The organism is Pseudomonas sp. ARP3 (genome assembly GCF_001029595.1).
In the GTDB taxonomy this organism is placed as follows: domain Bacteria; phylum Pseudomonadota; class Gammaproteobacteria; order Pseudomonadales; family Pseudomonadaceae; genus Aquipseudomonas; species Aquipseudomonas rhodesiae.
This window is the reverse complement of record NZ_LEKF01000017.1, coordinates 56,787-114,457: the sequence shown is the minus strand read 5'-3', so window position 1 is coordinate 114,457 and position 57,671 is coordinate 56,787. Positions and strand designations below refer to the sequence as shown.

Below are 57,671 nucleotides of genomic sequence, written 5' to 3'. Positions count from 1 at the left end.
TACTTCACATTAAGACAGATGTCGTCTGGGGGGCCTTATCGGGGGCAAGCCCCTCCCACACGCTTTTAAATGTGGGAGGGGGCTTACCCCCGATAGCAATGGTTCAGGCGCCAGATTTACCAGAAGCCATAAACACCAACCCATTCGCAAAGGCCCGCTCATGGCACAAGCCCAACACTACCCGGCGCTCGGCATTATCCATGCGACTCCAACGCGTGATTTCATCCACGGTGCGCTGGCAGCCGGTACAGATGTCGTCATCATCCAGCGCGCAAATGCTCACGCAGGGCGATGCAACAGGTCGTTCAACTGCACTCATTCTTCCTGCTCAACCAGGTCACGGGCATAACGCTGCGAATTGTGTACATAGTGCGCGGCACTGGCCTCTAGCATCCTCTTCTGCGCCTCGGTCAGCTCACGCACCACTTTGCCCGGCGACCCCATCACCAGCGAGCCATCGGGAATCTCCTTGCCTTCGCCGATCAGCGAGTTGGCGCCGATGATGCAATGCTTGCCAATCTTCGCGCCGTTGAGCACCACCGCATTGATGCCGATCAGGCTGTAATCGCCGACGGTGCAGCCGTGCAACATGGCGTTATGGCCGATGGTCACGCCGGTGCCGAGGGTCAGCGGGTAGCCCATGTCGGTGTGCATCACGCTGCCATCCTGCACGTTGCTGTTCTTGCCGATCAGGATCAGTTCGTTGTCGCCGCGCAATACCGCGTTGAACCAGACGTTGGCGCCCTCCTCCAGTTTGACCTTGCCCACCAGCGTGGCGTTGGGCGCCACCCAGCTGTGTGGATGGGTCTCGACGCGGGCATCGCCCAGGCGGTATTTCATGGTGTTCCCTCACGGCGTTGCCATTGAATGGATGGCTTATTTATGGATAAAGCTCTTGGGCGGCTGGTGCAGGCTGATCTGCGCGTCGTCATAGAGCAGGTTGATCAGCTCGACGATCATGATCGCCGTCAGCCCCCAAATCTTGTATTCACCGAAACGGTAGCTGGGCACGTACCAACTGCGGCCCTGGTAATCGATTCGGTGGGTATGCTCCCGCGGGTCCTGTCGGAAAAAATCCAACGGGACGCTGAAGACCGCGGCAATCTCGGCATCGTTGGCCAGGTACTCCACGTAATCCGGAATCACACCTACGTAGGGGGTGACGCGGATACCGTGCAAGGAGATCAGCGGACTGAGTGGCCCGATGACCTCCACCAGGCCCGGCGCCAAGCCGATTTCTTCTTCGGCTTCACGCAGGGCGGTAAAGACCAGGTCCGGGTCTTCCGGGTCGCGACGCCCGCCGGGAAAGGCCACTTCGCCACCATGGGTCGACAGGCCGCTGGCGCGCAGGGTCAGGATCAGCTCAGGTTCGTCACTGCGGGTAATCGGCACCAGCACGGCGGCCTCGGGGAAACGTCCGTCGGTCTCCAACGTGTGCGGCGTGTGGTTGCTTACCCGGCGAAGTAGCTCGTCCAGCATGAGTCATCTCGATCTGTTGGCTACCTGGCATCATGCACCAAAGCGTGCAGGCGCCCAACCCCAAAACCATGACCGTGTCGCGAAACGACAACTTGCAGGAACGCCTGACCCCAAGCCAAGATGGATGGACTTTCCAGGAACCCCAGCATGAAATTCTGCAGCCAGTGCGGTAAACCGGTGACCCAACGCATTCCCGACGGCGACGCGCGCCTGCGCTATGTGTGCGATCACTGTTCGACCATTCATTATCAGAACCCCAACATCGTCGCCGGCACCGTGCCGGTGTGGGGCGATCAAGTGCTGTTGTGCCGCCGCGCCATCGAGCCGCGCCAGGGGTACTGGACCCTGCCCGCCGGTTTCATGGAGAACGGCGAAACCGTGGAACAGGCCGCTATGCGCGAAACCCTGGAGGAAGCCTGCGCCCGCGTACGGGACTTGAGCCTCTATACCTTGATCAATGTGCCGCATATCAGCCAGGTGCATATTTTCTACCGTGCCGAGCTGATCGACCTGGACTTCGCCGCCGGCGCCGAAAGCCTGGAAGTGAAGCTGTTCGCCGAGGCTGACATCCCTTGGTCCGAGCTGGCTTTCCGCACCGTCGGGCGTACCTTAGAATGCTTCTTCGCTGACCGCCGCCAGCACGCCTACCCAGTGCGCAGCGAGTCGGTGCCGCCACTTGCCAAACCCGCCCAATAACAACGGCAGACGGCCTTCAAAGGGAAATCGTTTCAATGCGTTGGTTGCTTGCTCTGTTCTGCCTGTCGTTCGCCATGTTGTCGTCAGCCTCCACCCTGCAAACCGCGAGCGGTAAAACGGTCGAGAAGGTGCTGGTGCTCAAGTCCGCTCATCAATTGCAGTTGATCAATGACGGCAAGCCTTTCAAGACTTATCGCATTTCCCTGGGCAAAAACCCCAAAGGCCACAAACTGATCGAAGGCGACCGCCGTACCCCCGAAGGGCTGTACTGGATCGACTGGCGCAAGACCAGCGAGCGCTTCAACCTGGCCATGCACATTTCCTACCCCAATATCAGCGATGCCGCACGCGCGCGCCGTGAAGGCGTGAAGCCCGGCAGCATGATCATGATCCACGGCACCCCCGACACCGAGGACTACCCGGAGCAGTGGTTTCATACCCTGGACTGGACCGACGGCTGCATCGGCATGCGCAACGTCGACATGCGCGAAGTCTGGAACCTGGTCAAAGACGGCACCCTGATCGAGATCCGGCCGTAACCGTCGACCGCTCGTAAAATAATTCAAAAACTTCTATCGCCCCTGGCGAGGCCTACCGGTGAATACCAGTTCACCGCGCGGGCCTGTGCATTTCTGCGCGCCACAAAGACCTCTCTAATACCACTTACCAAACAGCACCAATATCGCGCCCTAAATCATGGATTCGCACCGTTTTGGCAGCATTGACATGGTATTTAAGTGGTATTAGCTTGCGCCCCATACCGAGTGCCAGAACACCAATAACCGCATCGGACACCTCACAAATGAACCACATCCTCACCCTGCGCCCCGACGACAAACAATCCACGCCGCTGTACCTGCAATTGGCGCGCAATCTGGAGGCCGCCATTCATGCCGGTCGATGGACGTCCGAACAAGCTCTGCCGTCGGAGCGAACACTCAGCGAGCAGTTGAGCATTTCGCGGGTTACCGCGCGCAAGGCGCTGGAAGTGTTGCTCAGCCAGGGCCTGATCCGCCGCAGCCAGGGCTCCGGGACGTTTATCACGCCGCGCCTGGAGCAGCCGTTGTCGCGCCTGTCGGGGTTCAGCGAGATGTTGCGCCTCAAGGGGTTCGTGCCCAGCTCACAGTGGCTGGAGCGCGAGATCACCCCGCCGACCCATGAAGAACTGATCCGCCTGGGCCTGTCGCCCACCGACAAAGTCGCGCGGCTCAAGCGCCTGCGTAAGGCCGATGACACGGTGATGGCGATCGAGATGACCACCCTGCCCGCCAGCGTACTGCCGCAGCCGCAGTCCGTCGGCAACTCGCTGTACGAATATCTGGACGGCGTCAACAAACCCATCATGCGCGCGCTGCAGCATATTCAGGCGATCAACGCCTCGGACGAGTTCGCCAACCTGGTGGGCATCGCCCCCGGCACCGCCATGCTGCTGATGACCCGGGTCGGCTACACCGCCGACAACACACCGATCGAAATCACCGACACCTACTGTCGCAACGACTACTACGACTTCGTCGCCGAACTTCGACGTTAAAACGCCGCGCGGCACCGACGTTGCGACCCCTTGCGAGACACAGAGAACTGCCCATGTCCGAAGACAATATCCTTACGCCCCAAGGCTGGGTGCGCGGCCGCCTGGTGCACGAGCACGGCAAGGTCATCGCCGTCCACGGCCAGCCGTGCGACCCGGCCGACAACGACCTGCCCTACCTGCTGCCCGGTTTTATCGACCTGCATGTACACGGCGGTGGCGGCAAGGACATCATGGAAGGCGTTACGGCCTTCGAGACCATCACCCGCACCCATGTGCGCTTCGGCACCACCTCGCTGCTGGCCACTACCATGACCGCACCGGTGGATGAAATCTCCAGTGTCCTCGGCCAACTCGGCGCGTTCTGCGAGCAACGCCCCGTTGGCTGCGCCCGGGTACTTGGAGTGCATCTGGAAGGGCCCTACATCAATCCAGGAAAACTCGGCGCCCAACCCAACTTCGCCCACACCGCGCTGATGGCCGAAGTGGAAGCCTATCTGCGACTGGCGCCGATCCGGGTGATCACTATTGCTCCGGAAATCGCCGGCCATGACGGCCTGATCCGCGCCCTCAGCCAACGCGGCGTGCGCATGCAGATCGGTCACACCCTGGGCAGCTATGAAGAGGGCGTTGCGGCCCTGGCCGCCGGCGCTACCAGCTTCACCCATTTGTACAACGCCATGAGCCCCCTGCATCACCGCGAACCCGGCATTGTCGGCGCCGCGCTGGCCCATGCCACCTACGCCGAATTGATCCCGGATTTGCTGCACGTACACCCCGGCGCCATCCGCGTGGCGTTGCGGTCGATCCCGTGCCTGTACTGCGTCACCGACTCCACCGCCGCCGCCGGCATGCCCGACGGTGAGTACAAGCTGGGCAGCCACACCGTGACCAAATGCCTGGGCGGCGTGCGTCTGGCCGACGGCACCCTGGCCGGCAGCACCCTGACCATGGATCAGGCGCTGCGCAACCTGGTGAAGATCGGCCTGCCGCTTCACGAAGCCTCGCAGCGCCTGTCGCAATTCCCCGCGGATTACCTGGGCCTGGAAGAACGCGGCCGCCTGCAACCCGGCAGCTTTGCCGACTGCGTGCGCCTGGACCGTTCCCTGCACCTCACTGACGTAATGGTCGAAGGAGACACCATTGACTTCAAAAATGCTTGAAGAGGCCCTGGCCTCCGCTGACGCGGTTGCCGCGCAGTTGCAACGTTTGGATCCGTTGCTGGAAGAGATTGCCGGTCGCCTGCGTCGCCAGCCGCCGCAAGTGGCGATGACCATCGCCCGCGGCAGCTCCGACCATGCCGCCAGTTACTTCGCCTACTTGGCCATGCAGCATGTGGGTGTGCCGGTGGCGTCGTTGCCGATGTCGGTGGTCACGTTGCTGCAAGCGCCGTTGAAGGTCAGTGGCCAGGTGGCGTTCGGGTTTTCCCAATCGGGCCAGAGCCCGGATCTGGTCAACAGCCTGCGCCTGCTGCGCAAGCGTGGCGCCTTGAGCATCTCGTTGGTCAATGCCGAAGATTCGCCCCTGGAAGCCGCGTGCGAATTCCACGTACCGCTGTGCGCCGGGCCGGAACTGAGTGTCGCCGCCACCAAGAGTTTTATCGCCACCCTCAGCGCCACGGCGCAGTTGATCGGCCACTGGAACCAGGAAGCCGAGCTGCTGCGCGCCTGCCGCGCATTGCCCGATGAATTGCGCGCCGCCGCCAAGCAGGATTGGACCCCCGCCATCAACGCCCTGCGCGACAGCCAACGCCTGATGGTGATCGGTCGTGGCGCCGGTTTCGCCATTGCCCAGGAGGCCGCGCTCAAGCTCAAGGAAACCTCGGCGATCCAGGCCGAAGCCTTCAGCAGCGCCGAAGTACGTCACGGCCCGATGGCCTTGATCGATGACAACTACCCGCTGTTGGTGTTCGCCCCGCGCGGCGCCGAGCAGGCTGGTCTGCTGAGCTTGGTCACCGACATGCGCCAACGCGGCGCCCGCGTGCTGCTGGCCGCGCCGGACGATATCGCCGAACGCGACCTGACCCTGAGCCGCGCCGAACACCCGAGCCTGGACCCGATCCTGGCGATCCAGAGTTTCTACGTGATGGCGGCCGGCCTGGCGGTGGCGCGAGGCATGGACCCGGACCAGCCGCGCCACCTGAGCAAAGTCACCCGCACCCACTGAGTCACTTGCCGTGTTTTCCTGATGAGTACCGTGCCCATGTCCAATAACAACAATGACCTGACCCTCAGCGCCCCTTTAAGCGGGCCGGTGCTGGCCCTGGGCAACGTGCCCGACGAGGTATTCGCCAGCGGTGCCATGGGCGACGGCCTGGCCATCGATCCGCTGAACGATTGCCTGCACGCGCCGTGCGACGGCGAGATCATCCAAGTAGCCCGCACCGGCCATGCGCTGACGATCCGCGCCGACAACGGCGCCGAACTGCTGATGCACGTGGGCATCGACACGGTGGCGCTCAACGGCCAGGGCTTTGCCCTGCGCGTAGAACAGGGCGCGCGGGTCAGCCGGGGCCAGGTGTTGCTGCAGTTCGACCTGGACCGCGTCGCACGCCACTGCAAAAGCCTGATCAGCCTGATCATCCTCACCAATGGCGAGCACTTCCAATTGCATCCGCTGGGGATTGATTCGGTCAAGGTCGGCGAGCCGTTGATGCAGATTACGGCGCGCGCGGCCGCTTCGGTGCGCACGGCTGTGGACAACAGCGACGCTGAAGCCAGCGCCCAGGTGCGCGTCACGCATCGGGGCGGTTTGCATGCGCGTCCGGCGGCGCTGATCCGCAAGGCGGCGCAGGGGTTCAGCAGCCAGTCACGCCTGCATTTTGCCGGGCACTCGGCGGCGTGCGACAGCTTGATGGGCGTGATGGGGCTGGGCGTGGGAGAAGGCGACCAGGTGCGTGTGACATGCCGCGGCAAGGATTGCGAAGCCGCACTGCAAGCGTTGGTGACGGCGCTGTCCCAGCCTATAGGCGATGCCCCTCACGCGCCGGCCGCCGCCGCGCCCGTGCGGGTCACTGCCGAGGCCGGCGTGCTGCAAGGCGTGTGCGCGGCGCCCGGGCTGGTGTGCGGGCCGCTGTTGCGCATGGCCGGTGTGGAGCTGGCGCCCGATCCCGGCGATCATCAAGCCGATGAACAATTGCAGCGTCTGGACGCGGCGCTGGAACAAGTGCGCGGCGAAATCCGCACCACCCTGGCACAGGCCCGCCACCGTAAAGCCGTGGAGGAAGAAGAGATCTTCTCCGCCCATTTGGCCTTGCTGGAAGACCCCGCGTTGCTGGACGCCGCCAACGCCGCCATCGAACGCGGCAGCGCGGCCACCCACGCCTGGCGCGATGCGATCCAGGCCCAGTGCCAGGTGTTGCTGGGCTTGGGCAAGCCGCTGTTCGCCGAACGCGCCAATGACCTGCGCGACCTGCAGCAACGGGTGCTACGTGCATTGCTTGGCGAAGCCTGGCAGTTCGAACTGCCCGCCGGGGCCATCGTCAGCGCCCATGAACTGACCCCATCGGACCTGCTGCAATTGAGTGCACAACACGCGGTGGGCCTATGCATGGCCGAAGGCGGGGCCACCTCCCATGTGGCGATCCTCGCCCGAGGCAAAGGGCTGCCGTGTGTGGTCGCCCTCGGCGCTGAAGTGCTCGACGTGCCCCAAGGCCAACGGGTGGTGCTCGACGCGGCCAATGGGCGCCTCGAATTGGCGCCCAGCGAGGCACGTCACGCCGAAGTGCATCGGATTCGCGACGCGCAAAAACGGCGGCGCCAGCAGCAACAAACCCAGGCACACCAGCCGGCGCAGACCCGCGACGGGGTGAGCATTGAAGTGGCGGCCAATGTCGCCTCCAGCGCCGAGGCACAGGTAGCGTTCGAGAACGGTGCCGATGGCGTCGGCCTGCTGCGCACCGAATTCCTGTTCGTCGACCGTCGCACCGCGCCGGATGAGCAGGAGCAACGCCAGGCCTATCAAGCGGTGCTGGATGCCATGGGCGACAAATCGGTGATCATCCGCACCATCGATGTGGGCGGTGACAAACAGCTCGACTATCTGCCGCTGCCGGCGGAAGCCAACCCGGTGCTGGGCTTGCGTGGTATTCGCCTGGCCCAGGTACGGCCCCAATTGCTCGATCAACAACTGCGCGCGCTGTTGCAAGTCACGCCGCTGGGGCGGTGCCGCATCCTGCTGCCGATGGTCAGCGAAGTCGACGAACTGCTGCACATCCGCCAGCGTCTCGACCAACTGTGTATGGAGCTGGAACTGAGCGTGCGTCCGGAACTGGGCGTGATGATCGAAGTGCCTGCCGCCGCGCTATTGGCCGAGCAACTGGCCCGGCATGCGGATTTTCTCTCCATCGGCACCAACGACCTGTCCCAGTACACCCTGGCCATGGACCGCGACCACGCGGGGCTCGCGGCCCGCGTTGATGCCCTGCACCCGGCGCTGTTGCGCCTGATCGCCCAAACCTGCGCCGGCGCGGCCAAGCACGGGCGTTGGGTTGGCGTGTGCGGCGCCCTGGCCTCCGATCCACTCGCCACCCCGGTACTGGTGGGGCTGGGGGTCAGCGAGCTGTCCGTCAGCCCGCTTCAAATAGCCGAGATCAAAGACCGCGTCCGCCATCTGGAGGCGGCGCACTGCCGGCAACTGAGCCAAGGGCTGCTCGACCTGAGCAGTGCCGCGGCCGTTCGCCAAGCCTGTCAACGCCACTGGCCGCTGAGCTGACAACAACAAGAAAAAGGGAGACATGCCATGTACCAGCACTTTATCGAAGGCCTGCAACGCTTGGGCCGTGCACTGATGCTGCCGATTGCGATCCTGCCGATCGCCGGCCTGCTGCTGCGCCTGGGCGACACCGACCTTCTGAACATTGCGGTGATGCACGATGCCGGTCAGGCGATTTTCGCCAACCTGGCGCTGATCTTCGCCATCGGTATCGCCGTGGGTTTTGCCCGCGACAATAACGGCACCGCCGGCTTGGCCGGGGCCATCGGCTATTTGGTGATGATCTCCACCCTCAAGGTGATGGACACCACGATCAACATGGGCATGCTCGCCGGTATCGCCAGCGGCTTGATGGCCGGGGCGCTGTACAACCGCTTCAAGGACATCAAGCTGCCGGAGTACCTGGCGTTTTTCGGCGGCCGGCGGTTTGTGCCGATTGTTACCGGGTTCTCCGCCGTGGGCTTGGGCGTGGTGTTCGGCCTGATCTGGCCACCGATCCAGCATGGCATCAACAGCTTCGGCGTACTGCTGATGGAAAGCGGCAGCCTCGGCGCATTCGTATTCGGCGTGTTCAACCGCCTGCTGATCGTTACCGGTCTGCACCACATCCTCAACAACATGGCCTGGTTCGTGTTCGGCAGTTTTACCGACCCGGCCACCGGTGCGGTGGTCACGGGCGACCTGACCCGCTACTTTGCCGGCGACCCCAAGGGCGGCCAGTTCATGACCGGCATGTTCCCGGTGATGCTGTTCGGCCTGCCCGCCGCGTGCCTGGCGATGTACCGCAACGCTTTGCCGGAGCGGCGCAAGGTCATGGGCGGGATCTTCCTGTCGATGGCCCTGACATCGTTTCTGACCGGGGTGACCGAGCCGATCGAATTCGCCTTCATGTTCCTCGCGCCATTTTTGTACCTGATCCATGCGGTACTGACGGGTCTGTCGATGGCCGTCACCAATATGTTGAACATCCACCTCGGCTTTACCTTCTCCGGTGGCTTTATCGATATGGTGCTGGGTTGGGGCAAGTCCACCAATGGGTGGTTGGTGGTCCCGGTCGGCTTGGCGTATGCGCTGATCTACTACAGCGTGTTCAGCTATTGCATCCGCCGCTTCAACCTGAAAACGCCGGGGCGTGAAGATATCCAAGCCGCGCCGACGCAAACCCTGACCGACAACCAACGCGCCAGCGCCTACATCCGCGCCCTGGGCGGCGCGGACAACCTGCTCAGCGTCGGCGCCTGCACCACCCGCCTGCGCTTGGACATGGTGGATCGCAACAAAGCGCTGGATGCCGACCTCAAGGCGCTGGGCGCCATGGCCGTGGTGCGCCCCGGCAACGGTGGCAGCCTGCAGGTGGTGGTCGGGCCGATGGCCGATAGCATCGCCGATGAAATTCGCTTGGCCATGCCGTCATTCGTCGCTACCGCACCGGTGGCAGCGGCACCTGTGGATAAACCGAAAGCCGTGAATGAGCAGCACGCCGAGCAATGGCTGAACGCCTTGGGCGGACGCGCGAATGTGCGCCAACTGGAAGCGCTGGCCATGACCCGCCTGCGGGTGGTGCTGGGCGATGATTCAGCCTTGTCCGAAGCGCAACTGACGGCGCTGGGCTGCCAGGGCATCAGCCAGCTCGACAGCGGCGTTTGGCACCTGCTGGTCGGTGACAAGGCAGCCGGATTGGGCGAGGCGCTGGAACGCCTGACCCGCCCGCTCAACGCCTGACCGGCGGGGGGCACCACTGACTTATCTACAGCCCGTTCACGGCGCCATTCTCCAAGCTAAGGGTTCTTTCCCTCAGCATGGAGAATGTGCCCGTGAGCACGTCCAGCCCCCCTATTGCCCCGACGTTCGATGAGATAAAGGCCTACCTCAATCAAATCGGCCAGCATCTGCTCGAATCCCCCACACTGTTGATCCCGGAGAAAGCCCCCTCGCCTGACCTGCGTTATCTCGAACGCTTGAACGGGCTGATCCGTGGTGCCCGCCGGCAATACCTTGAACATGCGCGTGTCCACTACGGAACACTGCGCGACAGCGATCTGCGCAGTGAAGCAGGACAAGCCTTGCTCGCCACCCTCAAGGCCAACCTCGATACCCGGTTGCGACAACTGGATCTGGCCCACCAGATCGACGGCAAGCCGCGCAAATCCTTTATGACCTTCGACGCCGGCTTCATCGCCCTGACCCACGAAGCCAAGCTCGGCGTGCAGGATCGGCTGTTGCACCCGCAAGAAGGCGCGATGCTTGAAAAGGTGTCGCTGTACCCGACCTTGCGCCCGGGGCTGTATGCGTTGCGCTTCAGCTATCAGGAGCAGACCGTCGAGCTGGCCGGTGCGTTTGTGGTGACCGAAAAAAACCATCCCCTGCCGAGCAGCCTCACCGCCCCGCAGGATGTCGGCCAGGTGCTGCTGTTCACTCCAGCGCGGGGCGTCGAGTCATTCAATTCATTGGCGCTGCTGGACAGACGCCTGCACCAGCAGTTCGAACACCCCGCCAGCACCGAGGAATTCAGGGCGCTGCTGCCAGTGCGCTACCAAGCGCTGGGTAGCAGCGGAATCTGGCCGCTGACGCTGTCGCCCATCAGCGATAAGCCGCTGTTCGAGCACGTCAACCAAGTGCTGATCGACCGGCGCACCCTGGACATCGAGCGCGCGTTAAGCCTTGTGGACAACCCGGACCAGAACGCCGCGCAACTCATTGAGGCTGTCGAGCATGCCATCGAGGCCGCCCTGCCCGACCTCACCGCCCGCCTTGAACTGCGAGCCCAGACCCTGCTCGAACGCTGCCTGCGTTACAGCGCGCCGGACTGGTACCGCAGCGCCAGCGAGGTTGCGCGCAGCACCCTGGCCGAGCGCCTCAAGGGCTACGATCAGGCGCGCCGGGCAATGCTGGAGGTGTTGAACCCGGCCACCACCCCCCGCACGCTGGCACGCTATCAATGGCTGGAACGGCTGGCGGACGAGTTGGACATCCACGACCTGGAACCCCAGCACCTGCTGGTCAGCACCCGACGCTTCGTCCCCAATGTCGGCCATTACGATCACGACCGCACGCTGATCGAGCTGGCCTTGCGCGGCCTGCACACCGACGATGAAAAGCCGGGCTCCGACTTCCTCGCCAACACCGTCCTCACTTACAAGGATGCGCCCCTGCCAGCGGCCTATCAGGATCTGAACGTCGCCTGGCTGGCGCAGCAAATGGCCACCCTGCAACCGCGCCTGGACTTCGCCGATGCGCAACGCGATCTGCATGGCCGGGCAGAAGTGCGGCGCGCGGTTGAGCACATGCTCGATCAACGTATCGTCGCATTGGCGTATATCGCCCACCTGCAAGGTCATCTGCTGGAGAGCGACCTGCAACTGCTTGAGCGTCTGCGCGAAGGCACCGACCCGCAGCTCAGCGCCGCCACCGTGGGGGCCAATACCCTGTCGCTGCACGGCGCACAGCTTCAGGACCTGTGGGTGCTGCGCCGTACGAACGCCAGCGGCGTCGTGGACCGCGTGCTGCTGTGCACCCCTGAAGCGCCGCGCGACCAGCAATTCAAGGCCTTCGACACGGAACGGGCCTGCCAGCAACATATCCTCGGCTGGACCCTGGACAACGGCCTGAAGGCCGCGCCGGGGAGCATGACCGATTACCTGATCACCCGCGTGCCGCTGCGTTTTCGCGCGGCCATGCAGCACGTATTAAGCAACCTGAGCCTCAAATACCACGCCGAGGAATACAAAGAGGTCACCTTCAGCACCACCGCCAGCCACGCCGAATGCCTGCAAGCGATGTCGCGCCATGTGCTGTCGGCGCGTATCGACGACTATGCGTTCAGCACCCCGAACTGGTACCGCTCGACCACCGATGAGGTGCGCAAACAACTGGTGACCGCCGCCGAGGACGCCGAAGGGGCGCTGCAGGCCTACCACGAACATCCGCTCTCGGAGGCTAATTTCCACAGCTTCAACACCTACCTCCATGACCAGGCCCGACAACGCTTGAATGGCCTGCTGGGCCGCCCAGGGAATGACGTCGACCCGGATACCGTCTGGGTCTATGCCCCGCCGACATTAGTTCTTGCCTCGCGCCCCGAACCAATGACCTACACCCAATTGTTTCGCGACGGCTACGCCGACGGGGTGGGCTTTCTCGATGAGAAATTTTCCCGCTCGGCCACCTTCAGGGGCCCGGAGGGTATCGACCTGAGCGCACTGACCGCCGAAAAGGTCGCGCGCTCGGTCACAGGGGTGTGGATCGGTCAGCGCTATACAGACAAAGTCAGACGCGAGCTGCTGAATGCCGAAAGCCCGGCCTATGACTTCCGGCGCAATGCCATTCTGGCCATCACCCAACGCCAGTTGCTCAGTGCCGCCATCGAAGCGCAGCTCAAAGGCGACATCGCCGGGGTGGACCTGAATTGGCTGAAAAAAAGCATCGCCAGCCTGGGCGACACCACCGTGCAAACCCGCAAGACCTACGCCATCCACCGTTTGATGATCGATGGCGATTGGGTGATCGACACCTACCTGTTCAGCCACGCCGACAACCCGGTCCTGCTGTACACCCCGCAAGCGCCCGACGGCATCAGCTTTCGCGAGGCTCGGCTGTTCAATTACCTGCTCAAGACCCAGCCCGGCTGGATCGGCTACCTGGTCAACCGGGTCGGCGTTCAATCCCAGGCGCGAGTGCGCAGCTTTCTGGAAGAAGCGCGGCGCCTGCTGCCCGCGCACTTGGATAGAACCAGCCTCAGTCCGGCGCGCTACGACGCCATAGCCGGCGTGCCGCCTGTTACCGACCTGCGCCAGCTGCTGTACAACATGAAACTGCAACGCAAGATCGACAACGTCACGGGCACCACGGTAAACCGCACGCAAATGGTAACCGGCATTCTCTGGACCTGTGTGGAATGGGTCACCGCTATCGCCACCGCGCCCTACCCGGTGCTGAGCCTGAGCACCGGCATGTTGCTGGCTTTCAAGGACGCCATGCTCGCCCTGCACGCCTATCACCAGGGCGACACCGGCGCGACACTGGAACACCTGGCCGGGTACCTGTTCAACAGCGCCGGCGCGGTGTTCACCGACTTGCGCCCGGTATTGCGCGGCCTCAGGCCGACTGGCAAACCGTTGCGTCTGGCCGCAGCCAAGAACGAACACCTGCGCGCCATGAAATTGATCCGGCAACTGGAGCCCGCCCCTGCGGTGCCCGCCAACATGCAGCCGGTGATGTTCGAAGGGCAAGCCTTGTGGGCGAGCCGTACGCCGGATGTGATCGGGCGCTATTTGCTGTATCGGCTCGATCCGCTCAGCGGCAAGTTGGTCTCGACCACCCGCGTGGCCGCCCCCAATGCCGAGGGCGTCTGGCATCGTACCGGAGTGGCCGGCGGCGGCCCGAAATATGAAGCGCTGCCAGAGACACCCCAACCGTTTGCCCAGTATGAAATGCCGGAGAAACACTGGCGCGACCTGACGACGGTGATCAACCCGAACGTGCGCGAAGAACTCATACGGCTGGGCCGCGAACGCGACGTGCCGGCTTATACGGTGTTGTCGTCCGCGGCCGACAGCGTGAAACACTTGCAGCCGGTTTACGTGCAGAAAGTCGAGCGGCTGATCAAGGATGCGCGCAATTTTTTCCGATTCCTCGACCCGATCCCCACCCGCGCGCCCGCGCCGCCCATAGAGGCCGGCACAACCTTCAGGCAACTGCTCGACAGCGATGTGTTCGCCGGCAACAAGAACCTGGTCATTGGGGCGGTACCCGGCTCCATCGCCAGTAAACAGGTGCTGATGCAACAGATGGACGCCCTGATCGAAAAAGGCTTCAAGCGCCTGTACGTGGAATACCTGCCGGGGGACGTGTTCCGGCCGAAACTGGAGAAATTCAACAAGGGCCAGTCCTGGCGGCACATCCAGCAGCATATGCGGAGTATCGACAGCGCCTTCGGCATCGCCGACGACGCGGAGTTTTCCTTCGCTGCCCTGCTAGGTAAAGCGCAGGAAAAAAAGGTGAAAATCTGCGCCCTTGATGCCACGACGTCCTATCAACTCGAAGACTCGCTGACCCTGCTCGGTAATACGCCGTCCACCACGCCACGGGGCAATGACCTGAGAAACTTCTACTCCCATAAAGTGATTCAAGCCGACAGCGTCGACGCCATGGATGAACGCTGGGTAGCCTTGGTCGAACCGTCCCGGATGCGCAGCTTCAATCAAACCCCGGGGCTGGCCGACCTGCATAATGCGCTGGCGTTGCGCATCGACGACGTGGGCGCGAACCAGCCTGTCGGCCTTTGGCTGGATACTCCCGGCGCGATTCCCGGCGATGGACTGGCCAAGGCCGATTACCGTATGACCCTGCACACCGGCTACAAAGCCCCCCAACCCAGTATCGCGGAGAGTGCACCCCAGCCCGGTCACTTCAGTGAGTTCGACATTGCGCCGACCTTCAGGGACGACATCGCCAGCCTGGCCGAACACCCCAGGGGCCTGGACACGCGTTACGCCCCCAGCGGTGCCCGCAGTCGTGCAGCATTCGATGCCTTTGTGGCGCTACGCACGCAGTTGAAGGCCAAGGCCCGAGCGTTTTTTGCCGACTATCACGCCACGCTCCGACCGGAACTGCCGCGCCTGGGAGCGGACACTACGTCGGAAGCTTTCCTCAAGCAGGTCAGTGACAGCACGTTCTCGGGGCTGGTGATTGGCGAAGCCCACTCGGCCCAGGCCAGCAAAGCGTTCCTGCGCAAACAGATGAAGACCCTCAAGCAACAAGGCTTCAAAACCTTATATGTCGAGCACCTGCTGACCGACCTGCATCAGGCACAACTGGACCTGTTCCATCGCACCCAGCGCCTGCCCGACGGGCTCAAGGCTTACCTCAAGCGCCAGGACAGCGGGCATATGCCGCTGTACCGAGGCCCTAACAGTTATTCCGAAGTGATTCAGGCCGCCGGCAAATACGGCATTCGCGTTCGCGCCCTGGACTGTACCGCCAGCTATCACGTCAAAGGCCTGGAGGGCATCACCGATCGCAATCAACTGTTCAGCTATTTTGCCGCTCAGGTAATCAAGGCAGACCAGACGGCCCATGGCCCGCACAAATGGGTGGCGTTCGTGGGCAGCGGCCACACCAATACTCAGCTCGGGGTGCCGGGGCTGGCCGAATTGCAGGGCGCCATCAGCCTGCATATTCGCGACGTCGCGCCCACCCTGTCGCGCAGCCTGCATCGCGGTTATTGGGAGACGGACATTCAGGGCGCCTACTGGATTGCCGTGCGTAGCGACTTCAAGCTGGACGTCGGTATCGCAGGTACCCAGACACCCCTGCCCTTTGCTGCCGCAGACCGCTCGAAACTGACTCGACCCGGTTTCTTTCTGGTGGAACGCCCATCAGCCGCCGAAACCAACATCCTGCACCGCTCCCGTAGCGGCGAGATCGTTTCCACGCCCATCCAGGTGGATGACAACGGGCTGTTTTTCATCGACCGCTGGAACATGAAAGAACAGCGCTTCGAGTTCCAGAACACCCTGATCGAAGCCTTGAGGGAAGAGGTGAAACTGACACCGGCCCCCTGAACACCGGCCACAAAAAACCCGCCGACCATAAAGGCTCGGCGGGTTGCTTGGAGTGGCTGCCGGCAGATCAGAAATCCGCCAACGACCACACTTCATACGCAGGTGTTTCGTAGGGATGGCTGAGCTTTAACGCAGCCACTGCGGCTACGATCAAATCGTCCGCCACCACCATCTCAACTTTCCACTCATCGACCACTTCAACCTCGCCGACTTGCCCGAGAAACGGCTGGCTGCCGTCCAACGCGCGAAACTGGCCGCGGCCCAGCACTTGCCAGGCGCAGCTGTCGTAGTCGCCGATGCGCCCGCCGCCAGCTGCAAAGACGGCGGTTTTCACCGTCTCCACATGGCTGTCGGGCACAAAGAAGCTGAGCTTGTACACCGCCTCAGTTCACCCACACGCGCGCGTTGCGGAACATGCGCATCCAGGCACCGTCTTCGTTCCACTCTTCAGGACGCCACGAGTTCTGCACCGCGCGGAACACGCGCTCCGGGTGCGGCATCATGATGGTCACGCGGCCGTCGCGGCTGGTCAGGCCGGTGATCCCACGCGGCGAGCCGTTCGGGTTGGCCGGGTAGGTCTCGGTGACCTTGCCGTGGTTGTCGACGAAACGCAGGGCCACGGTGCCGGACAGGTCGGCTTCCAGCAGTGCCTCTTCGCTTTCGAACTCGGCATGGCCTTCACCGTGGGCGATGGCGATCGGCATGCGCGAACCGGCCATGCCTTGCAGGAAGATCGAGTTGGACTCCTGCACCTGCACCATGGCGACACGGGCTTCGAACTGCTCGGAGCGGTTGCGCACAAAGTGCGGCCAGAACTCACTGCCCGGGATCAGCTCGTGAAGGTTGGACATCATCTGGCAACCGTTGCACACACCCAGGGTGAAGCTGTCGTTGCGCTCGAAGAAGCCCTGGAACGCATCGCGGGCACGGCTGTTGAACAGCGCCGACTTGGCCCAGCCTTCGCCGGCACCCAGCACGTCGCCATAGGAGAAACCGCCGCAGGCCACCAGGCCCTTGAACTCGTTGAGGTCGACGCGACCGGCGAGGATGTCGCTCATGTGCACATCGATCGCATTGAAGCCGGCGCGGTCGAACGCCGCCGCCATTTCCACCTGACCGTTGACGCCCTGCTCACGCAGCACCGCCACCTGTGGGCGGATGCCTTTCTTGATGTACGGCGCGGCGATGTCCTGGTTGACGTCGAAGCTGAGCTTGGTGCTCAGGCCCGGGTTGTCTTCTTCCAGGATCACGTCGAATTCCTGCTCGGCGCAGTCGGCGTTATCGCGCAGGCGTTGGATCTGGTAGCTGGTCTCGGCCCACTGGCGTTGCAGCAGACGACGCTGACCGCTGAACACGGTGTCGCCGTTGAAGGAGATATTGATTTCGCCGTTGTTGATCGGCTGACCGATCACCGCGACGCAATCGGCCAGGCCGGCCGCGCTGAACTGAGCCAGCACATCAGGGGTAGCGTCCTGGCGTACCTGGATCACCGCACCCAACTCTTCGTTGAACAGGATGCCGTTGATCTCGGACGCATCCTCGGCAACGCTGTCGAGCACGATGTTCAGGCCGCAGTGACCGGCGAAGGCCATTTCCACGACGCTGGTCAGCAAGCCGCCGTCGGAACGGTCGTGGTAGGCCAGCAGGTGGCCGTCGGCGTTAAGGCCCTGGATCACGGCGAAGAAGGCTTTGAGGTCTTCGGCGTCGTCGACGTCCGGGGCCTGCTTGCCGAGCTTGCCGTGGGTCTGCGCCAGGATCGAGGCGCCCATGCGGTTCTGGCCACGGCCCAGGTCGATCAGCACCAGGTCAGTGGTGCCCTTGTCCATGCGCAGTTGCGGGGTGAGGGTCTGGCGGATGTCGGTAACCGGCGCAAAACCGGTGACGATCAGCGACAGCGGCGAGGTGACGCTCTTGTCGGTGCCGTCTTCGTTCCAGCGGGTGGCCATGGACATCGAGTCCTTGCCCACCGGGATGGTAATGCCCAGCTCAGGGCACAGCTCCATGCCGACGGCTTTCACGGTGTCGTACAGGCGCGCGTCTTCACCCGGGTGGCCGGCGGCGGACATCCAGTTGGCCGACAATTTGATGTCAGACAGCTTGCCGATGCGCGATGCGGCGATGTTGGTGAGGGTTTCGCCAATGGCCATGCGGCCCGACGCCGGAGCGTCCAGCAGGGCCAGCGGGGTACGCTCGCCCATGGCCATGGCTTCACCGGTATAAACGTCGAAGCTGGTGGCGGTGACGGCCACGTCAGCCACCGGGACCTGCCACGGGCCGACCATTTGGTCACGGGCCACCAGGCCGGTGATGGTGCGGTCGCCGATGGTGATCAGGAAGCTCTTGCTCGCCACGGCCGGGTGATGCAGCACGCGTTCGATGCTGTCGGCCAGTTCCAGCTTGCTTGGGTCGAAATCATCGCCCAGTTCGGTTTCACGTACCGCCGAACGGTGCATGCGCGGGGCTTTGCCCAGCAGCACTTCGAGGGGCATGTCCACCGGGCTGTTGCCGAAGTGGCTGTCGGTGACGGTCAGTTGCGGTTCGGCAGTGGCTTCGCCGACCACGGCAAACGGGCAGCGCTCACGCTCGCAGATGGCCTGGAAGCGCGCGAAGTCGTCGGCGCCGACGGCCAGCACGTAACGCTCCTGGGATTCGTTGCTCCAGATTTCGTGCGGGGCCATGCCCGGCTCGTCGTTTGGAATATTGCGCAGTTCGAAGCGGCCGCCACGGTCGCCATCGTTAACCAGCTCCGGGAAGGCGTTGGACAGACCGCCCGCGCCGACGTCGTGAATAAAGCTGATGGGGTTCTTGTCACCCAGTTGCCAGCAACGGTCGATGACTTCCTGGCAACGGCGTTCCATTTCCGGGTTTTCGCGCTGTACGGACGCGAAGTCCAGGTCCGCCGAGCTGGTGCCGGTGGCCATGGAGGAAGCAGCGCCGCCGCCCAGGCCGATCAGCATCGCCGGGCCGCCGAGCACGATCAGCTTGGAGCCGACCAGGATCTCGCCTTTCTTGACGTGTTCTTCACGGATGTTGCCCATGCCGCCGGCCAGCATGATCGGCTTGTGGTAACCGCGCACTTCATCGCCACGGGGGGTGGTGATGGACTGTTCAAAGGTACGGAAGTAGCCGGTCAGGGCCGGACGGCCGAACTCGTTATTGAACGCGGCGCCGCCCAGCGGGCCTTCGATCATGATGTCCAGCGCGGTGACGATGCGCTCGGGCTTGCCGTACGGCACTTCCCACGGCTGTTCGAAGCCCGGGATCTGCAGGTTGGAGACGGTGAAACCGGTGAGGCCGGCCTTGGGCTTGGCGCCGCGACCGGTAGCACCTTCGTCGCGGATCTCGCCGCCGGAACCGGTGGCTGCGCCTGGGAACGGGGCAATCGCGGTCGGGTGGTTGTGGGTCTCGACCTTCATCAGGATATGCACCGGCTCCTGCACCGCGCCGTACTGGCGGGTCTCGGGGTCCGGGAAGAAACGGCCGGCGACGGAGCCGACGATTACCGAGGCGTTGTCTTTATAAGCAGAAAGAACACCTTCGCTGTGCATCACGTAGGTGTTCTTGATCATGCCGAACAGGCTTTTTTCCTGGCTTTCGCCGTCGATGTCCCAACTGGCGTTGAAGATCTTGTGACGGCAATGCTCGGAGTTGGCCTGGGCGAACATCATCAGTTCGATGTCGTGGGGGTTGCGCTTGAGGCCGTTGAAGGCGTTGACCAGATAGTCGATCTCGTCTTCGGCCAGGGCCAGGCCCAGTTCGGTATTGGCCTTCTCGAGGGCGGCGCGGCCACCGCCGAGCACGTCAATCGCGGTCAGCGGCTTGGGCTCGGCATGGCTGAACAGTCCGGCGGCCTGTTCCAACTGGCCGACGATGATCTGGGTCATGCGGTCGTGCAGGCTGCTGGCGATCAGCTCGGCTTCGGCCTCGCTGAACTGCCCGGCGACGTAGAAGGCGATACCGCGTTCCAGGCGCTGGATATTCGACAGGCCGCAGTTGCGGGCAATGTCGCTGGCCTTGCTCGACCAGGGCGAGATGGTGCCGAACCGTGGCAGAACCAGGAACAAGCGGCCGGTCGGCTCTTGAACGGGAACGCTTGGGCCGTACTTCAGAAGGCGTGCCAGCACTTGCTGTTCGTCGGCGGTCAAAACGCCGCTCACGTCGGCGAAGTGAGCAAATTCAGCGTACAAGCCTGTAACAGCTGGAACCTTCTGGCTCAGTTGCTCAAGGAGTTTGCTGTGGCGAAAGGCAGAAAGGGCAGGAGCGCCGCGCAGGATCAACATCTTCGGGACAGCCTCGGGAAGGGGTGTGCTTTGAGGCCGTGCATTCTAGCGTAAACCGCCGCCAACGGCACCCGAAACGGTATCGCTGGCCGCTGCCGAACGTCAGTTGGCCGCGATTGCACCTTATCGCGGCGTCATCCGCTGCATTCCGCGCAGTTATTTTAACCGTCACAAACGCCCGCCAACGCCCATTTCTGCGGGCTGCAGCACAGTTTTGGCGGCGCTAGCAGACAAGTCCCGTGCTGTCGAGATATGGCGCCGTGGGCCGTTTGCGTATACTGCGCAGATGTTCTCCCCAACTGCTTTGCGCCCGCGATGCGCCAGATGGCTCATCGCAACCGGACTCTTCCTGATGCTCAGCGCCTGTGTTGATAAACCCAGCACGCTCGAGCGAATCAAGGAGGATGGCGTATTGCGGGTGGTTACTCGAAACAGTCCAGCCACTTATTTCCAGGACCGCAACGGTGAAACCGGTTTCGAGTACGAACTGGTCAAGCGTTTTGCCGATGACCTTGGGGTGAAGCTGGAAATCGAGACCGCCGACAACCTTGACGACCTGTTCGGCCAGTTGGGCAAACCCAACGGCCCGGTGCTCGCCGCCGCCGGCCTGGTGAGCAGCGAACAGCGTCAGCAACAGGTGCGTTTCTCCCATCCTTATTTGGAAGTCACTCCGCAGATCATCTATCGCAACGGCCAATCGCGGCCGACCAACGCGGCGGATCTGGTGGGCAAGAAGATCATGGTGCTCAAGGGCAGCACCCACGCCGAACAACTGGCCGAGCTGAAAAAGCAAAATCCTGCCATCGAATACGAAGAATCCGACGCGGTCGAGGTGGTCGATTTGCTGCGCATGGTGGATGAGGGCCAAATCGATCTGACCCTGGTGGACTCCAACGAAGTGGCGATGAATCAGGTGTACTTTCCCAATGTGCGCGTGGCCTTCGACTTGGGCAATGCCAGCAACCAGAGCTGGGCCGTGGCCGCCGGGGATGACAACAGCCTGCTCAACGAGGTCAACAGTTACCTCGACAAGGTGCAGAAGAACGGCACCCTGCAACGGCTAAAAGACCGCTATTACGGGCATGTCGATGTACTGGGTTATGTCGGCGCCTACACCTTCGCCCAGCATTTGCAGCAACGCCTGCCCAAATATGAAAAGCACTTCCGGGCATATGCCAAGGCAGAAAAGGTCGATTGGCGCCTGCTGGCGGCCATCGGTTACCAGGAATCACTGTGGCAGCCGGCCGTCACCTCCAAGACCGGCGTGCGCGGCCTGATGATGCTGACCCAGAACACCGCCCAGGCCATGGGCGTGTCCAACCGCCTGGATGCCCGGCAAAGCATCATGGGCGGGGCCAAGTACCTGGCCAAGATCAAGGACGAACTGGACGACAAGATCGCCGAACCGGACCGCACCTGGTTCGCCCTCGCCGCCTACAACGTGGGCACCGGCCATCTGGAAGACGCTCGCACGTTGGCCAAGCGCGAAGGCCTGAACCCGAACAAATGGCTGGACGTAAAGAAGATGCTGCCGCGCCTGTCGCAGAAGCAGTGGTATAGCAAGACCCGCTACGGTTACGCGCGGGGCGGCGAACCGGTGCACTTTGTGGCGAACATCCGGCGCTACTACGACATTCTCACCTGGGTGACCCAGCCGCAGCTGGAAGGCAACCAGGTGGTCGAAGGCAACCTGCATGTGCCGGGTATCGACAAGACCAAGCCGCCGGAAGACACCCCGCCACTCTGAGCGCAATATTTCAGACGCCGCCAATTGGCTTTACTTGGCTCAAAGGCCGGTGAGCAGATGGACTACGCCGCCCGGTAACACCATCACGCCAGCAATACCCGACGCCCTTAACCCCGCCTCATCCAGCCGCCCCGCATCCTCCAACTGCACCCGCACCCGCGTCAGCGCAACACGCTGTTGCGACTTGAGGTTATCCGCCCCGCCCAACGCACTCAGCACCTCGGCCGACAACTCATTCTGCGTTGGCGCGGCTACGGTTTCCGCCACCAGATCCGGAGTAAGGGCCTTCCAGAACGCCCGCTGCAATTTCTCGAACATGCTCAAAGCTCCACGACAGGTGAGGTTTCAACGGTGGCCGCCTGGTACATGCGCAATGCCTCGCGCACTTGGGCGGCTTCTTCCAGGCCCAGGACCTGACGGGCGATGATCTGGCAGTCAGCCAGGTCCAGTTCGCGCACCGTGGCCTTGATAGTGGGGATCAACGGGACGCTGACCGACAGCTCATCCACCCCCAACCCGATCAACACCGGCACCGCCAGCGCTTCGGACGCCAGCGCACCGCACACGCCGACCCACTTGCCGTGGGCATGGGCAGCCTTGACCGTTGTGTCGATCAGCCGCAACACCGCCGGGTGGAAGCTGTCGGCCTGACTGGCCAGGCGCGGATGGTCGCGGTCCATGGCCAGGGTGTATTGGGTCAGGTCATTGGTGCCGATGGAGAAAAAGTCCACATGGGGAGCGAAGACGTCCGCCATCAATGCAGCGGACGGCACTTCGATCATGATGCCCAGTTTCGGTAGCGTCGCGAGCCCGAGCGCCGATGCTTCTTCTTGAAGAATCCGCCGAGCCAGGTGCAACTCAGAGAGCAGGCTGACCATCGGCAGCATGATATGCAGCCGCGCGAAACCGGCGCTGGCGAGGATCGCGCGGAACTGTTCGCGCAACAATTGCGGCCGCTCCAGGCATAGGCGAATGCCGCGCAGACCGAGGAATGGGTTGTTCTCGGCCTCCATCGGCACATAGGCCAAAGGTTTGTCACCGCCGACATCCAGGGTGCGCACCACCAGGTTGCGCTCGGTGCCCAAGGCACGGGCGATGGCGGTGTAGGTGGCGGCTTGTTCGTCGGGGCTGGGGGCGCGGTTGCGGTCCAGGTAGAGAAATTCCGAACGCAGCAGGCCGACGCCTTCGCCGCCCAGGCCCAGGGACTGCTCCACTTCCGGCAACGAAGCAACGTTGGCGGTGACTTCGACATGATGCCCATCGCGGGTGATTGCAGGAACGCTGGCCTGCGCCATGTCCCGCTGATGACGCAGCAGCTGTTGCGCGCGCGCCGTTTCCAACTGCTCGATTTGCGCCAGGTCCGGGTCCAACTGCAACGTACCCTGATCGGCGTCCAACAAGACATACCGAGCATTGGCCAGCGCCAGCACTTCAGGCGACACGCCGCAAATCGCCGGCAGGCCAAGGGCCCGGGCGAGGATGGCGACATGGCTGGTGGCGCCGCCGCCGACCGTGACAAAGCCCAGCACCTTGCGCGTGTCCAGGCTGGCGGTTTGCGAAGGGGTGAGTTGCTCGGCGATCAGGATCGCGCGCTCGGGCAAGTCCCAGGCGCTGTCTTGAATACCGAGGATCAGTTTCAACACACGCTGGCCGACATCCGCCAGGTCCGCTGCCCGCTCGGCGATCAGCGCATTGCCCAAGCCCTGGAAGAGTTCCACGGTGGCGGCGGTGGCGCGGTTCCAGGCAAAGGCTGCGCTCTTACCCTCGGCCAATAATTCGTGGGCTTGTTCCAGTAATGTCGGGTCTTCAAGCAGTTCCTGATGGGCACGAAAGATCTCCGCCTGGGCACTGCCGACGGCATCGTCCTGCAAGGCTTGAAGCGCTTGGGTCGCGGCCGCCAGACCACGGGCCAACGCTGCCTGCTCAACGTCCTGCCCGGCGCCCTGCTCAGTGATGTTCAACACAGGCTCGGCCACTTGAAACACTTGGCCGAACGCCGCCCCCGGCGATGCGCACACGCCCCTTAGTAGCGTGGCCGACAACGCCGGTTGCTCCGGTGCCGTCGGTGTCGCGACGGCCTCGCCACAGCCTTGCGTCAACAACGCAACCAACGCCGCGATCGCGGCCTCGGCGTCTTCCCCCGCCGCACTCACTTGCACGCTGTCGCCCTGCACGGTTTGCAGGGCCATGATCGCCACCAGCGATTTGGCATTGGCGCTCTGGGTTTGCTTGTGCAGGTAGATGCTTGCGCTAAACGCTTTCGCGGCCTGGGCCAATACAGCCGCCGGGCGGGCGTGCAGGCCGTTGGCATTCGGCAAGGTCAGCGGCTTGGAGAACAGGGCGTCGCCCTCCTCCTCATCGGCCTCTTCTATCCGATTGCCAGCGGCTACCTGCAACACGGGCTGGCCCAGTTCCACCAGGCCGCTTGCCAGAGGCGTGAAGGGCTCGCCGCTGACCACCAGCATCAGGGTCAGCACACTGCGCGCGTTGAGCGCCACATAGTCGGCATCGAATTCGATCAGGGCTTGCCCTGCCTCCACCCTCTGGCCTTCCTCGACCAGACGGGTGAAGCCCTTGCCGGCCAGGCTTACAGTGTCCAGGCCGATATGCATCAGCACCTGCACGCCGTTGTCATCGGTGATGCTGACCGCATGCCCAGTGTCCTGGATATTGCTGATCACCCCGGCCAGCGGTGCGCAGAGGGTCTGAGATGTTGGGTCGATGCACAGGCCGTCGCCGATCATGCGGCTGGCGAATACCGGGTCGGGCACCGTGTCTAGCGCCAGCAGTACACCCGACAAGGGCGCCCGCAATTCCAGGGGTTGCGTTGCGATCATGACTTCACCTGCTGTTTTGTTCTGTAAAAATCACGGGTAGATGCGAATGCCAGGGGTGACTTATTTCCACCAGTATTCAACCTGCACGCCCACGTTCGACCCATGCCGCGCCGTGCCATAGGAACCGGTGTCGGACAACGCCGAGCCCGCCGCCAGTTCATTCGCCGCACGCTTGGCCGCTTCGTTCCAGGTCGCATAGGTGTAGTACAAGCGCACTTCCGGTCGCGCCCAGAAATCCGGGCCTTTGGGCGACCAGGTCGGGGCGAAGGTAAATTTGCTCAGTTTGCGCGTGCCGCCGGTGGCGTCGACTTGATCGTGCCCCAGTTCGGTGACCAGTTTGAATTGTTCGCTGAGCGCATACGCAGGCCGTACGCCGATGGACATCCAGGTCTGATCCTGGCTGCCGGGCCGAATGTCCTTCTGGTACACCGCCTCGATCTGCCCACCGAAACGCGGGGTCACCTGCCAGTCGAAAAACTCCACGGCGCGATAACTTTTGCTGCTGTTGTCCAGGAAGGTATTGCCGGTGTAGCCCAGGCCGGTGCCGGGGCCTTCGCCGTACTGCACGGCGAATTTGTTCTTGCCGCCCAGGAAGGGTTTTTGCACATGCTGCGCGGTCAGCGCCCAACCGCTGTGGGTATCGCGCCCACCGGCCTTTTCGATATAGCTCAAGCCCAGCTCCAGCTCGCCGCCGGGGTTGGTCTTGAAGCCCGCGACGTTGAAATCGTGACGGGTGGCGTATTCCTTCTGGTACAGGTTGTCCTTGCGGGAAATTGCATAGCTGTACTTGAGGTCGCCGATCAGCACGTCCTCGATACCGCCGCCCGTGGCGCTCTGGTTCCAGTAGTAGAAGTCGGAAATATGGATGTCGTTACGTTTGTAGTAACGCCGACCGGCCCACAGCGAACCGCCGTTGAGGGCAGGCAGGTTCGACCATTGCGCATACATCTGCGGCATGCGCGCGGAGCCGTTGTCTTCGCCTTGGAATTTAAGGGCGCGGTCGTACTTGTTGTAGAGCGAGGCCATCGCATCGACGCTGAGTACCGAGCCATCGTCGAAGGTCAACAGGTCCTGACGCAGTTCCAGTTCGGCGTACTGCTCGCATTCGTTGCCCAGGCGGTATTTGGTTTGCGCCCCCGGCAACTGGAAACACTGCTGTGGGCCACTGCCCGTGGAAGTCCCCGCGCCACTGCGCAGGTAACCGGCGAATTCCAGGGCCTGGGCGCCGAATGGCAGACTCAGGCAGGAGGCAACGAGGCCGAGCTTTACGGTGGTTTTCATGAAGCACTCCAATATTTTTATTATGTTTTTTTGCAGCGCCCCTGCACTCCCATACAGGGGTTACAGCGGGTCTCAGTCCTTCAAATGCAGCACAAAAGATTCGTACGGACGCAACACCACCGTGGTGGTGCGTTGCGGGCAGTCGGGGTAGTTGCTGATCAGCAGGCGTTGCTCGGTCGCCGCACCAATCACCTCGTCAGGCAGTTGGATCTCACAGGGCTGGCCGTAGAAGTTGTTCAGCACCAGCAGGCGCTCGCCGAGGCCTTCGCGCAGGTAGGCCCAGACCTGCAAATGGTCTTGCAGCAGTGGCCGGTAAACGCCCTCTTGGATCAGCGGTTCGTGACGACGCAAGGCGATCAGCGCGCGGTAGTGGTGCAGCACGGAGTCGGGATCGTCGAGTTGGTGTTCGACATTGATGTGCGCCGCACTGGCCGGGATGCCGATCCACGGCTCGCCGCTGCTGAAACCGGCATTTGGCTGCGCGTTCCATTGCATGGGCGTACGGCCGTTGTCGCGGGACTTCTGCATGATCGCGGCCATGCTCGCCGCTTCGGATTCGCCCGCATCGCGCTTGAGGCGGAAGATGTTCAGGGTCTCCACATCGCGGTACTGCTCGATCCTGTCGAAGCCCGGATTGGGCATGCCCAGTTCTTCGCCCTGGTACACAAACGGCGTGCCTTGGAGAAAGTGCAGCGCAGTGGCGAGCATCTTGGCCGAGACCACGCGGTACTCGCCGTCATCACCGAAGCGCGAGACCACTCGCGGCTGGTCGTGGTTACACCAGAACAGCGCGTTCCAGCCGCCGCCGGCCTGCATGCCCAGTTGCCAGTCGGAAAGGATCTGCTTGAGTTGCAGGAAATCGAAGTCGGCCTTCACCCACTTTTGCAGGTTCGGGTAATCCACTTTCAAGTGGTGAAAGTTGAAGGTCATCGACAGCTCTTTCGACTCGGGCCGAGAGTAGCGGATGCAATGTTCCAGGCTGGTGGACGACATTTCGCCGACATTGATCAAGTCATGCCCCTCGAAGACTTCGCGGTGCATTTCCTGCAGGTACGCGTGCACGTTCGGGCCATCGGTGTAGAAACGGCGGCCGTCGCTGCTGTCTTCAGGGAAATCGGCGGGTTTGGAGATCAGGTTGATCACATCCAGGCGGAAACCGCCCACGCCTTTGTCACGCCAGAAGCGCATGAGCTTGAACACTTCGGCGCGCACCTTGGGGTTGTCCCAATTGAGGTCCGCCTGGGTGTGATCGAACAGATGCAGGAAATACTGGCCGGTTTGCGCCTCGTACTCCCAGGCCGAACCACCAAACTTGGATTCCCAGTTGTTCGGCTGGTCGCGCCAGATATAGAAGTCGCGGTAGGGGTTGTCGAGGCTGCTGCGTGCCTGCTGGAACCATTCATGCTCGATGGAGGTGTGGTTAACCACAATGTCGAGCATCAACTTGATGCCGCGCTTGGCCGCTTCGGCGATCAGCAAGTCGCAGTCGGCCATGGTCCCGTAGCTGGGGTCGATGGCGTAGTAGTCGCTGATGTCGTAGCCGTTGTCCCGTTGCGGCGAACGCAGGAACGGCGTGATCCACAAACAATCCACGCCTAGCCATTGGAGGTAGTCGAGCTTGTCCACGATGCCCAGCAGATCACCGGTGGCGTTACCCGCGTGACTGTGGAAGCTTTTGGGGTAGATCTGGTAGATCACCGAGTGTTGCCAGTCTTGCATGGTGGGTTCCTTTAGTAGGGTTTTGTGCTGGCCTCTCGGGCCTCATCGGGAGCACGTCGAACCGTCGCGCCGCCCTCCCACAGGGTGTAAGCATTCCAACTGTGGGAAGGGGGCTTGCCCCGATAGCGATAGTTCAGGCGACGCGATAACCCGGCCGAACAATCTTCATGCTCAACGCACAGGTCAAAACAAACGGCACGACCATCGCGATGACCATCCCGATCACAAAAACCGCGATGGATTGCGGCACGATCGAAATAAACCCAGGCAAGCCTCCCACCCCGATGGCCGAGGCCTGCACCTTGTTCAGCGACAGGAAAATGCTGCCCAGGGCCGACCCCACCAACGCCGCATAAAACGGAAACTTGAAGCGCAGGTTCACCCCGAACATCGCTGGTTCCGTGATGCCGAAATACGCGGAAATCGCAGAGGTGGAGGCCATGCTTTTGTCCCGCGCATTGCGGGTGGTGTAGAACACGGCGAGTGCGGCACTGCCCTGGGCCAGGTTGGACATCACGATCATCGGCCAGATAAAGGTGCCGCCCTGGGTAGAGATCAGTTGCAGGTCCACGGCCAGGAACATGTGGTGCATGCCGGTGATCACCAGCGGCGCATACAGCAGGCCGAAAATCGCCCCACCGACCATCGGCGCCAGGTCGAACAGGGTGACCACGCCTTCGGTGATCAGGATGCCAAGGTGACGGGTCACCGGGCCGATGATCGCCAAGGCCAGCACACCGGTGACCACGATGGTGGTGATGGGCACTACCAGCAATTGAATCGAATTGGGCACCCGTGCCCGCAGCCACTTCTCGATCACGCTCATCACATAGGCGGCCATCAGGATCGGCAGGATCTGCCCCTGGTAGCCGACTTTTTCGATCCTGAACCAGCCGAAAATGTCGAAGTACGGCAGGCTCTGGCCATCCAGACCGGCGACGGCCTTGCCGTAGTTCCAGGCGTTGAGCAGGTCCGGATGCACCAGCATCAAGCCGAGTACGATGCCGAGGATTTCACTGCCGCCGAAACGCTTGGCCGCCGACCAACCCACCAGCGCCGGGAGGAACACGAACGAGGTATTGGCCATCAGGTTGATCAGGCTCCACAGGCCATCCAGGTTCGGATAGGCCTCCAGCAGCGTCTTGCCCTCGATGAACATGCCCTTGGCGCCCATCAGGTTGTTGATGCCCATAAGCAGGCCGGCAATGATCAGCGCGGGCAGGATCGGCATAAACACATCGGAGAACACGCGGACCAGGCGCTGCATGGGGTTGGTCTTGTCGCCGCCGGCTTTCTTGACGTCGGCGATGGTCGAGGCGGCAAGGCCGGTTTGCTCGCGCAGGGCGGCGTAGACCTTTTCCACTTCACCCGGACCGATCACCACTTGAAACAGGCCGCCGGTAAAGAACGAACCCTTGACCAGATCGACCTGGTTCAGCGCGCTGCCATTGACCCGGCTGGGGTCCTTGAGCGCCAGGCGCAGGCGGGTCACGCAGTGTGCGGCTTGCTCCAGGTTGTCGCTGCCTCCGAGGTGCTCGAGGATCTCGCGGGCGATATTCGAATAGTCGTGGCTCATGCTTGGTTTCCACTTTGGTTTTTTTATTTGGGGGCAGTCATTGGCAGCACGCCGAAAGCAAAAGTACTCGTACAGACGAGTTAAAGCAACAACTCGTCTGTACGAGTTTGAAATTGTTTTTTCCTGATTTTCTGTAGGAATCTGCTGAGCCCCATGGAAGCCGCAGCAACCAAGGGCTCAATGGACAAACCCTATCGGTAGCACTAAGGTTCGAGCCTGAATAAGCCGGGCACAGAGCCATCCCCATGAGCAAATACAACCAGATCTATAGCGATCTGCTTGCCAGCATCACCACTGAACGCCTGCAACGTGGTACGCGCCTCCCCTCCGAAACCGAATTGATGGAAAGCTACCAGGCCAGCCGAGGCACCGTGCGCCGCGCCATCGAACAATTGCAGGAGCGTGGGTTTGCGCAAAAGATCCACGGCAAGGGCACGTTTGTGTTGTCGCCCAACCCGATCGAGTTTCAGCTGGGCGGCATTGTCAGCTTCCACGAAACCCACGCCGACCTCGGCGATGACGTCCTGACCGAAGTGGTCGAATTCACCCAGATCCCGCTGGAGGGTTCGCTGCTGCAACACATCGAAGCCGAACCCGGCACGCTGATCACCCGCATCAAACGGGTACGACACATCGATGGCAAACGCGTGATCCTCGACATCAACCACTTCGTCGCCGACCTGATCCCAGGCTTGGACCGCACCATTGCCGAGCAGTCGATCTACGCGTTCATCGAACAGACGTTGCAGCTGCAAATCAGCTACGCCCAACGCACCATCAAAGCCCTGCCACGCAGCAAAGACGACCAGGCCCACCTGGACCTCGACGGCCAGAGCCATGTGATCGTGGTGAGCAACCAGACATTCTTCCAGGATGGACGGCAGTTCGAGTACACCGAGTCGCGGCATACGCTGGATAAGTTTTACTTTTCGGATATTGCGCGGCGGTGAGCCGAGTCAGGAAAAAGCAATGGCGTTAAGTCATCTGCTGCGAACTCCCCCTATGTTGAGTAGAGACTTTTCCTGCCGTCGGCCATTGGCCGGCGTCTGTAAAGCCTGGTTGGTGATGCTCAGCGCGCTTCTCATCGCCTGCCAGACGCCGCGTGAGGCGCTGCAACAACTAGCTCAAGAGCATGGCCGACACTGGGAGGTCTTGCCGGGACATGCGTTCCCCCTCTTCATCCTTGCACCGCGAACTGCCGAAAAAATGACTCGCCTGCGTGTCTATTTGGAAGGCGATGGGCATTCCTGGGCCACGGCCACACAACCCAGCCTGGACCCAAGCCCGCATAATCTCTTGGTGCCACGGTTGGCGGTCGACGATCCGACGCCGAACGTTTACTTGGCACGCCCCTGCCAGTTCGTGATGGCCGCAACCTGTCAAACCTCACTCTGGACCGATCGACGATTTTCTCAGGCAGTGGTCGACCGTCTCAGCCAGGCCATGGACCAACTGAAACAGCGATATGGCAATCGTGAGTTCGAACTGGTGGGGTATTCAGGAGGCGCCGCTCTGGCATTATTGCTGGCGGCGCAGCGCAATGATGTGACCCAAGTGCAAACCCTTGCCGGCAATCTCAGCCCACGTCTGTGGGCGGCGATGAAAGGGTTGTCCCCGCTCGACGGTTCACTGGAACCGCTGGACTACCGTGATCGACTCGTCTTAATACCCCAGCGTCATTTCATCGCAGAAGCTGACTCAATCATTCCGAGTCATTTAGCCGATCAGTACCAACAGGCACTTGGCTCGCCCCTCTCCCAATGCGTGCATGTACCAGGGGCAAGTCATGATGAGGGGTGGGAAGCGGCATGGAGCCGATGGGCTAAAACTCCGTTGGCGCATCAGCGTCTTGAGACTGAGAGTAGGCAGATCCCTTTGAAACAACCCACTACCTCCCCCATCAGGCTCCGCGCGGCCCGTGACAGCGCCAATGACCCTGAAGTTCCAGCTATTGCTGATTAATTCCGTAAAGTTTAAAAAAATAACTGAAACGTCGCATTTTTTAGCTTTTTTCCCGGCCTTAGTCATTTTCTTGATGAATTGTCCTACACGCATCGTGTAAATTCGGCCGCGCTTGAATCAGCACTCACTGACAAGCTGGCAGGGATGCCTAAAAGACGGACGCTGACGCGCGCGTTATTCCCTGTCAGTTTCCGCCCTGTAAGGATACTGCCTTGAACATTTCCCACCTGCGCCGCTCGTTGTTGGCGCTGTCCGTTGCGGCTGCCACTGCCACTGCCACGGTCCATGCCGCACCCGCACCCGACTTCAACTATGACCTGAGCAACGGGGCCTACAACAGCGACGGCGATGTTTTCAATAACGCCACCCTGGCCGGGACCTCGCAAAACGCAGGTGTCGGCCTGCTCAACGTGACCCTGGCGGGCAATCTGATCAATCAGGGCAACATCAACCTGACGACCACCAGCCCCAGCGACGTCCCGTCCGGCATCGCCGTACTTCTTAATTCCAACATCGCGGGCGACCTGGTCAATAACGGCGACATTACGGTGAGCGGCAACGGCGCGATGGGGCTGGACCTGTATCAGGCGAATATCGCGGGCAACGTAAACAACAACGGCAAGATCAGTGTGACTGGCCAAAACGCCAACGGCATGATGATCACCTCGACTCAGGCGCGCATCAATAACTCGGGCACGATCACCGCTCGCGGCCTCGATTCAGCGGGCATCGAGATCGAGAACGCGCGCTTCACCGGGCAGATGACAGGCGCGCCCTTCACAAGCGATATCAACAACAGCGGGACTATCTCCGGCGAAGGCATGGGTATCCACTTCGTCAACCTCGACACCTCCGGCGGCTTCGACACCCTCTCCATCAGGCAGACAGGTGGCCTGATCGAAGGCGGCATTGCGGCAATTCTGGTGAACGACAACGCCTCACCCTCGTATTTCTACTGGCAAGGTGGTCAGGTCAAGGGTGACCTGCTGGGCCTCAGTGGCGTGCTGGTGCAAGGCGAGGCGATGTTCGATGGCTCGACCATCCGCGCCGGTTTCGTTGATATCGACGGTGGCCGCCTGACGCTGCTTCGCCCGCAGACCACCATCGTCGGCGACCTCGACATGGACAGCGACACTGCGCGCCTGCGTCTGCTGCTTGATAACGACACGCTGCCCAACGCGCCGATCCTGAAAGTCACCGGCAATACCTTCTTCTCTGCAGGCAGCCAGATCGAATTGCAGGCCCGCTCCGATGACTTCCGCACCTCGGCCGCGGGCAACCGCTACACCCTTATCAATTCCGGTACGTGGGAAGACCCGGAGAACCTGTCCGTGGTTTCCTCCTCGGCCCTGCTTGAAGTGAAGAACTTCGGCATTGAAGGCCAGGACGTGAAAGCACTGGTTGCCACCCGCAATGATGAAGTCGTCACACAAGACCTGCTGGGTGCCCACGGCTCGCGTAATGCGGTGAATGCCATCAAGCCGTTCAAGAACACGGTGATGGGCCAACTGGACGAAAGCGACCCGGTATTCCAAAGCTTCGCCAACGCCGCCACCGCCGAAGAGCTGGCCAAACTGGCCGAAACCCTGACGCCGGATGTCAGCCGTGGGGCGATCAACGCTGCCACCAACAGCCAGAACTTGGTCGCAAGCGCCATCAACCGTCGTGCCAGCAAAGCGCGCAGCGGTTTGTCCTCCGGTGACGTGCTGGCAGAACAAGGCGTATGGCTGCAAGCGCTGTCCAGCGATGCCGACCAAGACAGTCGCCACGGTGTCGCAGGCTACGACGCCAACACCAACGGCATCGCCGTGGGCGCCGACGGCAAGGTCAACGCCGAGACCACCGTAGGCCTGGCTTACAGCTACCTGACCAGCGACGTCAAATCCGACCTGGGCAACAAAACCGATGTCAGCGGCCACGCATTGACCCTGTACGGCAACTGGGCCCGTGACAACTTCTTTGTCGACACCTCGCTGATGTATGGCTGGAACGACAACGAATCCAAACGCTACATCGCCGGCACCCGTGCCAAGGCCGACTACGACAGTGAGATCTTTGGCGTCAATGCACTGGCCGGCTACACGTTCCAGCTCAACAAGCAGTGGCTGCTGGAACCTCAGGTCGGTGCGCGCTATGCAAATGTGTCGATGGATTCGTACCACGAGAAAGGCAGCTCAGCCGCCCTCAACGTCGGCAGCCAGCGCTATGAAATCGGCGAAATGGGCCTGGGCGCTCGCCTGGCGGCCGCTTTTGACCTAGGTGCAGGCAGCCTGGAACCGGAAGCCAAGCTGATGGCCTGGCACGACTTCATCGGCGACAAGGCCGGCACCACCTCCACCTTCGTACTCGGCGGCACCCCATTCACCACCACCGGCGCCACACCAGCGCGCGACAGCTACGAGCTGGGCCTGGGTGCAAACTACCGAGTGGGCGCTTGGAGCGTGGGAGGGACATACAACTACCTGACCAGCAGTGGTTTCGACGCCGACACTTTCAGTGCGAACGTGCGTTACGACTTCTGATAAACCCCTTCGCTAGAAACAACAAAACCCGCCAATGCGGGTTTTGTTGTTTCAGGCTGGTGGTTTGCGGCGGGTGGGCGCCGTAGCCGACGCATCGTAGGCATCGCCAACAGCTGCTAAGTTTCGTAGGAAATTTTGTAGGTCTTGCCTAGCCGTTCGACACGTGCAAACCCGAGTTCGCCAAGGTGCATACCCGCGATAACAATCTTATCCGAGCTAACAACACTCAATAGTTTGGATCGTGTTTCGGCGCTAAGAAGCGGATCTTGGTCGAATGCAATGGACACATCGGGACGAGCAATCTGAATTTGGGGGAAATGAACGATATCCCCCCAAACCAGCAGACTACGATCATTGGAATCGAGACGATAACCGCAATGTCCTGCGGTATGCCCCAGAAGAGGCATCGCACTGATGCCAGGCAGAACTTCGTTATCAGTAAACGTGCGCGTCTTCTCCCGATACTGATCGAACACCTTGCGAGCAAACAGAAAGTTGCCACGAGCCCGCTCACTCGCTCGGCTGAGGTTGCCATCATCCTTCCAAAAAGAAACCTCGCGCTGGTGGACGACTAACTCTGCATCGGGAAAGGCTGCTTCCCCTGAAGAGTCAAGCAGGCCACCAACATGGTCGGGATGTGCATGGGTCAGAAGAATGGTGTCAATGTCAGCGGGTTGCACCCCAGCAAGCGCGAGATTCGCCTTTAACTTTCCGCCCCACTGCTTGAAACCACCAGCCCCCGCATCGATGAGGATCGTGCGGCCCCTTCCACGCACCAGGTAACAGTTGATGTGAATCGAGGATGGGTCGCTCACACCTGCGTCCTGCTGCAACTTGTAAGCCTGCGTAGAATTAATGTTGGAGAGAAGATCCAGACTTGCGCAAAGGTATCCATCACTGATGGCCGTAATCGAAAAGTCGCCGATCTGCTGGCCCGGAAATTTCATGTCGTTCATTGCGGCACTCCTTGCGAATCATCAGTTCCGCGCGTAGAGGGTATCGGCTGGATAGCCGAAGCAACGGATGTGTGCCGTGAGCCCGGCATGGCGTTTTATTGCCTCATCCAGTCGCGCCATGAAATCGTCCATGACCGATGGCGTTCTGAACGGTTCGAGGCGGTACTTGATTTGCGCGTAAGCAGGATGCCCACGCCCCTGGCGAGCAGCGACATAGATGACATGCACGTTGTCCAGCGCAGCCTGGAGGACGTCCGTGCAAAGCCGGGTGCATCGTTCGGTGAGTTCCGCCAGATTCGCTTCGGGCGGCATCTTTTGCGCCTGGATAAAGATCGTCAGGTTAGGCATATCGATTCTGCCCCTGCGTCTGGGGCGCTGCTCCATTACCACTGGTCAATTGCGCAGCCATCGGGGCATAGAGGTGTACGTTCTTTGGAAGGGTATTTGCACCAAGACTAATGGCGCTATCCAGCTTCGCCAGCCACCTGTTTTCAGGACATTTCTCCAGTGCGACCGCCCACATCTGCTCAGGCGTAAGCCCCATCTCGATGAGCGGCTCGGGACCGACTGCGCTCACGATCAGATACTCGCCTTCACCGATGGCAGGCGCGCGCTCAGGGCCGCCGTAAAGATTGCGGTGCCAATCGGTAATGTACTGCTGCCAGCGTGCGAAGTTGCCCCCGCCCTTCTGGCGATACTCATCACTTTCAAGCACAGCCAGACCGTCGATCGAGTGCATGGCCAGGTACACAGGGCAACCAGCGCTAATCGCTTTGAAGCGTTGCGAAGTATGGAACCCACTCACGGAAATAAGCGCGGGTAGCTTTTCCAGGCTATAGAAATCATTCCACTGTGCTTCGCTGACTGGGTCGGCAAAGCTGCACTCGACGGTATAGATCATGGATAGCTTGCTACCGGCCTTTTCGTAGGTCCGGCCCTCCGTGTTGATGTCTAGTCATGCTATGACCTTGATCACGGCGTATAAAACGATTATTCGGTATGCTTCAGTGACGAAAGATCAAGCTAAGCTGGATCGCCATCATCAGAACGGGAACGCTCATGCGAAGGAAGATCCCCAGCAGCACGGCACTGACAGCATTTGAAGCCGCCGCCCGCCACGGCAGTTTCGCGCGCGCGGCAGAGGAACTGTCTTTGACTGAAGGAGCTATCAGTCGCCAGATCGGCCGGTTGGAAGCCTTCCTCGGGGTCACGCTGTTTGAGCGGGTCGGCAATCGTGTCCGACTCCTTCCTAACGGAGAGCGTTACGCGGCCCAGGTTCGCGAATCACTTGACCGCTTGGATCGGGACAGTCAGTACTTGATGGGGCAGCCGAACGATGGCGCAAGCCTGGACATTGCCACTATCCCGACGTTCGCGATGCGATGGCTCATCCCTCGCTTGGGACGCTTCCAGCAGAAGCATCCGAACATTACTGTGCATTTGGCCGAGCGCATGGAGCCCTTCGTCCTGGCCGGCAGCGGATTCGATGCTGCCATCCATTTCGAACACCCGGCGTGGACGGGCATGCAAACTCACCAACTTTTGCATGAAGTGCTGGTTCCGGTTTGCCATCCTGGACTTCTGACAGGACGCAATCGAACAACCGCATTGGACGAATTACCGCGCCTTCACCGACGACAGAACCCTGACGCTTGGCAACACTACTCCCAAGAGGTGGGAAGCCCGCTGACCAATCCTGCAATTGGCGCACGCTTTGATCTCCATGGAATGTTGATAGAAGCCGCATTGGCCGGCCTCGGCGTTGCGCTAGTACCGCGCCTGTACGTTGAGACCGAACTGGCGTCAGGAAGCCTGATCGCCCCGTGGCCGGACGGAAAAACCATCTCTAAAACCTTCTGCCTCATCCTCCCTGAGCCCATCGAATTGGGTAGAGAGCCAATACAAGCTTTTGCTCAATGGCTGCTCGACGAAGCAAAGAAGGGAACAGAACTTGCCCGCGGCGATCATCCTCTTCGCCTCCCCTAGACGCTCACACGCTTGAGCCAGGGTGATTCCGCCTAAGCCGTAACGACCGGAGCTGACGTCACACAGACACGCTGCCTGGCGATGCACAAAGCTGCCAGAATTTGCCAACCCCAAAAAGCCAAAAGCCCGCAGTTACGCGGGCTCCAGGGCATTTTTTGCTAGTGGGTGCCGGACAATGCCGGACGTCCAATCATTCCCACTCTATTGTCTTTTGAGGAAAATAGCTCAATAAATTCAATAGCTTGGATAATACCAACAACAGCATACCATGGCTTATACCATAGTGATTTTGAGCGCGACTCTTTTGCCAGTTTTCACCGCAGTCATACGACCTCCAGCAGTGGGTAACAAACACAGCGACGCGCTGGAAGCAGGCGGACGGTGTCCGGTTGGTCATAGGGTAAGCTGCGAAATTGGATCTCCCCCAGAAATTAGGAAGTCGGCTAACGCGGCCCAGCTCCTCATTACTGACATTCATAAATCTCTGAGCACTCCAAGGAGGGGAACTGGAGAAGCTCGGATAGCGTTGCCTTCATTCAAAACGCTGCTCGCGATCTCCATCTCTTCGCAGTTCACGCACTTTCTCGCGCTCGATCCATTTAGCCAGTTTTGCAGAAACCGATTTAGCAGCCACAGCAATCCCCACGCACTTATGTTCGACCAACTCACCAATAGCATCCGCTCTAGGTTGCATTAGGTCCGCCCGGCTGCCAGACCAAGATGAAGGAGTGACTCGCTCGGCGAATGCGTCCAGCACTGCTTCTGGCTCAGGAGAGGCTTCCAAAAGCGCAATCGCTGACTCCGACATAGTAATTAGCTCTTGACCTTCAATCTTTGACCAAATGCGGATACCCGCCGCGATATATCCCCATACTCGGGCGTCCTTATTGGCACGGCACCACTCAATCAAAACGCCCACATCGATTCTGGCAAGAGGTGACCGGCGCAAGCCGCCATGGCGGATAAAGAACAGTCGTCCATGTTGTTCTTCCTCAGAGCCCTCAAAAACGCGATTGAGAAACACCTCGGGCATTAACGCAGCGGTCGTCCCAATGGCATTCTCGAATGCATGGATGTAGCCATGACGTTCATCAACAACAGAGAAGATCGTGTCCAGCCACTCGAGCTTTTCGGCCTCGTTGCCGTTGAAGCTTAGCCCGACACACACGACGCGCTCCATATCATGATCCATAGATCCACTGGGGTCACTGTGATCTCTCTGGAGCCTCCGGATCGCGGCTCTTAAGCCGACCAGTCTGAGGTCGGAACCAAGAGTATCCACTCCTCGCTCTTTATCATGCAGCTTCATGCTTAGAGCATCTAAAACTACGTCATCGCCGTTCGGTTTACCAAGGAGTCGCTGAGCGAGGTTGAGGACACGGCTACCGGGCAAATTAGCAAATTCGTCCCTCCATAGAATTGGTCCATACATGCTCGCATCGATGTCAGGATCATCCAGACACACCATACAACGATCTAGATCGGCCTCAGTGAACTCCCGCCGGGGATGCAAGCTGACTAATACGTGTCGAAATTCAGGATGCTGTAAGCACTGGTCGAGTAGCTCCTGTGCTAATGCTGGATCGACAGAGTCGGCCTGCTGGATGAAACCTCCAACGATTGCAAAGTTCTTATGAGCCTCAGGCTGCCGTTCCAGTTGAGCGACAAGTTGCTGCCAACCAACTCGCAAGTCATGGGCTCCCATAGCCAGCCCTCTCCCGAATGGAGCGCGATAAGGCATCCAGTCGCTGGAAAATAGGTTGGGACCCAACTCGGCGAGCTCCTTGCCAGATATCGCAAAGTCCTGACCTAATCGGAGAACTTTGGCCTCAAGCCGCCTCTCAGCTTCACGATATCTGTTGGGGTCGCCATGAATAAAATCAGAGTCCAGCACCCAATAGTCGTGCCCCTTACTCAGCACATACACCATTATTGTGGGGACTAAATCATGGGGCTCCAACTCTTTCTGCAATGCGGTGAGGCTGTCCGGGGGCGGCTCGAAGTCATCCGCGTTATCGCGCTCTGTGTAGTCGAAATAGATCGTAGAGCGGACCGCCTTCCAGCCCTCGCCCCAAGGGCTGTGTGCACGTAAAATGCGAGCGGCCTCGACAAGTTTGTCCCTCATCGCTTCTTGATGCCACATCCCTCGGAACTCGTTCGCTAGGGTCAACCGTGCGGGGCCTTCAAGATTGGCATCGCCGGAGGTGCCTAGTAGCACCGCTGCATCAATAAACGCGCTACGCCACTCCACAAGTTCATCATGGTTGGGTTGAAACCCAGAGTCTCTGGGCCGAGCACCAAACTCGTTCATCCCGGACGCTGTCCACGGCGGTCCATCCAGGGCAGTCGAGAGCATGCTGAAACCGAGCGACCTGCGTCCAGCCACTCCTGATGAAAGGCATTCATTCATGATCGAAATGCGCTGATCTAAAGAGGCGTGTGTACCAGATAGGTAGGCTTGGAAAAACCTTGTTATCTTATCTCGGACCGAGTCATAGTTATTTCTCTCATCTTCGTAGTCCGTCATACGAATTAAGAGCCTGACACAGCGGTCAAATGCGCTTCGTTCGTATGCCAATGACTGCAAAAGATTAAGGATGGTCGTACGCCTCGGATCGTAACGGGGTTCCATACCTTTGAAATCTGGTGCGGTAAGCTCTGCTTCGATCCTTTCAAGCAGTGCTTCAGGCGCAACCGGGGCGACATAGTCCAGCATTCGTGCTGACATATCGTCCAACTTTGTTATGCCTCCCAGTAGCCCATCCGGCTGGAGCCAAGTCTCAACGATTTCTATCGCTATAGAGTGGTCATGCAAGAGACCTAGCCTGTGTGCAAACGACATTAGCAAGCGTTGACGGCCGGAGGCTTCAAAGGTCGCTCTCAGTTGATCTACTGAAATACTATAAAGTGCTGATGCAGCCAACTTATTCGCAATAGCGTGGGGCAGAATGGCCCTCCACCCCCCCCGTTTCTGTACAACATGACGGTCTAACAGCTTCCTCACAGATCGAAGTAATTGGTTCTGGGAGTGCCCCGAGATTGACCCCAGTATTTCCAACTCATTGTTATCGACATCAGAGTTTGAGATTGAAAACGAATACACTAGAGACAGTATTTCAGCTTGCTCTCGCAGATCATCATCTGGATGATTACGCTGCTCAAACAATCGATCAAACAGCTGCGCGTCAGATAGTTGAGCGAGGCTCTCACCTTCCTCAACCCTCTCGGCGATCGCCAAGGATACCCTCGCGTTACCATCAGCAAACTCTGCTATGCGACGGACGTTAGTCTGACCGATACCGGGGAAGCGACGCATCAAAAGCTGCTCGGCCAACTCCGGTCCAATCGCTTCTATGTGAATTACCTCGGTGGTCTGAGGCTTATCGTCTCTAATGTCATATTCAACGGTGATAAGGCTTACTTCACCGCCTGCGGCTGATACCTTGCTAGCCAGCGAAGAGTGCAATTCAGATGGGCAGTTATCGAGTACCATGACAGCACGTCGACCATCAGCAATTAGCCTACTTAGCATCGCTGTCGCTGAAGGATTGTGATTCGCACCAGTATCGACATAGACAGCTACTGTCCGGTCTAGAGCAGCTGTTCCAACCTTTTCGTCGAAGAGTGCCTGCACGATCCTGGTCTTTCCGACGCCGGATAAGCCTGTGATGCGAACCGCCTTAATCGTAGTCCTGATGAGCTCTCGCATCGGCTCAATGGCATCTTCTATGCTGAGCTTCTGCCCCCCACCTGAAGGCATCGTTATCATCACTCCTGGGGCAGAGATCAACGTATCATCAGTACCTTGAGGTGGATTACTCCATGCTCCGTATGGCTGCCAACCAGAGTACCCTTGGCCCAGCTTGTCCTTTGTCCATAGCATGATGGACGGGTGCTGTCGCAACCACTGGGTAAGCTTTGAGCGGTCGTAAAAATCGAGGTAAATATCACCACTATTGGGCTCATCCTTCACGGCATTTCGCATCGCGTCAAGACGATCCCTCTTCATCGGGGGAGAGCAATCATCATCTAAGCTAACGATGATATAGCTCCCCCCCTTTTTAACTTGCTGAGCAATTGTCGGTGACAAGCCTCCAGCGCCGACCATTTCCTTTGTGATCGCGGCCTTCGGCATCCCATGTTTCTTTGCCTGAAGGATTGTGTCAGGCCGTTCAAGAAACCCTGTGCTTAGCTTATCTACAGGAACCTGAACGTGGATATCAATGCCCTCATCAGGAGCGTTGATCGAACCCGACCAACTTACCCACGCAGGGCTATGGCCATGCGCTGCCACCTCAGCTTCTGCGAGTCGAGCAATCAACTCTTCTAGCTGGGCATCGGACAGCCGGAGCAATTCATCTTTATGAATATCAAATATTGCCACGACGCCACTCTCAGGAGATCAATTTTATACTATAGGATAAGGCGGTAAATATCGGGAACTGCGCCTAACGCATCTGAACGGTCATAGACCGCTCAAATACATGTTCCTACTACTTGGCAAAACTCTCTATGAAATTCTCATATGATCCCTGCGCTCCAGACAGATGAGAGTTTAGAGTTTGCAACGGCCTCCCCAACTTGAAGCGCCGCTGTTGACCAGCCCCTCGATTTTCAATTTCCTCGACCACTTTAGTAGAAACTAGGTCAGGCAATGTATTATCAATAAAGGCCTGACCTCGATCACCAAGCTTAATCTTAATGACGGACTCACTTATATGGGTGCTACGCATAAAATAGCGCAATAACTTCTCCACACTTACAAGCTTTTCATCCATCGTCAACGACTCAACATCTACAAGCTGCACTCCTTCCCCACCATCCGAAACAGAGTTATGCTTGCTTAGATAAGCCTTGATCGCATTTGGCTCCCAAATTTCCAAGCTCGTTTCCTCCAGGCGAATGGAGTCCACAGTGCACATTGCAAAAGTATTACGCTGAAGTTGGGTCGATGGAAAAATCCTTAGCTGACCGAATGTGCACTCCTGAAAACCACAAGAATCAAACTCTGTCGCTTCATAGCTGCTGTGTGAAAAATAACATTTAGAGAACAACACCCCACTGATCTTGCAGTCACGCAAGGAGTCGACTCCAAACACCATACCTTCTAATTCAAGGCCACTTGAATCAATGTCACTGATAATCTTTAGGAGCAGGTTCCCACAATTCTCTTTGGTGTACGAGGCTTGCCCATCAAGCTTGCTAATCGAAGACAGAAATTGAGCGACCTCAAGCTTCTTGTCGTCCGCCTCTCTTCTCACCGCACGAATAAATTCGAGCTGGGAATTTTCAGGCAAAATACCTCGACGCAATACGCTGAGAGTTTCAGACGCAGCATCCTTATTAAGGGGTAAAACTATACGCGCTAGACCATCACCCAAAAAGTACTGACGGAACTCGTCGTGATCAAATTCAACTGCAAGATTGACATCCGAAGAGGCAACAAGGAGCGCATGCCCGCTAATTCGATCGCGCACCTGCTGTGACTGCAACGAAGACTTTCGCTTCAACTCGCAGAAATATTCAGCAACAACGTCTAGATGATCCTGCTTCAAGTACTCAATCCGGCTTTCCCACATATTAATAGCAATCAGAGATAAGAGTTCGCAATGCTCCTCAACCGTGATTAATGTCGCCCCCATCTCGCCAGATCTATCAATCCACTTCTCATTAGCTTCGCGCTCAATAATACTACGTACAAACACTGAGAAAAAATCTGAACCCGATGCATAAATTTTTTCAATGAACTGCTCAAGCGATTCGCTCTCTTGGGCAATATCAACTAAACGTCGAACCAACACCGGCCGAGTCAATAGAGAATGATCCGCACCTAAGCGCTCAGCAACCCTGTTATAAATTTCCTGGGCATTCTGCAATTTTCGATTTCTGCAATATTGCAAAAACTGAGACTGCTCCCACCTATTCAATTCCAACTTAGAAAAGCCAACTGAAAAGCCACTAATAGTATCGTAAAGTTTCTCTTGTGATTTTAGATTCTCAAACTCGAAGTAAGCTTTGCGTGCTGCCACAACCACTGCGCCAGTAGAATTCAGCGCTCCTACTAGGATACCCATAGCGGATAGCGCCTCTCCAGAACTGTTCTCTACGAACATCTCTTCAAAACCATCAAAAGCAGGAATAATTACTCCCATCCTGACGAGCGCTAGGAACGAATTGTAATATAGAAAAGGAAATCTATATTTATTTTGCAATGCTCCGACTGTAATATCATCAAAGCGTAAAAAGTGTCTCCCACCCAAAATAATTGGAACCAACAACCAATCCGAACTGCCCTCAGAAAACTTTGCCGCTTGCTTTCTGGCAGCAGCATTGATTAGAGAGGTTTTACCCTCCCCGGCATCACTCGTGACATACAGCACTGTAGTTTCAAGGGGGCTATGTGAGTCCAAAGTTTTGAGCGTTTCGGTGAGCGCATCTGCAATATGATAAGCTTTCCCTTCAGGGCTCGCTTCTAAGGTAGGTAGAAGGTCTGCGGCTGGAGATACGAAATTTGGATGATCTGGGATCTGCTCAAGAATCCGAGAGCTTAACAACTGCAACTTTGCTAGCCTCTCAACTATCCATCTGCTCGCAGATATCTCACCAGCTCCTTCATTAATAAAAATATCACCATATTTAGACGAAATGACGGCCTCAACGACATCCCCATTCATTGAAAACATCATTCGCTGACTATCATAAATAGTCTCAGACCCAGGATCGGCGAAAGTTGCCACGATAGACTTGAACGTATCGATCTGCATTACTGTATCCCTAGTTCGATTAGCGTCGCGGCACCGACTTTAATTGGCACCAATGCACTACTCATTTGTGGATGCACTCGGATTATCTTAGCCCCTCTCAGCAACAAAGTCCTAATTGGTGGTAAAAAATCATCATCCGCGCTTAATATGAAAATAAAATCGTACGCCTGACTAGAAAGATACATCAAATCGCACGTAAGCATCGTATCAACGAGTTTTTGTTCATGCCTATAAACGAGAGAAGCTCCGCCAGTAATACAGCCTTGCGTTGGACAGCGCCCTTTTTGCAAAAGCTTTTTTGCCAAGGGTAGTGGACAGGTCAAAGTGCTACAACCGACAGATGCAGGAGTTTCAACTCGTATATTGCTTGGACGACCTTTCCTGCGGTAAGTATTGAACAACTGATGACTTGGTTCTTCTAGCAGCGAAACAGCCAGTTCCGCAGTAGCTCTCAGAACAGTTATTCCACCGCCATCATTTGGTACGCGCAGCACCGCAGGAAACTCAGCTTGAATACTTACAGATAGCTGCTGGGATAACACACTAAAATTATCACCCTCATACCAGCCGCCATACAACCTAATCTCACACGTCCCTAGACTTCTCGAAAACATCTCCGAAGCTTGTATAAGCGTTTTTTGCACGACACCTAGAATCCCCGCGGATTTCTGAAGAGAACTAAGATTATCGTAATCAATACATATAACTACTTTCATCCTTAAACCACACCACAAGGCAAAAAAACAATAGATTTAAGATAGCCATTGTCAAACGCACCAAGTTTGTGCGCCATCGCAACCGAGGTGTTGTTTGAGCTGTACCAGGCAATCAGTCTCCGATTGCATTTGGGGAGGCCATATACGGGGTAGCGCCTGTGCATAGGATCCTTCCAAGCGAGGTGAGGTGGCATTCCGGGTCAACGGAAAGAAGCTTAGCATGGGTAGGGTAGGCTCCATAGAAAAGCTCTCCTCCCTCATCACGAGGAGCAAGCCCCAAAAACGCGAAAGCATAATGATGATGCCAGCTGCATGGGCGATCCTTGATGCCCCGCGCCAAGCACGGCTCGGTGAGCTGATTTTCACGCCTACTAGGGTGACCGTAGTGGCTTTCACGTCTTCGCGGCAGCGATCGCATGCCATGCAGAATAAGACTGTTCGTTGAGCCTATGGCGAATAAGGCAAGGTGTTGGGAGGGGGTGGGCGAAGCCCGCACCCGTACAACACACATCTTGCCGTCCAATCCTGCGCGACTCTATGCGATCTGATCAATATCGTCAGCTCAAAAAACAAAATCGCATACCTTCGCGTTGAATCGCGTTGAATCGCGTTAACTCGCACAGTGTCGCGCACTATCGCATAGATTCGCATTAACTAATTAACTTACCACCCGCAACTGACAATCGACGCCAACGATCAGCACTCTTGCGCCCCCATACGATCTAGCAAGCACACCAAGTTCTACTGGCGGACAATTTACGGACAACTCTGCTCAGCTGAAGCCGGATAGAAAATTATCCGTCTATTTGAGATTCCAGCATGACGCGAGATAATCGATTACACGACAACTGACATAATCAGGTATTCGATATGAAGCAGGGATTGAAAGAACGCTCCTACCCAACTGCCTACAAAACTGCTCGAAGTACCATGCTGGCCATCACAATAGCTGCGACCAGCCTCGCCGGCATGGCTTTTTACTCTTCCGCTGCTTACGCGATATATTGCTCCAACTGTTCAACCTTCTATCAGCAGATGTTCCAATATGCTGAGGAGGTCAATACGTCACTCAATACAGCCGAACAGTTAAAAAAGCAAATCCAGCAATATCAAAATATGATCACACAGGGCAAAAGCTTGCCCAACTCTATGTTTGGGAGTATCGCAACAGACCTGAAAAGCGTGGTTAGCATCTATAATCGCTCGCAGAGCTTGGGCAGAGAACTTCAGAACATTGATACGCAGTTCAACGATAAATTCCCAGGCTTTCAGTCTTATCTGAACCGCGCGGCTAACTATACTGCTCTCAGTACAGAGGAGCATTATCAGAACTGGTCAGAGCAAGGTCGTGACAACGTGAGATCAGCGCTTGAGGCAGCAAATCTAAATACGAGCAGCCTTGAATCTGAAGATACCAAGTTGGCTAGCATGGTCGCCCGCTCACAGTCGGCAGTCGGTCGTATGCAAGCGATCCAAGCAGGCAATGAAATAGCCTCACAAAATGTTCAGCAACTCCAAAAACTGCGCGACCTCTTAGCGACGCAGATAAATATGCAAGGCAACTATATGGCGCAACAGGGCGACCGTAGCGACATCCATGAAGCAACCGAACAAAAATTCAAAGACGAACCTACTATTCGCGGCGGCTCAAAGGGGTACTAATAATGGGCATATCGAAATGGCTTTTAGTTCTGATGTGTGCTGGGTCAGCTGTTGCCGCATCAGCTACTACAATCATGATTTGGAGCAGAGCTGAATGCACAGCAAGCAGTGATCAAAAAAATGCAGACTCAGCCTTCAAAAACCATCCTACCCTCCGTGGTGGATCAAAGGGATATTAGTTATGGATCGTCGTCTCTTGTGGTTTCTCGCGTTCATAGGCATCTTCATTGCTGGTAATGCGCTAGCTGATACAAATCTTGCACAACCGGATACGTCAGTTGATGGCCTCCTAGACTTAATACTCAACCAGTCAGGTCAGTGGTCACAACGACTGTACGGCTATGCGATTAACCTATTCTGGCTCCTGGCAACTATTCAGCTTGTCTGGACATTTATGCCATTAGTTTTGAAACAAGCTGATATAGGTGAGATTGCAGGCGAACTGGTACGCTTCATTTTGGTGACTGGCTTCTTTTTGGCAATGATGAAATATGCTGTGGAATGGGCTACCGCCATTGTCGATAGCTTTCGTGACGCGGGAGCTGCCGCGAGCGGCCTTGAACGGGCATTGCAGCCCGGAGACGTGTTTGCAATGGCAGTGGAATTTTCACGCGCAATCCTGGCAAGCATTTCGTTTTTTTCTCCAGGGCAAGCGCTCGCCATCAGCCTCGCGGCATTTTTAGTGCTGATCTGTTTTGCATTCATTGCAGCCTTCATGTTCGTGACGCTCGTTGAGTCCTACGTAATCATTAATGCATCTGTATTGTTCTTCGGCTTTGGTGGTTCCCAGTGGACACGGGAATATGCGATTGCCCCCATCCGTTTCGCCCTTGCAGTCGGCGCTAAGTTGTTCGTATTGACCCTGATTATCGGCCTGATTTTACAAGCAAGCCGTGAGTGGTCAGCTGCGTACCAGAACAATGAAGCCTCCGTGATGACTATGGCGGGTCTGGCTTTAATTTGCGCCTACCTGACCAAGACAATTCCAGACCTTATAGGCGGCATGATTAGTGGTTCGTCGATGGGTGGAGGTTCGGCCATTGGAGGAATGGCAACGGCCGGAGCGGCGGGCGCTGCCGCCGCAATCGCCACCGTCGCCACCGCGGGTGCCGCAGCACCAGTTGCAGCCAGCGCACTGGGTGCAGCCAGTAGTAGTGCAGGTGTTACCGCTGGCAGTGGGCTGGCGGGCGCGATCAACTCTAGTTTTGCCAATGCCGCAAGCTCAGCGGGCGGTGGAGCGTCAACGTCAATAAGTGGCGGAGCGTCTTCTGGAGTGGGTGCCAGCACTGGCGGAGGCGCTACCAAGGGCCCGATACCAGCGGCGTCAAAGACTGGAGGCAGCCCGGCTGACGCAACTTCGTCTAGACCAGCTGCGGAAAGCGGCAAATTCTCCCAGCATGCAGCTAAACAAAGCGGTAAGGCCATACAAGCAGCCGAAAACAAAGACCCACAGCAACCGGCACCAAAAGGGGAAGCAGTCCGGACTGGCGATGAAATTTCCCAAGCTGCTGGTGGAACTGCAAAGGTGCTCGGCGTTATGGCGTCACTGGCCGTGCCAGGTATGGAGAATGCCCACGCCTCATCTCTTTTTCCTGTTGCCAATGACAGCCCGGTCGCTCAGAAAAAGGAAACTGAAACGCCCCCCGGCCCCGACGGCACGGAATCTAATGTCATCCGTCCCGTCTCTGACACCAGCACGGATCACGGACGCCTCGCTTCGCTCAACGTGGCCGGTACGGCATCGAACAACGACCCTCTGGAGAAATAACCATGACAGACATTCTGATATTCGCTGGATTCGCAGCATTGGTCTTTACGCTCGGCATTGGCCTGTGGGCGCTTGGCAGATGGCTACGCAGCAAGGGCTACGGACCGCAGCTCGATAAGCTGGATCGCCAGTACACAGCGCTCCAGCTCAGGGTAAGCCCGCTGGCCCTATCAGCTTCATACCGCATGATTGCGGGAGCACATAGCATGAATCGCCTACCTCTGCTGGGAAGCAAAAGTAACGCAGCTCTGACAAAGCAGATTCTGGTGGCGATGCGCGCCGAACAGCCTACACAAAAACGAGAAGGCTAAAATTCGCTGATCGCCAGCCCGGAGTATTACGAGCCCCGCCACAGTGCGGGGTTTGTATTGCTGTGGCAGCACCGCTTAGCACGCCCCTGATTTTTCCCATCCGTCACTTGCCTTGCCGGGCCTTATCATCAGATTCCGCATAGACCTGCGCTATCATCGGCCATCCCCTTAACGTGCTGTAATACGCACGGACTTTGAACACCTATCAGCCAGATGCCACATGGGCGGGAAGCAACTACAGCTGATCAAATGTAGCCCGCCACGCAATACCGCTTTACCTTATCGGGACGATATCGGCCGTGATCTGCTGAACCCCTGAAGGGCTGCCGCCTAAAGACAATTTCTCGGCTACTTCTTTGGCAGCCTCCATGGTTTTATAACCTTTGGCATCGCCTAGGTCATTCGAAGCTGCTATGCGCTCGCCGGTCTTGACGACGTAAAGGCGTCTCGCTCCTGGCTTAAGCTCAAACCATACGAGCCAATCGCCGCCTGAGGCCTTTGAAGGATCAGGGATCGGCTCCCACGACAATGACCCATCGTCGTGCTCGATGACTGCTATAGCAGAAGCGAGCGAACTACCACGCCGTTTCGCCGAAGCCCATGCCAGGGCAGCGGTCTCGTAACGCACGGCACTTTCCAAGCATGTGACCCAAACGCTCGGCGACGCATGCACGAGAAAACCTCCCTCTAAATCACTTTCCACTGCGTAACCGATTATTCTGCCCATCTGCTCGCCTCTAATAGTCCTTACTACCGCAAGTCTAACCATCAACAGGCACCACGCTGAGTGTATGTGCAATAAAGCTCAGCTAGCTTAGCGCACAGTTCTTCCAGACTTCAGGGCACTCGTGGATCAGCAGAAACGGACTACGCCAAAGCGCGGAGGCTTCGCCATTAGTAATACGCACGGACCAGGGACACCTTTAAGCTCGCCACGAATACACCTCAAACGCCGTCGGATCGACGCGACTGGGCCTCCGCCAAAGGCACTCCGCAATTAGTAATATGCACGGCAGTGGAGCGCTCGACGGCATCATTTACATAACGCCCTGCGGCTGTCTTGCTGACGCCAATGCGGGCCGCGATAGCACGGATGCTCAATCCCTGAGCTCGAAGTGTTTGGGCCTCAGCTCGACGGTCGGCGGTCACTTCTAGGTATATTTCCCTATCTACAGCCCCGGCGGCACGCCTACGGCCTTCCTCGCGCTTCCTGTGGCGTTCTGCGGCCTCGCGCGGGCTAATTACAGTCCTAAGCTGCCGCTGCTCGTCTGGCGTGATTCTGAACAAATTGATCAGCGTGTCGTTCCTGGGCGTGTACAGCGGGGCATAGTCCCTGCCCTCAAAGCTAACTTTCTCGCCTGCCTCGAACGCCTTGGCTTTGCTGAACAACGTCATCAGCTCTCTGGAGCGGCTATTCCATTGCGGGTCTAGCTCACGGGCCAGCGCGGATGCTTCGTGGTACATCTGTTTGCTGTTGGTTGCGCCCGAAAGCAACAGGAAATTTAGCCGCCAGAACAGGTGCTGCATTCGGCAGCCTTCGCTGACACCACCGCGCAAGTCGGCCAGCTTGCGCAAGTCCTCCAGTCGATCCCACGCGAGCTGCCGGCCGGAGAATCCCCGTAGGTTGTTCGTCTTGCCGCCGAGTACCGATACAAGCTTGAAGGGCTTGCGCTGGATACGTTCGGCCTGCGCTTGCCGCTGCTGTTCGATTGTCCAACGCGCAGTAGGCAGCAGCGACTCGGCCAGATACTCGAAGTTGTAACGCACCGGCTGGCCGTCGATGCCGCTCTGAACATGCACCACGCGGCACACTTCGCCGCTCTTGCTGTTGACGGTTTCAACGGTACGCAGCACGCGGCTTGCATCCTTCGCCATACGATCGGCCCCAACGTGCGCCAAGCGCTCAACAAGGTAGCGCTGGCAGGCGTTCCAGCGCGGCAATGCCTGACGCGGAATCGTGCCCTCCAAAAGCCACTTGGCTTGGATTCCGCGGCCGCTGTAAATCAGCATGGACGGGGCGGGTATGCCTTCCTCTGCGCAGAAGTACATCACATAGCTGGCCAGGGCGTCGGGCGAGAAACCAGCGAGCGCAGGAACGCGATAGGTGTCGAGATCGGCGAACAGCAATCCCAAGCGCGATAGATTCACGACGCGCCGGTTGGGGCGGATGAATTCGGCCTGTGACATCCATGTGTCACGGGTTTTGTCTACCAGACCGAGAACGGTTGGCATATCTGCCAACAAGTGAGACGACTGGCGCTTGTCGCCACACACATCAACAAGGAGGGAAAAAAAGCCGCTCCGGGTACTGTCGTGGTACGTCTGCGCCTCGTCCTGTGAACTGAACAGCGCAAGCTGTGAGCGTTGATGTTGAGCATGCGTAGTCCTACTATGCTGCTGCGAAATGGGCCCTGGATCGGGCCCGGTCCGCACTGCTCAGGCTCCAATTCCAGGTCTGGGAGCCGGGCCAGAAGCTTTGCACGCATCAATCCATTCTTCGACTTCAGCCAGATCCCAAGCAACATTCCGGCTGGTCAAAGCGATACGGCGTGGGAAATCACCCCTTTGTTCCATGTTGTAAATTGTGCGCTCAGCCAGCGGGATCATCGCATGCAATTTCTTACGGTTGATGAGTGTTTTGCTCTTTGGTTTGGTCTCCACGGGGTCGCTTTCCTTCGAAGTTGTCAGATGCTTGACAATGCCTTCGAGGGCCAGAACTAGGGCGCAAAAAAGTTAGAATATGGTTGTCAATCGGAGCTATCATCTAAGGATGGGAAAAAACTTAAAACCGTCGAGCACCTACGACCCGCTTCTGCAACTGCTGGTTAGGGAGAGCGATACATCGTCTGATCGCATCCGGTCGAAATTGAGTAACCACTACGACTGGTGCTTCTGCGAGCTATGCTGGCGGTCCACCGAATATGCGATCAGCATGGCGGCGCCAAAGGTCTTCAAACGCTTAAAGCGCGAAAATGTCAAAGTGGTGCCCTTAACAGAAACTGTTCGTACAAGGGCTCAGAAAAAAGCCAATATCTTGGTTGCTCGTTACGAACAGGCATTGAGGGGGGAGTTTGGCAAATATGGGCCCTCCCGGATGCTGTTGAGATACTGCGATATGCAGGAATTGCGCGGAGACTTTTCGGTAGCTGCATTCCGCGAGCATGTGGAGCGTCGAATGCTCGTTTCTACCTGGGCGGAAGACGGCGAATTACTGAGACCTGCGACCCTGCCGGGCCAGCCTGAAGGCGCAGCCAGACCAAGCAAACTCTACTGTGAAGCTCATAATCCGCGGCGTAGCGATGAAGCTCGCCGCGCCTATCAGCGCGACCGTAGGTTTGCGCTTGAGTATGAGGAACTGATTGCCCAAATATGGGCACAAGGAGCTGCCGTGCTCCGCAGGTGGGATATAGAAACATGGGCAGATGTCAGGAAAAAGGCCTACGTCCAACTCCAAGCACTCAAATCGCCAACAAGCTCGCTGGATGATTTGTTAAACCGAGGCATTACGAACCAATCTGAAATCGCCCGGGAGCTTGGCGTATCGCGCCAAGCAATCTCTGCAGCCATCAGACGGCGAACTCGAAAGCTGGCAGATTGAATTTCTAACTTTATTCTTGGCCACGATTGCTTCGACGTGGCCGGTGAAGGGTCCACTCGTCAATCATATCCGCCCAATCCTGCAACATCGCCCGACGCTGATCGCGGTATTCAGCCTTGTTATAGACGGCCCGTACGCCCTTCTGCTCGTGCGCAAGGCACTTCTCAATCCAGTCTGAGTTATAACCCGCTTCATGCAGCAGCGTGCTCGCTGTCCGCCTCAAATCATGCGGTCCGAACTTGCTCAACGGCTTCCCCTCTTTCTCCGCGAGCCGATAGGTCAGCGTCAGCACCTGATTGATCGTCGCGGTGCTCATTGGCAAATCGGAATCGTACCGAGAGGGAAAAACGTAATCCGAACCACCGGCAAACGTCTTCAGAGCAATGAGAAAATCCAACGCCTGCTGAGATAAGAACACCAAATGGGGGTTACGGCGTTTCATCCGCTCTTTCGGAATAGTCCACAAGGCTTCGCTGAAACTGATCTCGTTCCAGGTGGCATTAGTCAGCTCACTTTTGCGCACCATGGTTAGCAACAGCAGCTTAGCGGCCGCCCTTACCGAGGACGCGGTGCCGATGCGGTCCAGGTACTGATACATCAACGCGATTTCGTCAGGCCCTAAAGCGCGGTCACGTGGCTCGAATTTAGCGATGCTTGCAGGACGTACTAGATCAGCCGGGTTCTCTACCTTCTGGCCACGCTCAATCGCCCATCGGAATACCTGCATCACAATCTCGCGGGAGTGCACGGCCGTGGCTGGAGCTCCACGCTCTACGATTGCATCAGTCAGCGTTCGCAGGTCCTCATGATTGATTTCCACCAGTTTCTGATTGCCGAATTGAGGCTTGAGCTCGCGCTCGTAAACAGAACGGCGCATGTCACGGGTCGAGTCAGCCATCTGATATCCACGCAGCCATTTCTCAGCCCACGCATCAAACGTCTCTGCCCCTTTGGTGCGTGCCTTGGCACGGGCTTTCTCTTTGGCAGGTGACTTTCCCGCAGAAACCATCCTTTTAGCCTCACCCAAGCGCTCTCTGGCTTCCGCAAGTGTGATGCCACCCACGCCATAGCGACCAAACGTGATGGTCTCCTGACGGCCGTTGATAGAGTAGTTGTAGCGAAATGAGATAGAACCAGCAGCGGTGACGGCCACGTACAGCCCGTCGCGGTCGTTCACCTTGTAGAGTTTTTCTTTCGGTTTGAGGTTACGCAGCTTGGTATCAGTCAGCATGGCAGTCACGGATTCCTTGTAAAAAATACCATGCTAAGAAAAGCACTCATGCATCACGATAAAACCCAATGAAACCGGGCCAATCATGATATTTGATACCATGTCCTTCCCTCCTAAGGAGACATGGTATCGAGTACCAAGCATGGCATTTGGCTCAGTCAATGCCCCGTACCATGCCACATAAACACGGTGCTTGGCGATGCACAAAGCTGCCCGAGCTTGCCAGACCCAAAAAGCCAAAAGCCCGCAATTAAGCGGGCTTCAGGGCATTTATTGCTAGTTGGTGCCCGGCAATGCCGGACGTCCAATCATTCCCACTCAATCGTCGCCGGCGGCTTGCTCGACACGTCATACGTCACGCGCGAGATGCCTTCGATCTCATTGATGATACGGCCGCTGACGGTTTCCAGCAGTTCGTACGGCAGGTGTGCCCAGCGGGCGGTCATGAAGTCGATGGTTTCCACTGCACGCAGGGCCACGACCCAGGCGTAACGACGGCCATCGCCGACAACGCCAACCGACTTGACCGGCTGGAACACCACGAACGCCTGGCTGACTTTGTGGTACCAGTCGGCCTTGCGCAGTTCTTCGATGAAGATATGGTCGGCGCGACGCAGCAGGTCGGCGTATTCCTTCTTCACTTCACCAAGGATGCGCACACCCAGGCCAGGGCCTGGGAAGGGGTGACGGTAGACCATGTCGTACGGCAGGCCCAGTTCCAGGCCCAGGCGACGGACTTCGTCCTTGAACAGTTCGCGCAGCGGTTCGACCAGCTTGAGGTTCATTTCCTCAGGCAGGCCACCCACGTTGTGGTGGGACTTGATCACGTGGGCCTTGCCGCTCTTGGCGCCGGCCGACTCGATCACGTCGGGGTAAATGGTGCCCTGGGCGAGGTACTTGATGTTGTCCAGTTTGCTGGACTGGGCATCGAACACGTCGATGAAGGTGCGACCGATGATCTTGCGCTTCTTCTCCGGGTCGGACTCGCCGGCCAGGTTATTCAGGAACTGCTCTTCGGCGTTGGCGCGGATCACTTTGACGCCCATGTTCTCGGCGAACATGGCCATCACTTGCTCGCCTTCGTGCAGGCGCAGCAGGCCGTTGTCGACGAACACGCAGGTCAGTTGGTCGCCGATGGCCTTGTGCAGCAGCGCAGCAACCACGGAGGAGTCAACGCCGCCCGACAGACCAAGCAGCACGTTGTCGGTACCGACCTGGGCGCGTACTTGGGCGATGGCGTCTTCAGCGATTTTCGACGGGGTCCACAGGGCTTCACACTCGCAGATATCGAGGATGAAGCGCGACAGAATGCGCCCGCCTTGCTTGGTGTGGGTCACTTCCGGGTGGAACTGCACGCCGTAGTAGCGACGCTCGTCGCTGAACATGCCGGCGATCGGGCAGCTCGGGGTGCTGGCCAGGATGTGGAAGTCTTCCGGCATCTTGGTGACCTTGTCACCATGGCTCATCCATACGTCGAGGCCGAACAGGCCGTCGGCGTCGACGTGATCTTCGATGCCGTCCAGCAGGCGGCTCTTGCCGACCACGTCCACACGGGCGTAACCGAACTCACGCAACTCGGAACCTTCGACCTTGCCGCCCAGTTGCTCAGCCATGGTCTGCATGCCGTAGCAAATACCGAAGACCGGCACGCCCAGGTCGAACACGGCTTGTGGGCAGCGCGGGCTGTTGGCTTCGTGCACGGACTCGGGGCCGCCGGCGAGGATGACGCCTTTAGGGGCGAATTCGCGGATCGCTTCGTCGTCCATGTCGAACGGATGCAGTTCGCAATACACGCCGATTTCACGCACGCGGCGGGCGATCAGTTGGGTGTACTGGGAACCGAAGTCGAGGATCAGGATGCGGTGGGCGTGAATGTCGAGGGCCATGAAGTCAGTCTCGTCTAATGAATCAGAAACAACTCGGGGCTGAAGAACAGCCCCGGTTACTTAACATTTTGCTGGAAGCTTCAACCTACGCGGTAGTTTGGCGCTTCCTTGGTGATCTGCACGTCGTGGACATGGGATTCAGCCATGCCGGCGCCGGTGATCCGTACGAACTCTGGCTTGGTGCGCATTTCGTCGATGTTGGCGCTGCCGGTGTAGCCCATCGAGGAACGCAGGCCACCCATCAGTTGATGGATGATGGCGCTCAGGGTGCCCTTGTACGGCACACGGCCTTCGATACCTTCCGGAACGAGCTTCTCAGCGCCAGCCGAGGAGTCCTGGAAGTAACGGTCGGAAGAACCTTGCGCCTGGGACATGGCGCCCAACGAACCCATGCCGCGGTAAGCCTTGTACGAACGGCCCTGGAACAGTTCGATTTCGCCCGGCGCCTCTTCGGTACCGGCGAACATCGAGCCCATCATCACGCAGGAGGCACCGGCGACGATGGCCTTGGACAGGTCACCGGAGAAACGGATGCCGCCGTCGGCGATCAACGGTACGCCAGTGCCTTCAAGGGCAGCGGCGACGTTGGCGATGGCGCTGATTTGCGGCACGCCCACACCAGCGACGATCCGGGTGGTGCAGATCGAGCCAGGGCCGATACCGACCTTGACCGCATCCGCGCCCGCTTCGGCCAGAGCCTTGGCGGCAGCGCCGGTGGCGATGTTGCCGCCGATCACTTGCACTTCAGGGAAATTCTGTTTGACCCAACGTACGCGGTCGATCACGCCTTTGGAGTGACCGTGGGCGGTGTCGACCACCACCACGTCCACACCGGCAGCGACCAGGGCCGCAACGCGGTCACCCGTGTCTTTACCGGTGCCGACGGCGGCGCCGACGCGCAGACGACCTTGGTCATCCTTGCTGGCCAGCGGGTAAGCCTTGGCTTTTTCGATGTCGTTGACGGTCATCATGCCCTTGAGGGCGAATTTGTCGTCGACGATCAGCACGCGCTCGATGCGGTGCTTGTGCAGCAATTCGCGCACGTCGTTCTTGTCGGCGCCTTCCTTGACCGTGACCAGACGCTCTTTAGGCGTCATCACTTCGCGGACGGTGACTTCAAGACGGTTCTCGAAACGCACGTCACGGGAGGTAACGATGCCGACCAGGTCGCCATCGTGCAGTACCGGAACGCCGGAGATGTTGTGCAGGCGGGTCAGGTCGAACAGGTCACGCACGGTAGCGTCGGCTTCGATGGTGATCGGATCCTTCACCACACCGGCTTCGTAACGCTTGACCTTGCGCACTTCGGCAGCTTGCTGCTCGATGGTCATGTTCTTGTGAATAATGCCGATGCCGCCTTCCTGAGCCATGGCAATGGCCAGACGGGCTTCGGTGACGGTGTCCATGGCAGCGGAAACCAGGGGAATATTCAGCTCGATGCCACGGGTTAGGCGGGTCTTGAGACTGACTTCGTTAGGAAGCACCTCGGAATAACCAGGCACTAGGAGAATGTCGTCGAATGTCAGAGCTTCTTGGCTGATACGCAGCATCGCGGGGGCTCCCGAGCGGGAAAATGGAAGCGCGCCATTATATACATGCACCCTGCCTGGCTCAATGTAAAACTCTGACAAACTTGGTAATACTGATAGATGGATTAAAGTTCGACCTTGACCCAACTGATCTTCTGGTCCAGCCAATCGGCAAATTCGTCGATAAAGCTCTGCTTGAAGCCCGCTTCGGCCCAGTTGTTGAAGATAAATCCCAGGTTGGAAAACCCGCACTCCTGCAAGAACAGAAAGCCGTTGATGTCATCTTCATGCCCGCACAGTGGGCAGGTGAAGTTGTCGGTGTGGCCGGGCATCCAGTCTTCCAGGCTTTCGAACAACGCCTCCCCCACTTCCCGCCGACACTCCGGGCAGCCGGCCTCGCCAAGAAAGCCTTTGGCGGGCGTGTAGATACAGCGTTTATAGATAATTTCCAGCCCATTGACCGGCTCGTTGAACGGTAGCGCTTCGGGATACAACACCACGGCGCGGGCGCCGTCGGCCAGGGCATAGCCCATGCGGTTGCCGGTGCGGCCGCAGGTGGTCAGTTCTTCCTTGACGATATTCTTGCGCACCAGCCAGCGCACGATTGCCCGAGCGCGGGGTTCGTGCACGGGCAAAGTGGAGATTTTCGGAACAAGGATGCTTTGGGAATTCATGGGAGTCCTGCGGTGTGGCTTCTGACGCCTGGGAGGACGGCAGCTTAATCCCTGAAGAAATCAGGTCAAGTATTCAAATACCGTCCAATCAACGCAATGCCGCTGGCCAGCACCAGCCAAGTCACCAAGCGCACGAATGCCTCCCGCGACAGGCGCATCGTCAACCTGCGCCCTGCCCACAACCCCACAGCCATCGCCGGCAACAAGCACACAGCGAGCAGCAACAGCGGTAAGTCCGCATACACGCCGGCGATCAGGAACAGACTCAAGCGCACCACAGTGCTGCAACTGATCAACGCACTTTGAGTGGCGCGCGCCGCGTCCTTGGGCAGACGACTGTTCAGATAGATCGCATACAAAAAACCGCCGCTGCCGAACAGCGCACCAAAAAGCCCGCCGATCGTCCCCATCGGGATCGACCAACCCGCAGCCAACTGCGTCGGGCGGGCCTTTATCGCCAGGCTATAAAGGGCGTAGGCACTGATAAACAACCCCATCAACAGCAGCAATAGGTCGGAATGCAGATTGAGCAAAAACACCACGCCCAAGGTACAACCGACGGCCATGCACGGCAGCAGGCGCAATAACTCGGGCTTGCTCACGTCTCGTCGGGTTTGCAGCAAACCGCCAAATGCCGCGACAAAATCCAACAGCACCAGCAGCGGGATGATCTTCGACAGCGGCA

At 58.7% G+C, this 57,671-nt stretch carries 41 protein-coding genes (1 of these 41 only partly in view); 17 read left to right on the top strand and 24 right to left on the bottom strand.

Annotation, left to right across the window (positions count from 1 at the left end; all coding sequences use genetic code 11):
- Positions 1 to 103: 103 nt before the first annotated feature.
- The 3 genes from ABX75_RS19095 to ABX75_RS19085 are packed head-to-tail and all read right to left on the bottom strand — an operon-like array spanning position 104 to position 1,479.
- Entirely contained in the window at positions 104 to 319 is a 216-nt protein-coding gene (locus ABX75_RS19095) for a DUF1289 domain-containing protein (protein ID WP_047882473.1), read from the bottom strand.
- On the bottom strand, positions 316 to 840 hold the full coding sequence (locus tag ABX75_RS19090) for a gamma carbonic anhydrase family protein (RefSeq protein ID WP_047882472.1): 525 nt from the start codon (positions 838 to 840) through the stop codon (positions 316 to 318). Before ABX75_RS19090 ends, ABX75_RS19095 begins: the two co-directional genes overlap by 4 nt.
- 36 nt (positions 841 to 876) lie before the next feature.
- Entirely contained in the window at positions 877 to 1,479 is a 603-nt protein-coding gene (locus ABX75_RS19085) for a CoA pyrophosphatase (protein ID WP_034100348.1), read from the bottom strand.
- A 147-nt stretch (positions 1,480 to 1,626) separates the two neighbouring features.
- Here ABX75_RS19085 and ABX75_RS19080 point away from each other — a divergent pair, with 147 nt between their 5' ends.
- From ABX75_RS19080 to ABX75_RS19045, 8 genes are all read left to right on the top strand, one after another.
- Positions 1,627 to 2,175, top strand: coding sequence for an NUDIX hydrolase (locus ABX75_RS19080; protein ID WP_034100349.1), 549 nt, complete (start codon positions 1,627 to 1,629; stop codon positions 2,173 to 2,175).
- Between the two features lie 35 nt (positions 2,176 to 2,210).
- Positions 2,211 to 2,714 (top strand): murein L,D-transpeptidase family protein, encoded by a 504-nt coding sequence (locus ABX75_RS19075; protein ID WP_034100351.1) that lies wholly within the window; start codon positions 2,211 to 2,213, stop codon positions 2,712 to 2,714.
- 263 nt (positions 2,715 to 2,977) lie between these two features.
- Positions 2,978 to 3,709: a GntR family transcriptional regulator gene (locus ABX75_RS19070; RefSeq protein ID WP_034100353.1), complete on the top strand. Its 732-nt coding sequence runs from the start codon at positions 2,978 to 2,980 to the stop codon at positions 3,707 to 3,709.
- 53 nt (positions 3,710 to 3,762) lie between these two features.
- Positions 3,763 to 4,869 carry an N-acetylglucosamine-6-phosphate deacetylase gene (gene nagA / locus ABX75_RS19065; protein ID WP_034100355.1) on the top strand — a complete coding sequence of 369 codons (1,107 nt, stop codon included), beginning with the start codon at positions 3,763 to 3,765 and terminating at the stop codon, positions 4,867 to 4,869.
- On the top strand, positions 4,850 to 5,872 hold the full coding sequence (locus ABX75_RS19060) for an SIS domain-containing protein (RefSeq protein WP_144419307.1): 1,023 nt from the start codon (positions 4,850 to 4,852) through the stop codon (positions 5,870 to 5,872). Before nagA ends, ABX75_RS19060 begins: the two co-directional genes overlap by 20 nt.
- Before the next feature lie 36 nt (positions 5,873 to 5,908).
- Positions 5,909 to 8,419 carry a phosphoenolpyruvate--protein phosphotransferase gene (gene ptsP / locus ABX75_RS19055; RefSeq protein WP_047882470.1) on the top strand — a complete coding sequence of 837 codons (2,511 nt, stop codon included), beginning with the start codon at positions 5,909 to 5,911 and terminating at the stop codon, positions 8,417 to 8,419.
- Between the two features lie 27 nt (positions 8,420 to 8,446).
- A complete protein-coding gene (nagE, locus tag ABX75_RS19050) occupies positions 8,447 to 10,141 on the top strand; it encodes an N-acetylglucosamine-specific PTS transporter subunit IIBC (protein ID WP_040269363.1) in 1,695 nt (564 codons plus the stop codon).
- 92 nt (positions 10,142 to 10,233) lie between these two features.
- The gene (locus tag ABX75_RS19045) at positions 10,234 to 15,981 is read left to right on the top strand and encodes a membrane-targeted effector domain-containing toxin (RefSeq protein WP_047882469.1); all 5,748 of its coding nucleotides are present in this window, start codon (positions 10,234 to 10,236) and stop codon (positions 15,979 to 15,981) included.
- 67 nt (positions 15,982 to 16,048) lie between these two features.
- On the opposite strand, the gene ABX75_RS19040 is transcribed toward ABX75_RS19045, so the two are convergent.
- Both ABX75_RS19040 and purL read right to left on the bottom strand, forming a co-directional pair.
- Positions 16,049 to 16,360 (bottom strand): YqfO family protein, encoded by a 312-nt coding sequence (locus ABX75_RS19040; RefSeq protein ID WP_034139199.1) that lies wholly within the window; start codon positions 16,358 to 16,360, stop codon positions 16,049 to 16,051.
- Between the two features lie 4 nt (positions 16,361 to 16,364).
- On the bottom strand, positions 16,365 to 20,261 hold the full coding sequence (gene purL, locus ABX75_RS19035; RefSeq protein ID WP_047882468.1) for a phosphoribosylformylglycinamidine synthase: 3,897 nt from the start codon (positions 20,259 to 20,261) through the stop codon (positions 16,365 to 16,367).
- 286 nt (positions 20,262 to 20,547) lie between these two features.
- Between purL and mltF the strand changes: the two genes are divergently transcribed.
- Entirely contained in the window at positions 20,548 to 22,008 is a 1,461-nt protein-coding gene (mltF, locus tag ABX75_RS19030) for a membrane-bound lytic murein transglycosylase MltF (RefSeq protein ID WP_034100367.1), read from the top strand.
- A 39-nt stretch (positions 22,009 to 22,047) separates the two neighbouring features.
- Here the strand turns inward: mltF and ABX75_RS19025 are convergent, their stop codons facing one another.
- The 5 genes from ABX75_RS19025 to treP form a co-directional block, all read right to left on the bottom strand.
- On the bottom strand, positions 22,048 to 22,326 hold the full coding sequence (locus ABX75_RS19025; protein WP_034100369.1) for a PTS transporter subunit EIIB: 279 nt from the start codon (positions 22,324 to 22,326) through the stop codon (positions 22,048 to 22,050).
- Between the two features lie 2 nt (positions 22,327 to 22,328).
- Entirely contained in the window at positions 22,329 to 24,845 is a 2,517-nt protein-coding gene (ptsP, locus tag ABX75_RS19020; protein ID WP_047882467.1) for a phosphoenolpyruvate--protein phosphotransferase, read from the bottom strand.
- A 60-nt stretch (positions 24,846 to 24,905) separates the two neighbouring features.
- A complete protein-coding gene (locus tag ABX75_RS19015) occupies positions 24,906 to 26,126 on the bottom strand; it encodes a carbohydrate porin (protein ID WP_047882466.1) in 1,221 nt (406 codons plus the stop codon).
- A 72-nt stretch (positions 26,127 to 26,198) separates the two neighbouring features.
- Complete coding sequence (treC, locus tag ABX75_RS19010; protein WP_040269369.1) at positions 26,199 to 27,845, bottom strand: alpha,alpha-phosphotrehalase; 1,647 nt, start codon at positions 27,843 to 27,845, stop codon at positions 26,199 to 26,201.
- A 133-nt stretch (positions 27,846 to 27,978) separates the two neighbouring features.
- Complete coding sequence (gene treP, locus ABX75_RS19005) at positions 27,979 to 29,421, bottom strand: PTS system trehalose-specific EIIBC component (RefSeq protein WP_034100377.1); 1,443 nt, start codon at positions 29,419 to 29,421, stop codon at positions 27,979 to 27,981.
- Positions 29,422 to 29,666: 245 nt separating this feature from the next.
- Here treP and treR point away from each other — a divergent pair, with 245 nt between their 5' ends.
- From treR to ABX75_RS18990, 3 genes are all read left to right on the top strand, one after another.
- Positions 29,667 to 30,371, top strand: coding sequence for a trehalose operon repressor (gene treR, locus ABX75_RS19000; protein ID WP_047882465.1), 705 nt, complete (start codon positions 29,667 to 29,669; stop codon positions 30,369 to 30,371).
- Between the two features lie 115 nt (positions 30,372 to 30,486).
- Positions 30,487 to 31,383 carry an alpha/beta hydrolase gene (locus ABX75_RS18995; RefSeq protein ID WP_236238706.1) on the top strand — a complete coding sequence of 299 codons (897 nt, stop codon included), beginning with the start codon at positions 30,487 to 30,489 and terminating at the stop codon, positions 31,381 to 31,383.
- Between the two features lie 212 nt (positions 31,384 to 31,595).
- Complete coding sequence (locus ABX75_RS18990) at positions 31,596 to 33,905, top strand: autotransporter outer membrane beta-barrel domain-containing protein (protein WP_047882464.1); 2,310 nt, start codon at positions 31,596 to 31,598, stop codon at positions 33,903 to 33,905.
- A 116-nt stretch (positions 33,906 to 34,021) separates the two neighbouring features.
- On the opposite strand, the gene ABX75_RS18985 is transcribed toward ABX75_RS18990, so the two are convergent.
- From ABX75_RS18985 to ABX75_RS18975, 3 genes are read right to left on the bottom strand one after another with little or no spacing between them, the layout of a single operon-like run.
- On the bottom strand, positions 34,022 to 34,861 hold the full coding sequence (locus tag ABX75_RS18985; protein ID WP_047882463.1) for an MBL fold metallo-hydrolase: 840 nt from the start codon (positions 34,859 to 34,861) through the stop codon (positions 34,022 to 34,024).
- A 21-nt stretch (positions 34,862 to 34,882) separates the two neighbouring features.
- Positions 34,883 to 35,209: a hypothetical protein gene (locus ABX75_RS18980; protein ID WP_034100383.1), complete on the bottom strand. Its 327-nt coding sequence runs from the start codon at positions 35,207 to 35,209 to the stop codon at positions 34,883 to 34,885.
- A complete protein-coding gene (locus ABX75_RS18975; RefSeq protein WP_047882462.1) occupies positions 35,202 to 35,762 on the bottom strand; it encodes a hypothetical protein in 561 nt (186 codons plus the stop codon). The genes ABX75_RS18980 and ABX75_RS18975 overlap by 8 nt, the downstream gene beginning before the upstream one ends.
- Before the next feature lie 158 nt (positions 35,763 to 35,920).
- Between ABX75_RS18975 and ABX75_RS18970 the strand changes: the two genes are divergently transcribed.
- A complete protein-coding gene (locus ABX75_RS18970; protein ID WP_047882461.1) occupies positions 35,921 to 36,847 on the top strand; it encodes a LysR substrate-binding domain-containing protein in 927 nt (308 codons plus the stop codon).
- A gap of 532 nt (positions 36,848 to 37,379) precedes the next feature.
- Here ABX75_RS18970 and ABX75_RS29470 read toward each other — a convergent pair.
- The 3 genes from ABX75_RS29470 to ABX75_RS18955 all read right to left on the bottom strand — a co-directional run bounded on the left by ABX75_RS29470 (position 37,380) and on the right by ABX75_RS18955 (position 44,327).
- On the bottom strand, positions 37,380 to 41,231 hold the full coding sequence (locus ABX75_RS29470; RefSeq protein ID WP_047882460.1) for a hypothetical protein: 3,852 nt from the start codon (positions 41,229 to 41,231) through the stop codon (positions 37,380 to 37,382).
- Between the two features lie 109 nt (positions 41,232 to 41,340).
- Positions 41,341 to 43,611, bottom strand: coding sequence for a hypothetical protein (locus tag ABX75_RS18960; protein ID WP_047882459.1), 2,271 nt, complete (start codon positions 43,609 to 43,611; stop codon positions 41,341 to 41,343).
- Positions 43,611 to 44,327, bottom strand: a complete 717-nt coding sequence (locus ABX75_RS18955) for an NYN domain-containing protein (RefSeq protein WP_047882458.1) — start codon at positions 44,325 to 44,327, stop codon at positions 43,611 to 43,613. Before ABX75_RS18955 ends, ABX75_RS18960 begins: the two co-directional genes overlap by 1 nt.
- Before the next feature lie 870 nt (positions 44,328 to 45,197).
- Between ABX75_RS18955 and trbJ the strand changes: the two genes are divergently transcribed.
- The 3 genes from trbJ (at position 45,198) to ABX75_RS18935 (ending at position 48,068) form a co-directional block, all read left to right on the top strand.
- Positions 45,198 to 45,989, top strand: coding sequence for a P-type conjugative transfer protein TrbJ (trbJ, locus tag ABX75_RS18945; RefSeq protein ID WP_047882456.1), 792 nt, complete (start codon positions 45,198 to 45,200; stop codon positions 45,987 to 45,989).
- A gap of 181 nt (positions 45,990 to 46,170) precedes the next feature.
- Complete coding sequence (gene trbL / locus ABX75_RS18940; protein ID WP_047882455.1) at positions 46,171 to 47,757, top strand: P-type conjugative transfer protein TrbL; 1,587 nt, start codon at positions 46,171 to 46,173, stop codon at positions 47,755 to 47,757.
- Positions 47,758 to 47,759: 2 nt separating this feature from the next.
- Positions 47,760 to 48,068 carry a hypothetical protein gene (locus tag ABX75_RS18935; protein WP_004878799.1) on the top strand — a complete coding sequence of 103 codons (309 nt, stop codon included), beginning with the start codon at positions 47,760 to 47,762 and terminating at the stop codon, positions 48,066 to 48,068.
- A 274-nt stretch (positions 48,069 to 48,342) separates the two neighbouring features.
- Here the strand turns inward: ABX75_RS18935 and ABX75_RS18930 are convergent, their stop codons facing one another.
- From ABX75_RS18930 to ABX75_RS28600, 3 genes are all read right to left on the bottom strand, one after another.
- Positions 48,343 to 48,696 carry a hypothetical protein gene (locus ABX75_RS18930; RefSeq protein ID WP_144419306.1) on the bottom strand — a complete coding sequence of 118 codons (354 nt, stop codon included), beginning with the start codon at positions 48,694 to 48,696 and terminating at the stop codon, positions 48,343 to 48,345.
- A 317-nt stretch (positions 48,697 to 49,013) separates the two neighbouring features.
- A complete protein-coding gene (locus ABX75_RS18925) occupies positions 49,014 to 50,501 on the bottom strand; it encodes a replication protein (protein ID WP_256203868.1) in 1,488 nt (495 codons plus the stop codon).
- 3 nt (positions 50,502 to 50,504) lie between these two features.
- Positions 50,505 to 50,729 (bottom strand): AlpA family transcriptional regulator, encoded by a 225-nt coding sequence (locus ABX75_RS28600; protein ID WP_004878789.1) that lies wholly within the window; start codon positions 50,727 to 50,729, stop codon positions 50,505 to 50,507.
- 79 nt (positions 50,730 to 50,808) lie between these two features.
- On the opposite strand from ABX75_RS28600, the gene ABX75_RS18920 reads away from it, so the two are divergent.
- A complete protein-coding gene (locus ABX75_RS18920) occupies positions 50,809 to 51,666 on the top strand; it encodes a hypothetical protein (RefSeq protein WP_082136173.1) in 858 nt (285 codons plus the stop codon).
- A gap of 10 nt (positions 51,667 to 51,676) precedes the next feature.
- On the opposite strand, the gene ABX75_RS18915 is transcribed toward ABX75_RS18920, so the two are convergent.
- From ABX75_RS18915 to ABX75_RS18895, 5 genes are all read right to left on the bottom strand, one after another.
- Positions 51,677 to 52,897, bottom strand: coding sequence for a site-specific integrase (locus ABX75_RS18915; RefSeq protein WP_047882452.1), 1,221 nt, complete (start codon positions 52,895 to 52,897; stop codon positions 51,677 to 51,679).
- 308 nt (positions 52,898 to 53,205) lie between these two features.
- Positions 53,206 to 54,783: a glutamine-hydrolyzing GMP synthase gene (guaA, locus tag ABX75_RS18910; RefSeq protein ID WP_034100389.1), complete on the bottom strand. Its 1,578-nt coding sequence runs from the start codon at positions 54,781 to 54,783 to the stop codon at positions 53,206 to 53,208.
- A gap of 80 nt (positions 54,784 to 54,863) precedes the next feature.
- Entirely contained in the window at positions 54,864 to 56,333 is a 1,470-nt protein-coding gene (gene guaB / locus ABX75_RS18905; protein ID WP_034115028.1) for an IMP dehydrogenase, read from the bottom strand.
- 104 nt (positions 56,334 to 56,437) lie between these two features.
- Positions 56,438 to 56,986 (bottom strand): hypothetical protein, encoded by a 549-nt coding sequence (locus ABX75_RS18900; protein WP_034100393.1) that lies wholly within the window; start codon positions 56,984 to 56,986, stop codon positions 56,438 to 56,440.
- A 65-nt stretch (positions 56,987 to 57,051) separates the two neighbouring features.
- Positions 57,052 to 57,671, bottom strand: partial view of a sulfite exporter TauE/SafE family protein gene (locus ABX75_RS18895; RefSeq protein WP_047882451.1) — the 3' portion only. The gene runs 148 nt beyond the window's last position; the window shows 620 of its 768 coding nt (coding positions 149-768); the start codon falls outside the window, past its right edge; its stop codon occupies positions 57,052 to 57,054.

Excerpts from the sequence above, each read along its gene's own strand:
- ABX75_RS18975 (WP_047882462.1), bottom strand. The coding sequence starts at position 35,762 with ATGATCTATACCGTCGAGTGCAGCTTTGCCGACCCAGTCAGCGAAGCA.
- treC (WP_040269369.1), bottom strand. The coding sequence starts at position 27,845 with ATGCAAGACTGGCAACACTCGGTGATCTACCAGATCTACCCCAAAAGC.
- ABX75_RS19090 (WP_047882472.1), bottom strand. The coding sequence starts at position 840 with ATGAAATACCGCCTGGGCGATGCCCGCGTCGAGACCCATCCACACAGC.
- ABX75_RS18915 (WP_047882452.1), bottom strand. The coding sequence starts at position 52,897 with ATGCTGACTGATACCAAGCTGCGTAACCTCAAACCGAAAGAAAAACTC.
- trbL (WP_047882455.1), top strand. The coding sequence starts at position 46,171 with ATGGATCGTCGTCTCTTGTGGTTTCTCGCGTTCATAGGCATCTTCATT.
- ABX75_RS18970 (WP_047882461.1), top strand. The coding sequence starts at position 35,921 with ATGCGAAGGAAGATCCCCAGCAGCACGGCACTGACAGCATTTGAAGCC.
- ABX75_RS18900 (WP_034100393.1), bottom strand. The coding sequence starts at position 56,986 with ATGAATTCCCAAAGCATCCTTGTTCCGAAAATCTCCACTTTGCCCGTG.
- ABX75_RS18955 (WP_047882458.1), bottom strand. The coding sequence starts at position 44,327 with ATGAAAGTAGTTATATGTATTGATTACGATAATCTTAGTTCTCTTCAG.
- ABX75_RS19075 (WP_034100351.1), top strand. The coding sequence starts at position 2,211 with ATGCGTTGGTTGCTTGCTCTGTTCTGCCTGTCGTTCGCCATGTTGTCG.
- ptsP (WP_047882470.1), top strand. The coding sequence starts at position 5,909 with ATGTCCAATAACAACAATGACCTGACCCTCAGCGCCCCTTTAAGCGGG.
- ABX75_RS19025 (WP_034100369.1), bottom strand. The coding sequence starts at position 22,326 with ATGTTCGAGAAATTGCAGCGGGCGTTCTGGAAGGCCCTTACTCCGGAT.
- ABX75_RS18995 (WP_236238706.1), top strand. The coding sequence starts at position 30,487 with ATGCTCAGCGCGCTTCTCATCGCCTGCCAGACGCCGCGTGAGGCGCTG.
- ABX75_RS18980 (WP_034100383.1), bottom strand. The coding sequence starts at position 35,209 with ATGCCTAACCTGACGATCTTTATCCAGGCGCAAAAGATGCCGCCCGAA.
- mltF (WP_034100367.1), top strand. The coding sequence starts at position 20,548 with ATGTTCTCCCCAACTGCTTTGCGCCCGCGATGCGCCAGATGGCTCATC.
- ABX75_RS18920 (WP_082136173.1), top strand. The coding sequence starts at position 50,809 with ATGGTTGTCAATCGGAGCTATCATCTAAGGATGGGAAAAAACTTAAAA.
- ABX75_RS19070 (WP_034100353.1), top strand. The coding sequence starts at position 2,978 with ATGAACCACATCCTCACCCTGCGCCCCGACGACAAACAATCCACGCCG.
- nagA (WP_034100355.1), top strand. The coding sequence starts at position 3,763 with ATGTCCGAAGACAATATCCTTACGCCCCAAGGCTGGGTGCGCGGCCGC.
- purL (WP_047882468.1), bottom strand. The coding sequence starts at position 20,261 with ATGTTGATCCTGCGCGGCGCTCCTGCCCTTTCTGCCTTTCGCCACAGC.
- treR (WP_047882465.1), top strand. The coding sequence starts at position 29,667 with ATGAGCAAATACAACCAGATCTATAGCGATCTGCTTGCCAGCATCACC.
- guaA (WP_034100389.1), bottom strand. The coding sequence starts at position 54,783 with ATGGCCCTCGACATTCACGCCCACCGCATCCTGATCCTCGACTTCGGT.
- ABX75_RS18960 (WP_047882459.1), bottom strand. The coding sequence starts at position 43,611 with ATGCAGATCGATACGTTCAAGTCTATCGTGGCAACTTTCGCCGATCCT.
- ABX75_RS19085 (WP_034100348.1), bottom strand. The coding sequence starts at position 1,479 with ATGCTGGACGAGCTACTTCGCCGGGTAAGCAACCACACGCCGCACACG.
- trbJ (WP_047882456.1), top strand. The coding sequence starts at position 45,198 with ATGAAGCAGGGATTGAAAGAACGCTCCTACCCAACTGCCTACAAAACT.
- treP (WP_034100377.1), bottom strand. The coding sequence starts at position 29,421 with ATGAGCCACGACTATTCGAATATCGCCCGCGAGATCCTCGAGCACCTC.
- guaB (WP_034115028.1), bottom strand. The coding sequence starts at position 56,333 with ATGCTGCGTATCAGCCAAGAAGCTCTGACATTCGACGACATTCTCCTA.
- ptsP (WP_047882467.1), bottom strand. The coding sequence starts at position 24,845 with ATGATCGCAACGCAACCCCTGGAATTGCGGGCGCCCTTGTCGGGTGTA.
- ABX75_RS19015 (WP_047882466.1), bottom strand. The coding sequence starts at position 26,126 with ATGAAAACCACCGTAAAGCTCGGCCTCGTTGCCTCCTGCCTGAGTCTG.
- ABX75_RS19080 (WP_034100349.1), top strand. The coding sequence starts at position 1,627 with ATGAAATTCTGCAGCCAGTGCGGTAAACCGGTGACCCAACGCATTCCC.
- ABX75_RS19095 (WP_047882473.1), bottom strand. The coding sequence starts at position 319 with ATGAGTGCAGTTGAACGACCTGTTGCATCGCCCTGCGTGAGCATTTGC.
- ABX75_RS18985 (WP_047882463.1), bottom strand. The coding sequence starts at position 34,861 with ATGAACGACATGAAATTTCCGGGCCAGCAGATCGGCGACTTTTCGATT.
- nagE (WP_040269363.1), top strand. The coding sequence starts at position 8,447 with ATGTACCAGCACTTTATCGAAGGCCTGCAACGCTTGGGCCGTGCACTG.
- ABX75_RS18935 (WP_004878799.1), top strand. The coding sequence starts at position 47,760 with ATGACAGACATTCTGATATTCGCTGGATTCGCAGCATTGGTCTTTACG.